50 protein-coding genes and 1 pseudogene (1 of these 51 cut by a window edge) are annotated in these 57,451 nt (G+C 68.0%); 36 read left to right on the top strand and 15 right to left on the bottom strand.

Annotated features, from left to right (window positions below):
• The 5 genes in view from AP428_RS11415 to AP428_RS11395 are tightly spaced (at most 60 nt apart) and all read right to left on the bottom strand, a layout consistent with a single transcriptional unit that may run on beyond the window.
• On the bottom strand, window positions 1–2,211 hold the 5' portion of the coding sequence (locus AP428_RS11415; RefSeq protein WP_054928046.1) for an MMPL family transporter. 279 nt of this gene lie to the left of the window's left edge; the window shows 2,211 of its 2,490 coding nt (coding positions 1–2,211); it begins with the start codon at window positions 2,209–2,211; the stop codon falls past the left edge of the window.
• On the bottom strand, window positions 2,211–2,852 hold the full coding sequence (locus tag AP428_RS11410; protein ID WP_011546214.1) for an outer membrane lipoprotein carrier protein LolA: 642 nt from the start codon (window positions 2,850–2,852) through the stop codon (window positions 2,211–2,213). The genes AP428_RS11415 and AP428_RS11410 overlap by 1 nt, the downstream gene beginning before the upstream one ends.
• Complete coding sequence (locus AP428_RS11405; protein ID WP_011546213.1) at window positions 2,849–3,832, bottom strand: acyl-CoA synthetase; 984 nt, start codon at window positions 3,830–3,832, stop codon at window positions 2,849–2,851. Before AP428_RS11405 ends, AP428_RS11410 begins: the two co-directional genes overlap by 4 nt.
• Complete coding sequence (locus tag AP428_RS11400; protein ID WP_011546212.1) at window positions 3,829–5,601, bottom strand: acyl-CoA synthetase family protein; 1,773 nt, start codon at window positions 5,599–5,601, stop codon at window positions 3,829–3,831. Before AP428_RS11400 ends, AP428_RS11405 begins: the two co-directional genes overlap by 4 nt.
• A 60-nt stretch (window positions 5,602–5,661) precedes the next feature.
• Window positions 5,662–6,315 (bottom strand): membrane protein, encoded by a 654-nt coding sequence (locus tag AP428_RS11395; RefSeq protein WP_011694402.1) that lies wholly within the window; start codon window positions 6,313–6,315, stop codon window positions 5,662–5,664.
• 545 nt (window positions 6,316–6,860) lie between these two features.
• On the opposite strand from AP428_RS11395, the gene AP428_RS11390 reads away from it, so the two are divergent.
• From AP428_RS11390 to AP428_RS11350, 8 genes and pseudogenes are all read left to right on the top strand, one after another.
• A complete protein-coding gene (locus AP428_RS11390; RefSeq protein WP_011546210.1) occupies window positions 6,861–7,145 on the top strand; it encodes a phosphopantetheine-binding protein in 285 nt (94 codons plus the stop codon).
• A gap of 69 nt (window positions 7,146–7,214) precedes the next feature.
• Window positions 7,215–7,931, top strand: coding sequence for a 3-oxoacyl-ACP reductase FabG (gene fabG, locus AP428_RS11385; protein ID WP_011546209.1), 717 nt, complete (start codon window positions 7,215–7,217; stop codon window positions 7,929–7,931).
• Window positions 7,932–8,019: 88 nt separating this feature from the next.
• Window positions 8,020–9,273, top strand: a complete 1,254-nt coding sequence (locus AP428_RS11380) for an endoribonuclease L-PSP (RefSeq protein WP_050768800.1) — start codon at window positions 8,020–8,022, stop codon at window positions 9,271–9,273.
• Window positions 9,274–9,398: 125 nt separating this feature from the next.
• A complete protein-coding gene (locus AP428_RS11375) occupies window positions 9,399–10,181 on the top strand; it encodes a glycosyltransferase family 2 protein (protein WP_011694400.1) in 783 nt (260 codons plus the stop codon).
• A 203-nt stretch (window positions 10,182–10,384) separates the two neighbouring features.
• Window positions 10,385–11,146 (top strand): M48 family metalloprotease, encoded by a 762-nt coding sequence (locus tag AP428_RS11370; protein ID WP_011694399.1) that lies wholly within the window; start codon window positions 10,385–10,387, stop codon window positions 11,144–11,146.
• Window positions 11,147–11,259: 113 nt separating this feature from the next.
• Window positions 11,260–11,568 (top strand): annotated as a pseudogene (locus AP428_RS37750) (FadR/GntR family transcriptional regulator); the annotation flags it as partial.
• Window positions 11,569–11,814: 246 nt separating this feature from the next.
• A complete protein-coding gene (locus tag AP428_RS11355; protein WP_011546204.1) occupies window positions 11,815–13,437 on the top strand; it encodes a phospholipase D family protein in 1,623 nt (540 codons plus the stop codon).
• Between the two features lie 253 nt (window positions 13,438–13,690).
• Entirely contained in the window at window positions 13,691–14,464 is a 774-nt protein-coding gene (locus AP428_RS11350; protein ID WP_011546203.1) for a class II aldolase/adducin family protein, read from the top strand.
• Between the two features lie 31 nt (window positions 14,465–14,495).
• On the opposite strand, the gene AP428_RS11345 is transcribed toward AP428_RS11350, so the two are convergent.
• A complete protein-coding gene (locus AP428_RS11345) occupies window positions 14,496–15,497 on the bottom strand; it encodes a hypothetical protein (RefSeq protein ID WP_011546202.1) in 1,002 nt (333 codons plus the stop codon).
• Between the two features lie 497 nt (window positions 15,498–15,994).
• On the opposite strand from AP428_RS11345, the gene AP428_RS11340 reads away from it, so the two are divergent.
• The gene (locus tag AP428_RS11340) at window positions 15,995–16,429 is read left to right on the top strand and encodes a CHRD domain-containing protein (RefSeq protein ID WP_006477821.1); all 435 of its coding nucleotides are present in this window, start codon (window positions 15,995–15,997) and stop codon (window positions 16,427–16,429) included.
• Window positions 16,430–16,518: 89 nt separating this feature from the next.
• On the top strand, window positions 16,519–17,481 hold the full coding sequence (locus tag AP428_RS11335) for an alpha/beta hydrolase (protein WP_011546201.1): 963 nt from the start codon (window positions 16,519–16,521) through the stop codon (window positions 17,479–17,481).
• On the opposite strand, the gene AP428_RS11330 is transcribed toward AP428_RS11335, so the two are convergent.
• A complete protein-coding gene (locus tag AP428_RS11330) occupies window positions 17,451–18,293 on the bottom strand; it encodes an EcsC family protein (RefSeq protein WP_011546200.1) in 843 nt (280 codons plus the stop codon). The genes AP428_RS11335 and AP428_RS11330 overlap by 31 nt on opposite strands.
• Window positions 18,294–18,400: 107 nt before the next feature.
• Between AP428_RS11330 and AP428_RS11325 the strand changes: the two genes are divergently transcribed.
• Both AP428_RS11325 and AP428_RS11320 read left to right on the top strand, forming a co-directional pair.
• Window positions 18,401–19,996 carry an MDR family MFS transporter gene (locus AP428_RS11325; RefSeq protein WP_011546199.1) on the top strand — a complete coding sequence of 532 codons (1,596 nt, stop codon included), beginning with the start codon at window positions 18,401–18,403 and terminating at the stop codon, window positions 19,994–19,996.
• A 54-nt stretch (window positions 19,997–20,050) separates the two neighbouring features.
• Window positions 20,051–20,497: a MarR family winged helix-turn-helix transcriptional regulator gene (locus AP428_RS11320; protein ID WP_011546198.1), complete on the top strand. Its 447-nt coding sequence runs from the start codon at window positions 20,051–20,053 to the stop codon at window positions 20,495–20,497.
• A 68-nt stretch (window positions 20,498–20,565) separates the two neighbouring features.
• Here the strand turns inward: AP428_RS11320 and AP428_RS11315 are convergent, their stop codons facing one another.
• Window positions 20,566–21,147 (bottom strand): DJ-1/PfpI family protein, encoded by a 582-nt coding sequence (locus AP428_RS11315; RefSeq protein WP_006477826.1) that lies wholly within the window; start codon window positions 21,145–21,147, stop codon window positions 20,566–20,568.
• Window positions 21,148–21,304: 157 nt separating this feature from the next.
• On the bottom strand, window positions 21,305–22,585 hold the full coding sequence (locus AP428_RS11310) for an amino acid deaminase (protein ID WP_011546197.1): 1,281 nt from the start codon (window positions 22,583–22,585) through the stop codon (window positions 21,305–21,307).
• 119 nt (window positions 22,586–22,704) lie between these two features.
• Between AP428_RS11310 and AP428_RS11305 the strand changes: the two genes are divergently transcribed.
• From AP428_RS11305 to AP428_RS11290, 4 genes are all read left to right on the top strand, one after another.
• Window positions 22,705–23,643, top strand: coding sequence for a MurR/RpiR family transcriptional regulator (locus tag AP428_RS11305; RefSeq protein WP_011546196.1), 939 nt, complete (start codon window positions 22,705–22,707; stop codon window positions 23,641–23,643).
• 2 nt (window positions 23,644–23,645) lie between these two features.
• Window positions 23,646–25,127, top strand: coding sequence for an amidohydrolase family protein (locus tag AP428_RS11300; RefSeq protein ID WP_011546195.1), 1,482 nt, complete (start codon window positions 23,646–23,648; stop codon window positions 25,125–25,127).
• A gap of 78 nt (window positions 25,128–25,205) precedes the next feature.
• The gene (locus tag AP428_RS11295; RefSeq protein WP_006477830.1) at window positions 25,206–25,592 is read left to right on the top strand and encodes a RidA family protein; all 387 of its coding nucleotides are present in this window, start codon (window positions 25,206–25,208) and stop codon (window positions 25,590–25,592) included.
• Window positions 25,593–25,764: 172 nt separating this feature from the next.
• The gene (locus AP428_RS11290) at window positions 25,765–26,184 is read left to right on the top strand and encodes a VOC family protein (RefSeq protein WP_011546194.1); all 420 of its coding nucleotides are present in this window, start codon (window positions 25,765–25,767) and stop codon (window positions 26,182–26,184) included.
• A gap of 51 nt (window positions 26,185–26,235) precedes the next feature.
• Here the strand turns inward: AP428_RS11290 and queF are convergent, their stop codons facing one another.
• Window positions 26,236–27,066 (bottom strand): NADPH-dependent 7-cyano-7-deazaguanine reductase QueF, encoded by an 831-nt coding sequence (gene queF / locus AP428_RS11285; RefSeq protein WP_011546193.1) that lies wholly within the window; start codon window positions 27,064–27,066, stop codon window positions 26,236–26,238.
• A gap of 12 nt (window positions 27,067–27,078) precedes the next feature.
• Complete coding sequence (gene ilvA, locus AP428_RS11280) at window positions 27,079–28,602, bottom strand: threonine ammonia-lyase, biosynthetic (protein ID WP_011694396.1); 1,524 nt, start codon at window positions 28,600–28,602, stop codon at window positions 27,079–27,081.
• 598 nt (window positions 28,603–29,200) lie between these two features.
• Between ilvA and AP428_RS11275 the strand changes: the two genes are divergently transcribed.
• From AP428_RS11275 to AP428_RS11190, 18 genes are all read left to right on the top strand, one after another.
• Window positions 29,201–33,226 (top strand): DUF3683 domain-containing protein, encoded by a 4,026-nt coding sequence (locus tag AP428_RS11275; protein ID WP_006477834.1) that lies wholly within the window; start codon window positions 29,201–29,203, stop codon window positions 33,224–33,226.
• An 84-nt stretch (window positions 33,227–33,310) separates the two neighbouring features.
• The gene (locus tag AP428_RS11270) at window positions 33,311–33,754 is read left to right on the top strand and encodes an HIT family protein (protein ID WP_011546191.1); all 444 of its coding nucleotides are present in this window, start codon (window positions 33,311–33,313) and stop codon (window positions 33,752–33,754) included.
• On the top strand, window positions 33,751–34,164 hold the full coding sequence (locus AP428_RS11265; protein WP_011546190.1) for a gamma-butyrobetaine hydroxylase-like domain-containing protein: 414 nt from the start codon (window positions 33,751–33,753) through the stop codon (window positions 34,162–34,164). Before AP428_RS11270 ends, AP428_RS11265 begins: the two co-directional genes overlap by 4 nt.
• A gap of 52 nt (window positions 34,165–34,216) precedes the next feature.
• Complete coding sequence (gene ubiE / locus AP428_RS11260) at window positions 34,217–34,948, top strand: bifunctional demethylmenaquinone methyltransferase/2-methoxy-6-polyprenyl-1,4-benzoquinol methylase UbiE (protein ID WP_011546189.1); 732 nt, start codon at window positions 34,217–34,219, stop codon at window positions 34,946–34,948.
• A gap of 41 nt (window positions 34,949–34,989) precedes the next feature.
• Window positions 34,990–36,021, top strand: a complete 1,032-nt coding sequence (locus AP428_RS11255) for a Tim44 domain-containing protein (protein ID WP_011546188.1) — start codon at window positions 34,990–34,992, stop codon at window positions 36,019–36,021.
• Window positions 36,022–36,185: 164 nt separating this feature from the next.
• Window positions 36,186–36,812, top strand: a complete 627-nt coding sequence (locus tag AP428_RS11250; RefSeq protein WP_011546187.1) for an SCP2 domain-containing protein — start codon at window positions 36,186–36,188, stop codon at window positions 36,810–36,812.
• Window positions 36,813–36,824: 12 nt separating this feature from the next.
• Entirely contained in the window at window positions 36,825–38,402 is a 1,578-nt protein-coding gene (ubiB, locus tag AP428_RS11245) for a ubiquinone biosynthesis regulatory protein kinase UbiB (protein WP_006487907.1), read from the top strand.
• Window positions 38,403–38,419: 17 nt separating this feature from the next.
• On the top strand, window positions 38,420–39,046 hold the full coding sequence (locus AP428_RS11240; RefSeq protein ID WP_011546186.1) for an SAM-dependent methyltransferase: 627 nt from the start codon (window positions 38,420–38,422) through the stop codon (window positions 39,044–39,046).
• Window positions 39,047–39,141: 95 nt separating this feature from the next.
• Window positions 39,142–39,495, top strand: coding sequence for an FmdB family zinc ribbon protein (locus AP428_RS11235; RefSeq protein ID WP_011546185.1), 354 nt, complete (start codon window positions 39,142–39,144; stop codon window positions 39,493–39,495).
• 61 nt (window positions 39,496–39,556) lie between these two features.
• Window positions 39,557–40,207 carry a DUF502 domain-containing protein gene (locus AP428_RS11230; RefSeq protein ID WP_006477842.1) on the top strand — a complete coding sequence of 217 codons (651 nt, stop codon included), beginning with the start codon at window positions 39,557–39,559 and terminating at the stop codon, window positions 40,205–40,207.
• A 67-nt stretch (window positions 40,208–40,274) separates the two neighbouring features.
• Window positions 40,275–42,077, top strand: coding sequence for an aspartate--tRNA ligase (gene aspS, locus AP428_RS11225; RefSeq protein WP_011546184.1), 1,803 nt, complete (start codon window positions 40,275–40,277; stop codon window positions 42,075–42,077).
• Between the two features lie 158 nt (window positions 42,078–42,235).
• A complete protein-coding gene (gene nudB, locus AP428_RS11220; protein ID WP_011546183.1) occupies window positions 42,236–42,730 on the top strand; it encodes a dihydroneopterin triphosphate diphosphatase in 495 nt (164 codons plus the stop codon).
• A complete protein-coding gene (gene clsB, locus AP428_RS11215) occupies window positions 42,727–44,001 on the top strand; it encodes a cardiolipin synthase ClsB (protein ID WP_011546182.1) in 1,275 nt (424 codons plus the stop codon). Before nudB ends, clsB begins: the two co-directional genes overlap by 4 nt.
• Window positions 44,002–44,200: 199 nt before the next feature.
• A complete protein-coding gene (locus tag AP428_RS11210) occupies window positions 44,201–44,800 on the top strand; it encodes a TetR/AcrR family transcriptional regulator (protein WP_006477846.1) in 600 nt (199 codons plus the stop codon).
• A gap of 58 nt (window positions 44,801–44,858) precedes the next feature.
• Window positions 44,859–46,646, top strand: a complete 1,788-nt coding sequence (locus tag AP428_RS11205; RefSeq protein WP_006485746.1) for an acyl-CoA dehydrogenase C-terminal domain-containing protein — start codon at window positions 44,859–44,861, stop codon at window positions 46,644–46,646.
• A gap of 118 nt (window positions 46,647–46,764) precedes the next feature.
• Window positions 46,765–49,200, top strand: coding sequence for a 3-hydroxyacyl-CoA dehydrogenase/enoyl-CoA hydratase family protein (locus AP428_RS11200; protein WP_011694395.1), 2,436 nt, complete (start codon window positions 46,765–46,767; stop codon window positions 49,198–49,200).
• 22 nt (window positions 49,201–49,222) lie between these two features.
• Window positions 49,223–50,422 carry an acetyl-CoA C-acyltransferase gene (locus tag AP428_RS11195; RefSeq protein WP_006477849.1) on the top strand — a complete coding sequence of 400 codons (1,200 nt, stop codon included), beginning with the start codon at window positions 49,223–49,225 and terminating at the stop codon, window positions 50,420–50,422.
• A gap of 91 nt (window positions 50,423–50,513) precedes the next feature.
• Window positions 50,514–51,281, top strand: a complete 768-nt coding sequence (locus tag AP428_RS11190) for an enoyl-CoA hydratase (protein WP_011694394.1) — start codon at window positions 50,514–50,516, stop codon at window positions 51,279–51,281.
• Window positions 51,282–51,332: 51 nt separating this feature from the next.
• Here the strand turns inward: AP428_RS11190 and fdhD are convergent, their stop codons facing one another.
• Complete coding sequence (fdhD, locus tag AP428_RS11185) at window positions 51,333–52,187, bottom strand: formate dehydrogenase accessory sulfurtransferase FdhD (protein ID WP_011546179.1); 855 nt, start codon at window positions 52,185–52,187, stop codon at window positions 51,333–51,335.
• 114 nt (window positions 52,188–52,301) lie between these two features.
• Here fdhD and AP428_RS11180 point away from each other — a divergent pair, with 114 nt between their 5' ends.
• Window positions 52,302–52,784 (top strand): nitrate reductase associated protein, encoded by a 483-nt coding sequence (locus AP428_RS11180; RefSeq protein WP_011546178.1) that lies wholly within the window; start codon window positions 52,302–52,304, stop codon window positions 52,782–52,784.
• A 54-nt stretch (window positions 52,785–52,838) separates the two neighbouring features.
• On the opposite strand, the gene AP428_RS11175 is transcribed toward AP428_RS11180, so the two are convergent.
• Window positions 52,839–53,234 carry an acyl-CoA thioesterase gene (locus AP428_RS11175; protein WP_027809384.1) on the bottom strand — a complete coding sequence of 132 codons (396 nt, stop codon included), beginning with the start codon at window positions 53,232–53,234 and terminating at the stop codon, window positions 52,839–52,841.
• Between the two features lie 175 nt (window positions 53,235–53,409).
• Here AP428_RS11175 and AP428_RS11170 point away from each other — a divergent pair, with 175 nt between their 5' ends.
• Window positions 53,410–55,281 (top strand): ABC transporter ATP-binding protein/permease, encoded by a 1,872-nt coding sequence (locus AP428_RS11170; RefSeq protein WP_011546176.1) that lies wholly within the window; start codon window positions 53,410–53,412, stop codon window positions 55,279–55,281.
• A gap of 220 nt (window positions 55,282–55,501) precedes the next feature.
• On the opposite strand, the gene murU is transcribed toward AP428_RS11170, so the two are convergent.
• Both murU and AP428_RS11160 read right to left on the bottom strand, forming a co-directional pair.
• Window positions 55,502–56,224 (bottom strand): N-acetylmuramate alpha-1-phosphate uridylyltransferase MurU, encoded by a 723-nt coding sequence (gene murU, locus AP428_RS11165; protein WP_011546175.1) that lies wholly within the window; start codon window positions 56,222–56,224, stop codon window positions 55,502–55,504.
• A gap of 22 nt (window positions 56,225–56,246) precedes the next feature.
• Window positions 56,247–57,296: an aminoglycoside phosphotransferase family protein gene (locus AP428_RS11160; RefSeq protein WP_011546174.1), complete on the bottom strand. Its 1,050-nt coding sequence runs from the start codon at window positions 57,294–57,296 to the stop codon at window positions 56,247–56,249.
• Window positions 57,297–57,451: the final 155 nt, after the last annotated feature.

Below are 57,451 nucleotides of genomic sequence, written 5' to 3'. Positions count from 1 at the left end.
GACCGCGACGATCAGCAGCATCCCGATGAGGTGCAGGATCGTCAGTTGCACGCCGGCGAGCGCGAAACCGGCCGTCACGACCAGCACGGCGGCGACGAGCGGCGCAAGGGCGCGCGCGGCGCGGCGCGGCGAGCGCAGCGCGATCAGCAGCAGCACGGCGATCGCGGCGAATCCTGCGAGCGACAGCCGGATGTCCTCATGCACGTAGCTCACGTACAACCGATCGGCTTCGGCCTTCATGTCGACGAACAGCGCATCGGGCACGCCCGCGCGTGCGACGGCGGCGCGAATCGGCGTGGCGTCGAGGCTCGACGCCGGCTGCCCGGCGCGCGCGGCGTCCGGCGCACGCAGCGGCAGCATCGCGCTCCAGCGGCCGTCGCGTTCGGTCAGCAGCGCATCGACGGCGAGCGCCATCGACGTGCCGCGCAGGTCCGCACGCGTCAGCAGCGGCGCGTGGCGCGCGGCGTCGACGTCGGCGAGGAACGGTGCGAACAGATCGGGCTTCACCGTGATCGGCTGATGCGCGACGGCATCGCGCATCCGTTCGGCGAGTGCGTCCGCAGCCGGCAGGCTCGCCTGGCGCGCGCGCTGTGCGGCGTCGCTCGGCAGATAGCGGGCGGGGTTCTCGAAACCGCCGAGCGCGCCCCGGTCGACGAGCGGCTGCAATTGCGCGGCGACTTTTTCCGCGCCTTCGAGTGCGGCCTGTTCGGTTGGTGCGGCAATGACGACGAGGTAGCGCACGTCGGGCGCACCGACATCGGCGCGCAGCCGTGCGTCGAGCGCCTGCGCCTGTGCCGGCACGGGGCTGAGCGCGGCGAGCTCGCGGCTCCACAGGGCGTCGCGATGCAGCGCGAGCGTCGCGCAGGCGGCGACCACGAGCACCGCGAGCGGCCAGCGCAGCCGCGGCGCGGCGTCGGCCGCGCGCGCGAGCACGGCGCCGACGCGGGATACGTCGCGGATCGCGACATGCTCGCCACGCAGATGCGGCAGCACGAAGCGCGTGACGAGCGCGGCGGCCGTCAGCCCGACGATCGAATAGAGCCCGAGCTGCACGAGGCCGGGGAACCCGGAGAACAGCATCGATGCGAATCCGCACACCGACGTCAGCACGCCGAGCCGGATCGTCGGCCAGTACGCGGCGATCCACGCGCGCGTCGCGTCGGCCGGGTGCGCGGCGCCGCGCGTACCGGCCTGCGCCGATTGCACGAACAGGTAGATCGAATAGTCGACGGCTTCGCCGATCAGCGTGGTGCCGAACCCGAGCGTCAGCCCGTGAACCGTGCCGAACGCGACGCTGACCGCCGCGATCCCGGCCGCGACGCCCGTCAGCACCGGCAGCAGGCCGAGCGCGAGCGTGCGCGGCGAAGGGTACAGCGTGAGCAGCAGCGCGACGATCAGCACGACGCTCGCCGTCGACAATCGTTCGACGTCGTGCCGGATCGTGTCGCGCGTGTCGACCGAGAACACGCCGGGGCCCGTCATCGCGAGCGAGGTGCCGGCCGCGTTCGGCACGGCTTGCGTCGCGGCCGCGAACGCGCGGCGCACGGCGTCGATCGCGCGGGCCTGCGCGTCGGTATCGGAGCCGGCGGCGGCCGTCTGCATGACCAGCACCGCGCGCGTGCCGTCGCGCGACGCCCACACGCCGTCGCGGCTCGCCGGTTCGGCCGCGCGGTCGAGCTCGTCGACGAGCGCGGCGACTTCGCCGGTCGGGTCGCGCGGCAGCATTGCCTTCGCGACGAGGCCGGCTGACGAACTCAGCAGGTCGAGACTGTCGCCGAGCGCCTGGTGCAGGCCGTCGGCGCTGAAGCGCTGCGGCGTGACGGCCGGGCTCAGCAGATAGCGGTGAGCGAAGATGAATTGCCGGTCGCGCGCGTCGTTCGCGGCTTCGCCGTTGTGCACGGCCGCGAACTGCGGATCGGTGCGCAGCGTGCCGGCGACGCGCCGCGACAGCGCGGCGCGCGTGCCCGCGTCGCCGCCGTCGATCGCGACGAGGATCAGGCGCGACACGATGCCGTCGCGCAACTGGTCGACGAGCGCGCGCTGCCCGGCGCTCGGCGCGTTCGGCAGGAACGCGGACAGGTCGGCCGTGAAGTGCGCGCGTCCGATCGCGATGCCGCACGCGACCAGCGCGAGCAGCCACACGAGCACCGCGCGCTGCCGCCACGCGGGCACGCGGCGGGCGACGGGTGAGGATCGGGTGCGCTCGTCCATCAGTTCGCGTTCGCCGCCACGGGTTGCAGGCGCATCACCGAACGATCGCCGTCGGCCTGCCGGATCGCGACGCTGCGCAGCACGTCGCGCGTGCCGTCGAGCGTGATCGTGCTGACGACCTTCAGCATCCGCGAGTCGAGCGGCGTGAGCGTGAGCGTCCAGTCGTCGCCGCGTCCGGACAGGGCGACCTTGTACACCCGTTCGAGCGCGAAGCGGTTGCCGGCGAGCGTCGCGCGGATGCTGTCGATGAACGCGCCGAGCTCCGGATAGCGCGCGAGCGCGAGCGTGTACTTGCGGTTGTTGCGCTCGACGGTGAGCATGTCGCCGTCGACGACCAGATGTTCGGGCTTCGGGCTCAGCGTGTGCTTTTCCAGATGGTCGGGCGCGACGAACATCAGTTCGCCCGACGATTCGACCGGCTGCGTGGCAATCGACAGGGTCTTCGTCTCGGTGAAGGTCGCGCGGCCCGACTTGTGCTGCGCGAGCGTCGACATCAGCCGGTCGAGGGTCCAGGTCGAGCCGGTATCGGCCGCGTACGTGGGCACGGCCAACACGATCGCGGCGGTGGCGGCGAGCACGCGGGCCGCGCGGTGGAGGCGGCCCGACGAAAACGGGAACAGGCGGCGGCGAACGGCAGTCATGCGTCGGAATCTCTCGTGGCGGGCAGGTCGGCGCCGGCGTGCGCCGTCTCGCGGCGCGCGGTTGCGGCCGCGGCATCGCCGCCTTGCCAGAAATCGAAATAGTTGAACCAGTTGTACGGCGCCGCGCGGCAGTACTTGTCGAGCAGCGCGACGTAGCGCGCGAGCGCCGCATCGACCGCCGCCGCGCGCGCGTCGCGCCGCACATCGGAGAAATCGGCGAGCGTCTCGAAGTGCACGTCGTAGCGGTTGCCGTCGCGATAGAGGCCCGTCATGAAGATCACCGGGCGCTTCAGCATCGCGGCCATGTAAAGCGGGCCGAGCGGGAACGCGGCCGGCGCGCCGAGCAGCGGCACGCGCCGCAGCGACGCGGCGGCATCGTCGAGCAGCGTGCGGTCGGCGAGCATGCCGACCATGCAGTTCGCGTCGAGTCGCTCGCGCACCTTCAGCATCGAGTCGACCTGCCCGAGCGGGATCACCTCCGGCTGCGCGGCCGGGTTCACCGCGGCGAGCGTCGCGTTGATCTTGCGCGCGTTCTTCTCGTACATCGTGACGACCACGCGCAGGTCCGGATGCGTGCGGCCGATCGCGCGCACGACCTCGAAGCTGCCGAGGTGCGCGCCCATCAGGAACGCGCCGCGTCCGCCCGCGAGCGCGTCGTCGACGAGCGATTCGCCGTGCAGCCGGATGTCGAACAGGTCGAAGCGCCCGTTCATCAGGTAGATGCGGTCGTGGATCGTCGCCGCGAACGTGAACACGTGCCGGTACACGTCGCGCCAGCGCGCGGGGCGACCGAGCACGCGGCGCAGGTAGTCGCGCGACGCCGCACACGCGATCGGCGAGAACAGCACGAAATACGTCGCGATCAGGTGCAGCACGATGCGCGCGCGCTGCCGGCCGAAGCGCAGCGAGATCCACGTCATGACGCGCAGCAAACTCGCGTTGCTGCGTTCCTGGCGTTCGGCCCATGCGGTGCGCTTCATGGCTGCGCGCCATCCTGCGCGGCGGGCGGTGGGGCGGACAGCACGCCGGTCGCGACCTCGCGCGACCCGGCGCGCACCGTGAAGCGGATCGCGCCGCTGGCTGCCGCGTCGTACGCGAGATCGAGCGGTTCGCCGGGCGCGACCGGGCTCAGGAATTTCGCGGACCCGAGCCGCCACGCATGCAGCGGACGGTTCAGCGCCGCGCCGATCGTGTGGATCGCGTGATCGAGCAGCACGACGCCGGGCACGACCGGATGGCCCGGGAAGTGGCCGGGCAGCGCGGGATGGTCGGCGGCAATCGTGAACGCGAGCGCGGGCGTGCCGGCCGGGTCGCGCTCGTTCGGCGTCGCGGGCGGCATGGCCGTCGTGGCCGTCGCCGCCGCGCTACGCGTATGTTGCGCAACGAGTGCGGCCAGCACGTCGCGCGGCAGCTTGCCCGTTTCGTTGCGCGGCAGCGCATCGACGAACACGAGCGGGCGCGGCATGAACGCGGGATCGATCCGCTCGCGCAGCGCGCGCTGCAGATCGGCGGCCGAGAGCGTCGGCGCGACGACCAGCGCGACGAGCCGCGTGACCGGCTCGAGGGCGGTGTCGCCGTGCGTCGGCGCGGCTTCGTCGGGCATGAAGAACACGCCGTCGACCACTTCGGCAATCGCGTTGAGCTGATGGTTCAGATAAGCGAGCGACGTGCGCTTGCCGGCGATGTTGACGAGGTCGGCCTTGCGGCCGTGCAGCAGGAACCGGCCGTCGCCGAGCAGTTCGAGCGCATCGCCCATCGGCACCGGCGTCTCGACGTGGCCGCCCGATACCCAGACCGTCGGCCCGCTGTCGTCGCCATCCGGTTCTGCGCGCGCGTCGAGCCGGATGTCCGGGAACAGTTCCCACGCCGCGCCTTGCGACGTCCGACGGGTCGCGATCTGGCCGGTCTCGGTGCTGCCGTAGATCTCGACGAGCGGCGCGTCGAGCGCGGCCTCGGCTTCGCACGCGAGCTTCTCCGACAGCGGCGCGGTGGCCGACAGCACGAGCGCCGCAGGCGGCAGCGCATGGCCGGCCGACAGCAGCGCACGCAAGTGGATCGGCGACGTGACGAGCACGCGCGGCTGCGGGATCGCGTCGAGCTCGTCGCGGATGTCGCTCGGGTAGAACGGCTGGCGGTTGCTGAACGCGAGGCCGCCGATCAGCGCGAGCAGCACCGTCGACTCGAAGCCGTACATGTGCTGCGCGGGCACCGTGCCGATCAGCGTGGCCGCGCGGCCGTCGAGCAGCCCGAGGCGGTCGGCCGCCGCGCGCACGCAGCCGACCAGGAAGCCCCAGGTCTTGCGGTGCGGCACCGGCGCGCCGGTCGAGCCGGACGTGAACACGTAGGCCATGATCCGCGCCGCGTCGATCCGCGGGACGGCGAACGGCGTATCGCTCGGCGCCTCGCCCGGCGCGGCATCGGGGTACGCGAAGCGCGGCAGGTCGATCGCGCAGTCGGGCGCATCGTGCAGGCAGAACGCATCGGGCGCGAACGACGCGAGCTGGCGCACCATTTCCGGCGTGTGCGTCGACGGCAGCAGGCTGACCTTGCCGGCGACGAGCGCCGCGCACAGGCTGACCGCGAAGCGATAGCGGTCGCGGCACACGTTGAACACGTGGCTGCCGGCGGGTAGCGCGGCGGTCACGCGCGCGACGTCGGCGACGAACGCGCGCACGGTGACGGGCGAGCCGTCGCGCCAGGCGATCGTCTGGTCGGGCGAGGCATGGAATACCAGCGGGTGAGTCGGCATAAATCGGTCAAGACGGGAACGAAGGCCCGCGCGGCCCTTGGGGCCGCGCCGGTCATGAATTCATCGCGCGGCCTGCGAGGCGTGGGTCGTCGCGCGATACGCGCGCACCGCATCGACCATCCGCGGCCGCGGCTCGTGCGGCAGCGCGACACGCCGGCACGCATGCTCGGCGGCGAACATCACGGCGACGAGCGGCAGCGACAGGTAGTTCGCGAAGGTCGACCACGTGACGATCGGCGCGGTCGCGAACAGCAGCGTCGACACGGCGGCGATCGCGACGAAGAACAGCGTCCACGCGAGCGTGATCCGCCGCGTGTAGCGCGCGACGGCCGGCGTGACCGTGCCGTGGATCATCGCCGCGAAGCGCGTGCACAGCGGCACGTCGCCGGCCACGAGCGTGCGGCCGAACAGCAGCGCCATCGCGACGTTGAAGCTTACGTGTTCCAGATACAGGCCCCATTCGAAGTGCCGCGCGAGCGGCGCGCGTGCCGCCCACAGCGCGGCGGCGGCCAGCAGCCACGCCGGCACGAGCCACGCGCGCCGCGGCGAGCGCAGCGCCGCGCCGAGCGCGAGCAGCAGCGGCGGCACGAGCGCCATCGCGAGGCCGAGGCCGTGCGCGTCGGGTGTCGCGCTCGCGTAGTGCGCGCCAACCTGGTAGGCGGCCACGGCGCCCCCTGCCGCGACGCCGCGCACGACGGGCAGCAGCCGGCTCATCGGCGGCCTCCGGGCGCGCGGCGCGCGCACCGGCCGGCGGCCGGGCTGCAGCGGCTGACGGGCGGGCGAACCGGAACGGAGCGCAAGGGCGGATACGGCATGACTGGAGACATCGGGCGGATCGTGGCCGGACACGATGGTCGGGCCGTCAAACATCATATGAATGGCGGCCGGGACGCGGTCCGGGCCGGTGGTCGGGCACGCACATTTTAGGGCGGCGGCAGTGCGGTTCGGGGACGTCGCGACCGGGTTTTGTAACCGATTGTATGGCGCCGGCCGAACGGTTTCGCGGGGTCGGTCCATTTCCATCCGAAGCGGCTCAAGCGTCTCGTGCCTTCGCGTCCGAAACGGGCTGTCGCGGCGGCTCGCCAGTCTTGTAACCATTCGCGGTATACGCCCCGATACCCTTCGTCTAGAATCCGCGTAACTTTTACAAACAATCCCCCAACGACGCAGGCGGGGAAGCCGGCAGAGGCCGGAGGGACGGAGATTTGCACGCGCCGGGCGTGCACGACGGTTGCCGTTTCCGGGCGCCTCCCGCTGCCATGGGCCGCCTGCACGCACGCATGATGAACGCACTGGAACAAGAGCTCGCCACGCTGATCATCGGCGAACTGAATCTCGAAGACGTCCCGCTCGACACAGTGACGGCCGACACCCCGCTGTATGGCGAAGGGTTCGGGCTCGACTCCATCGACATCCTGGAAATCGCGCTGCTGATTTCGAAGAAATACGGCTTCGAACTGCGCTCGGACAATCCGGACAACCAGACAATCTTTGCGACGCTCGGTGCGCTGGCTGCCTACGTCGCCGCGCATCGCACGAAGTGACGGCGGCGCTCGGCGGACGATGCGCGGCGGCAGCGATCGAGGGGAACACGCGATGAACGGAGCAAGGCGATGCGGGCGCTCGTGACGGGCGGCAGCGGCGCACTCGGGCAGGCGATTTGCACGGCGCTCGCGCAGGCCGGCCATGAAGTGTGGGTGCATGCGAACCGCCATCTCGAGCAGGCGCAGGCCGTCGCGCAACGGATCGTCGCGGCCGGCGGCGCCGCGCACGCGATCGCGTTCGACGTGACCGACGCCGATGCGACGCTCGCCGCGCTGAAGCCGTTCATCGACGAGACGCCGGTGCAGATCCTCGTCAACAACGCGGGCATTCACGACGACGCGCCGATGGCCGGCATGTCGCGCCAGCAATGGCACAGCGTGATCGACGTGACGCTCAACGGCTTTTTCAACGTCACGCAGCCGCTGCTGCTGCCGATGATCCGCACGCGGCGCGGGCGGATCGTCAACATCGCGTCGGTGGCCGGCGTGACCGGCAATCGCGGGCAGGCCAATTACGCGGCCGCGAAGGCGGGGCTGATCGGCGCGACGAAGTCGCTGTCGCTGGAGCTCGCGTCGCGCGGCATCACCGTGAACGCGGTGGCGCCCGGCATCATCGCGTCGCCGATGGCCGACCAGGCGTTTCCCGCGGAACGCATCAAGCAGCTCGTGCCCGCGCAGCGCGCGGGCCGGCCCGACGAAGTCGCGGCGATGGTCGCGTATCTGGTATCCGACGCCGCGGCCTATGTGACGGGGCAGGTGTTGTCCGTCAACGGCGGGCTCGCATGACGAAGCGCGCCGCATTCGCCTGACGTAACGCAACGCGGCGCAGGGCCGCGTGGTCGCGCGGCCTGCGCCGCATAGTGAGGAAATCGAAGTGTCCGTGCATCCAGTCGACGCCGAACGGCGCCCGTGTTCGATGTTGCCCGCCGCCGCGCCTGCGGCCGCGCCGTTCGCGCACGGCGGCGACCGCGCGTTGCGGCTCGTCCAGATGAGCGATGCGCGGCTCGTCGCGCTGCTGCACGATGCGCGCGGCCGAGGCGACGGACTCGATCGCGTGTTTCCCGGCGCGCTGGGTGCGGTGTGCATCGGCGCGGCGGGAACCCCGGACGCGTCGCGCGCGGCGGCCATGGCGCGGATGCTGACCGATGCCGCGCCCGGCCTGCCGGTCGCGCCGGTGCAGATGGCGCTGCTCGGCGCCGAAGTCGCACCGGGCGAGGCCGTCTGCGAACTGTGGCAGTGCGATGCGCACGACCTGCGCGGCGAACGGCGCGGTCCACTGCATTACCGCTACAGTGAAGCGGCGGGGCTCGTGTTCGGCAGCCTCGTCGTGCACGAGACGGACGCGGCTTACGACGCGTCGCGCGACGGCGGCACGCCGCTCGAACGCGCGACGTTCGATGCGTACCGCGCGCTGTTCGACCTGCTCGATACGCTCGGCATGCCGCATCCGCTGCGGATCTGGAACACCGTGCCGGCGATCAATGCGGTGCAGTTCGGCGTCGAGCGCTATCGTCAATTCAATATCGGCCGTCAGCGCGCATTCGACGCGTGCCGCCGCGCATTGACGGGCGGCGTGCCGGCCGCGTGCGCACTCGGCTCGGTCGAGGCGGTCGCGGGCGATGCGTCGCCGGCCGCGCCGCTCGCGATTCATTTCCTCGCGAGCCGCACGCCGGCCGACTCGATCGAGAATCCGCGCCAGGTCAGCGCGTATCACTATCCGGCGCAGTACGGCCCGCGTGCGCCGACGTTCGCGCGCGCCGCCGCGTGGGCCGACGGTGAAGCGAAGCCGGTGCTGTTCGTCTCGGGCACCGCGAGCATCGTCGGGCACCGCACCGTGCATCGCGGCGACGTCGTCGCGCAGACGCGCGAGACGGTCGCGAACCTCGCGGCCGTGCTCGAGCAGGCCGCGCGGCAGGGGCACGGGCCGTTCTCGCTCGCGGACCTCGGCTACCGCGTCTACGTGCGCGACGCAGGCGACACCGCGGCGCTGGCCGCGATCGGCCGCGTGCTGCGCGAGGCCGCCGGTCCTCACGTGCGGCCGCTGTTCGTTCATGCGGACGTGTGTCGCGACGACCTGCTGGTCGAGATCGAGGCCAGCGCCGGTCATGCGATGGAGTGGCTGTCATGAAGCGCGAGAGCCTCACGATCCGGCAACCGGTCCGGCCCGCGGCCGGTGTCGACGAAGCGTGCCGGCGTTCGTCGGCGAGTCATACACTTTTGTCAGGATCTCCGTCTTCGTCATCGGCTGTTCCCATGTCCAAGCTGCACGCGTCGTCCACCCATCTCGTCCTGATTCCGAGCTACAACCCGGGCGCCAAGGTCGACACGACCGTGCGCAATGCCCGTGCGCAGTGGAACCCGGTGTGGGTCGTCGTCGACGGCAGCACCGACGGCAGCGCCGAACGGCTGCAGGCGATGGCCGAGCGCGATCCCGGCCTGCGCGTGATCGTGCTGCCGGAGAATCGCGGCAAGGGCGCCGCGGTGCTCGCGGGGCTCGACGCGGCGGCCGCGAGCGGCTTCACGCACGTACTGACGATGGATTCCGACGGCCAGCATCCGGCCGACCTGATTCCCGCCTTCATGGCGGCATCGCAGGCCGCGCCCGACGCGATGGTGCTCGGCGTGCCGAAGTTCGACGCGAGCGCGCCGCAGTTGCGCGTGCAGGGGCGCCGGTTGTCGAACGCGTGGGCCGACCTCGAGACGCTGTGGGCCGGGATCGGCGATTCGCTGTACGGTTTTCGCGTCTATCCGGTCGCGCCGCTGACGGCGATCATGCGGCGCCAGCCGTGGATGCGCGGCTTCGACTTCGATCCCGAAGCGGCCGTGCGGCTGTGCTGGGCCGGTGTGCGCCCGATCCGCATCGACGCGCCGGTGCGCTATTTCGGCCGGCACGAAGGCGGTGTGTCGCACTTTCACTACGGCCGCGACAACGCACTGCTCGCGTGGATGCACCTGCGCCTGTTCACCGGCTTCGCGATGCGGCTGCCGATGCTGGTCGCACGCCGCCTGACGCGTCGCCGCGACCAGACGGCCTGAGCGACGGCCCGCCCGCTTTCCTTCCCGGCCGGCGCGCCGGCCGCGGCGATTGCCCCGCTTTTCGTCGCCAATCCGGGGCCGGATCGCCACGTCATGTCAATCCACTGAGTAATGAACGTGTCATCCGATGTAAACATCTGGTAATTTTCTGCCGGATTATGCAAAATCGCCGCTCCCAAATACAACTATCGAGGGATTCCGGGATGCAACTCAAGAAAGCGGTGGCGGCGTGTGGCGTGGCGTTTCTGTTGAGCGCGTGCGGCGGGGTGCAGAGCCTTGACGCGAACAGCCTGACGTCGGCGGGGACCAACCTGTACAAGGCAGCGACGCTGTCGGACAGCGACATCGCCGCGCTGTCGAACGAATCGTGCAAGTCGAGCGACGCCGAATCGAAGATCGCGCCGGCCAACAGCGCCTACGCGAAGCGCCTGACGAAGGTGATGAAGGGCTTCGGCGACATGACGCTGAACGGCCAGAAGATCAACTACAAGGTCTACGTGACCAAGGACGTCAACGCGTGGGCGATGGGCAACGGCTGCGTGCGCGTGTACAGCGGCCTGATGGACATGATGAACGACGACGAGCTGCGCGGCGTGATCGGCCATGAAATGGGCCACGTCGCACTCGGCCACTCGAAGAAGGCAATGCAGACGGCATACGCGGTGAGCGCGGCGCGCAGCGCGGCCGGCGCGGCATCGCCGGGCGTGGCGGCGCTGTCGAGCTCGCAGCTCGGCGACATCACCGAGAAGTTCATCAACGCGCAGTTCTCGCAGTCGCAGGAAAGCGCGGCCGACGACTACTCGTTCGACCTGATGAAGCAGAAGGGCATGAGCCAGAAGGGCCTCGTCACCGGCTTCCAGAAGCTCGCGCAGATGGACGGCGGCCAGAGCTCGATGATGAGCTCGCACCCGTCGTCGGCGAGCCGCGCGCAGCACATCCAGGATCGCATCGCGAAGGGCAGCTGATCCCGCGGCCGATCGCCGGCCGTCAGCGCCGGCGATCGGCAAGCGACATGAAGCAACCCACGCTCGCTCGGGCGTGGGTTTTTTGTTTTTTCGGCATGCACGTCGCCCCTTACCAGCTCGAAACCGCGCACGCGAAGGACGACGCGGCCGTCGAAGCCGCGACCCACGCGAAGCTGCACGAGGCGATCGCGTTGGCGTCGGACAACACGATGTTCCTGCATCTACATACGAGCGTGATCGGCATGCTGCGCGAGCACATCTCCATCGACGTGACCGGATGACGATGGAGGACGAGCAGGCATCCGAGTTGCTGTCATTGCAGCACACGGGGCGTGTACGAGGCGATTTGCGCGCACCGGCCCGAAGAGGCGCGCACCGCGATGCAGACGCATATCGGCTGCGTGCGCAGCCATTTCGAACGGGAGCGGCGCACCGTGAGATTGGTTGGATCTGCGCTGGTGCCCGCAGGAGCGGCGACCGGTCGCGCATCACGCATCACGCATCACGAACCGCCGTGCATGACGCACGTGGCGGCGGTGCGGCGCGGCATGCGGGGGCCGCTCGATTGACCCGCTCGTCGGGCGCCCACTAGAATCGTCCGGAACCGCCTGTCAGCCGCGCGCCGCGGCCATGATGTGCCCATTGATCCGACTGTCGAGGAAGCTTCCGTGCTCACATCCTTGATCCGGCGCGCGCCGGCCGCGCTGTCGTGGCGCGCCGCATGCCGCCAGGCCCGCGCGCTGGTCGTCTGCGCGCTGCTGCCGCTCGCCGCATGCGCGACGCATCCGCCCGCCACCTCGCTCGATCGCCCCGTCTCCCATGCGTTGTCGGCGGAAACCGCCACGCCGCTGCGCGATGCGCTGGCCGCGCCGGAAGCCGCGCATCCCGGGCAGTCGGGCTTCCGGCTGCTGGCCGACGGCGCCACCGCATTGCAGATGCGCATCGCGCTTGCGCGTGCGGCGACGAAGACGCTCGACATGCAGTACTACATCGCGACCGAGGACACGACCGGCAAGCTGCTGCTGGGCGCGGCGCTGTACGCGGCCGATCGCGGCGTGCGCGTGCGGATGCTGGTCGACGACCTGAACTTCCACGATATCGACCGCGTGATGGCCGCGCTGAATACGCACCAGAACATCGAGATCCGCGTGTTCAACCCGTTCGGCGCGTCGCAGCGCGGCATGATGGAGCGCACGGCCAACTTCTTCACGCGGATCGACAGCTTCACGCGCCGGATGCACAACAAGGCGATGATCGCGGATAACCAGCTCGCGATCGTCGGCGGCCGCAATCTCGGCGACGAATACTTCAGTGCGAGCCCGACGCTGCAGTTCCGCGATCTCGACGTGCTGGCGGCCGGCCCCGTGACGAGCGACATCTCGAAGAGCTTCGACGACTACTGGGCGAGCGCGAGCAGCTACCCGTTGCGCGTGCTGAATCATCAGACGTTCGATCCGAAGGATCTCGACGCGATGCGCGACGAGCTGCGCGATCACTGGCGCAAGAACGCCGATCCGTACAACGCGAAACCGCTGAACGCGACGCCGCTCGCCCGGCAGATCGCGCGCGACGAACTCGAACTCGTGTGGGCACCGGCCGAATTCAAGGTCGATGCGCCGGACAAGGTCGCGCGGCCGACCGGCACGTACGTGAGCCCGCCGATGCAGCGCCTGGCCGAGCTGACGCGCGGCGCGCAGAAGGAATTCCTGGCGTTTTCGCCGTACTTCGTGCCGCACGACGCCGGCGTGAAGATCCTCGGCGACACGGTCGCGCGCGGCGTGCGCGTCGCGATCGTGACGAACTCGCTCGCGGCGACCGACGCGGTCGCGGTGCAGTCGGGCTATGCGCCGTATCGCGTGCCGCTGCTGCAGCGCGGCGTCGAGCTGTACGAATTCAAGTCGCAGCCGGACCAGCAGCCCGCGCGGCTGTTCGGTTCGCGCTCGCGTGCGAGCCTGCATGCGAAGGCGTACGTGATCGACCGGCAAATCCTCGTGATCGGCTCGCTGAACCTCGACCCGCGCTCCGCGCACCTGAACACCGAGCTCGCGCTCGTGATCCACAGCCCGGTGCTCGCGCAGCAGGCCGCGGCGATCTTCGCGCGCGTGACGCAGCCGGACGAAAGCTACCGCGTCACGCTCGCGAAGCGGACCGACGGCGGTCCGCCCGCGCTCGAATGGACGGGCACCGAAGGCGGTCAGACCGCCACCTATCACGTCGACCCGCATGCGGGGCTGCTGCGCAACGTGATGACGGGCATCTTCACGCTGCTGCCGGTCGACGACCAGCTGTAAGGGCACGAACGGCTCCGGCAAAACCCGCGATACCGGTGCGCGGGGAAAGGTGATATGGTTGTGCGCGCAACTATAAGCGAATCGAGAAGAGGCGCTGCCGAGCTGCTCGCACAATGCGGGCCGGAACGGCGCCGACCGACGCGCCGCCACACGTGCGTGATACGCACCTCGCACCGCGCCCGGCGCCTGCACACGATGGACGATGCGCACCGCCATTCGCCCGGGGCCGCGCGCCCCGCAACCGGGGTTCCCCATGCAACGTGTACCGAACCAGCCGTTCACGCGTCCCGCGCGCTTCTCCGAAGCCGAATGGCAGGCGCGGGTGCAGCTCGCGGCCGCCTACCGCATCTTCGATCATCTCGGCTGGACCGAGCTGATCTACAACCATATTTCGCTGCGCGTGCCGGGCGAGGACGGACATTTCCTGATCAACCCGTTCGGGCTCCATTACCGCGAGGTGTGCGCGTCGAATCTCGTGAAGATCGACATCGACGGCAACGTGATCGGCCACTCCGACTGGCCGATCAATCCGGCCGGTTTCACGTTCCACGGCGCGATCCATGCGGCGCTGCCCGATGCGCACTGCGTGATGCACGTGCACACGACGCCGACGATGGCCGTGTGCTGTTCGCGCGACGGGCTGTCGTTCTCGAATTTCTATTCGGCGCAGCTGTACGGGAAGATCGCGTATCACGACTTCGAAGGCATCACCGTGCATCTCGAGGAAGGTCGGCGCATCGTCGAGAGCGCGGGCGGGCGGCCCGTGCTGCTGCTGCGCAACCACGGCCCCGTGACGATCGGCGCGACGCTCGCGCAGACGTTTTCGCTGATGTGGCTGCTCAACCGCGCGTGCGAGGTGCAGATCGCGACGCATGCGATCGGCGCGGCGCTGCCGATTGCGCCGCCCGTGCTCGAAGCGTGCGTGCGCGATTCGCTGAATTTCGATCCGAAGCATGGCGCGGGACAGGACGCGTTCGACGCGCTGCAGCGTATCGTCGACCGGATCGATCCGGGCTACCGCGCGTGACGCGGGCGGCGCGCCCGATGAGTGCGCCCGACTAGAACCGGTAGCCGACACCGGCCTGGATCACATCGGTATCGCGGTCGTAGCGCGTGACCACGCGGTTCCACGTGATACGTGTGAGCCAGCGGTCGGAAATCCGGTAACTGGCCGAGATCGACACGATGCCGGAGAGGCGGCCGTCACCCGGCCCCGGCTGGCCGTCGCGGTTGCGCTGGTTGACGGTGAAGTACGCGCCGGCGCCGGCCGACAGCGTGACCTTGTCGTTCAGGAACGCGCGCGTGAGCCACAGCTGGGACGCGATGCCGTTGCGGCGGACCGCCTGCTTCGCGCCTTCGTACATCCACGTCGCGGTCCAGTCGATCGAACGCGTGAGGCCGCGCCGGTATTCGAGGCTGCCGCCGAGCGTCGACGGCGACGAGCGGCTGTTCAGAATCGTCTCGCCGAGCATCGCGGTGACTTCGTTGTGCGTGACCTTGCGGGTGCGCGGCAGCGCGGTGTCGCGCGGGCCCGGCGTGTCGGGCGCATCGAGCTGGTAGCCGACACCGAACATCACCGATGTCGTGTCGGGCCCGCTGAACACGTGCGCGCGGTTGACCTGAAGCTGCGCGATCCAGCGGTGCGACGTGTAGTACGCGGCGCGCACGCTCATCAGTACGCCCCAGCCATGCGTATTCGAATACCCGCGGCCTTCGGCGGCCGGCACCGTGTCGAAGTAGCGATACGGGCCCGCGCCGGCCGACAGCACCAGGCGGCGGTTCTCGAGCGGCACGCGGCCCCAGAACTGCACCGCCTGGCCGTCGCGGTGGTGATTCGGAATATGCCCTTCGTTGTACCACGTGAAGCCGAGCGCGGTATGCGGGCTCAAGCCTTCCTGGTAATCGAACGCCCACGAATACGTGCGTTGCCCGCCGCCCCACAGCGGGCCGGTGAACAGCGAGAACTCCTGCGCGTCGGCGGGCGCGCCGTAAAGGGCGGCGACGGAGCAGAGACCCGCCAGCAGCGGACGGACACGGACGGGGCGGGTCGGGCAGGGCATCGGGGGACGGGCCGGCACGGTTCACTTTCCAGTCACGACAACACGCGAGCATTTTCCTGCGCAGGAAAACACGTGTCGACCCGGGTTGGCGCAATAACGTATTACACGTATCGCGACAACATGCGGGTACGCTGGCTCGTCCTGGTGACTGGCGGGACGCGCGTCGGTCGCGTGGTGTACGCGAAGAGAAATGCTTCGTGCTGCTTGGTAATGGAGAGAACGGAAAAGCGGAATCCGCGTGCGGCATGCCGCGTGTCGTTCGGGACACGCAAAAAAACGCGGCCGGGGCGGCCGCGTGAATACTCGCAGACTCCTTCGGACGAAGGAAACAAGCAACTGTGAAACGAAGTGTAGCGAAAGGCCGCGCACGGATTCAGAGGCCATGCTGCAAAGGTCTCTTCCAGGTTCCGGCAGTCTGCCGGACCGGGCGCCGATCGACTACCATCAGGGATGACGCCGCCGCTCGCGCGGCGTACCACGTCGTACAAGGAGAATCCATGCTCAAGCTGCGTTTGCTCCAGGTCGCGTTATTGGCGGGCGTGCTGGCCGCCGGCAGCGCCGCCGCCGAAACGGTGCGCCTGTCCGCCAGTCTGCAGCCGTCGAGCGAAGTGCCGCCGACGGCGACCAAGGGCTCCGGCACCGTCGCCGCCACCTACGACACGGCCACCCACATGCTGCAGTGGACGGTCACTTACGAACACCTCTCGGGCCCGGCCACCGCCGCGCATTTCCACGGGCCCGCGCCGGTCGGCCAGAACGCCGGCGTGCAGGTGCCGATTCCGAAGGACGAACTGGCGAGTCCGATCAAGGGTTCGAAGGCGCTCACCGACGAGCAGGTCACCGACCTGATGGGCGGCAAGTGGTACTTCAACATCCATACGAAGGAGCACCCGTCCGGCGAGATCCGCGGCCAGGTGATGCCGGCGAACTGAGCGCCGGCGTTTGATGTAGAGGCACCTGTCGAGCGACGCGGGAACGTTTGAACGTACCATCGTCACACTGTGATGACGGAGTGCGTCCGATGAGTTGGCAAAGCAAGTTCGCCTGCTGGCTGCTGCGCTGGCAGTTTCGTCCGGAGACCACGCGCGAGGTGCTCGACCCCGCGCGTGCCCGGCGCTTTACCGACCTGCGGATGTTCGTGCCGCGCCGCCCGCCGTCGGGCTACCGGCTGCGGCAGTGCTATGGCGCTGGCGATGCGCCGCTGCGCGGCGAATGGCTCGAACGCACCGATGCGGCCGCGGGGCGCGGGCCGGGCCGCACGCTGCTGTATTTCCACGGCGGCGGTTACTACTTCTGTTCGACGAAAACCCATCGGCCGCTGGTGTTCGGGCTGACGAAGCGCGCGGGCGTGCGTTCGTTCTCGCTCGACTACCGGCTCGCGCCCGAAAACCGCTTCCCGGCCGCGCTCGACGATGCGCTCGCCGCGTACCGGCAACTGCTGGCGCTCGGCACGCCGCCCGAGTCGATCGTGTTCGGCGGCGATTCGGCGGGCGGCGGCCTCGCGCTCGCGACGCTCGTCGCGCTGCGTGATCGCGGCGAGCCGCTGCCGGCCGGCGCGATCCTGTTCTCGCCGTGGACGGACCTGGCCGGCACCGGCGGCACGATGCGCAGCAACGACGGCGTCGACCCGATGTTCGCGGCCGCGGCGCTGCCGAAGGCGGCGAAGCTGTATCTCGGCGACGCGCCGGCGACGCATCCGTACGCGTCGCCGTTCTACGCCGATTTCACGGGCCTGCCGCCGCTGTATATCCAGGTCGGCAGCACCGAGGTGCTGCTCGACGATTCGCGCCGCGTCGCCGAGAAGGCAAAGGCGGCCGGCGTTCAGGTTGAAATTGAGGTGTGGCCCGACATGCCGCACGTGTGGCAACTGTACGCGCCGATGGTGCCGGAAGCGCGCGACGCGCTCGACCGCGCGGCCGCGTTCCTGCGCCGCGTCGCGGTCGAACGTGCGGTTCAGCGCGCGGGCGAGGCGTCGATGGCCTGATAGGCGGCCTGGACGGCCACCGAGCCGTACTTGCGTTCGAGCCGGCGCACGGTGAAGTGGCCGTGCGCCATCTGCTGGAAGTGGTCGATGAACAGCGTGTTGACGGTCGCGCCGAGCACGGCGCCGATCGCCGGGATCGACTTCGCGGCCATCTGCTCGGTCACCTGCACCGAGAAGCGCGACGCCACCGTCTGCACGAGCTTGAAGACAGCCGCCGAGCTGTGCGCGGCGATGCCTTTCGCGGTGATGTCCGACGACGCCTTCGAGATCGCCTGCGCGAGCGCGCCGCGCAGCACGAAATAGCCGAGATCGGCGTCTTCCTCCTGCTTGTCCGGGTTGCCGCCCATGCCCAGCACGGCCAGGCATTGCAGCTGCGTATCGACCGACGTCAGGTCCTCGCCCTCGCTGCGCGCGATGTCGCACACCGAGCGGAAGATCAGCGTGGTCGTGACCGGCAGCTCGACCGGCAGCGCGAGAAAGCCGAACGCGCCGCCCGCCGCGCCGGTCGTCGCGACCGCGAGCTTGTGCAGCAGGTTGCTGGGCTTTTCAGGCTCGGCGTCCGGCGCCTGTGGCTTGCCGAGCGTGCGCAGCGCGATGTTCAGGCACTTGCGCAGCGCGAGCTGCGTCGCGTCGTTGATCTTGCCGGTCGCGAAGTCCGGCAGCCGCGCGATCATTTTCTCGACCGGCGCGCCGAGCACGCCCGTCAGCTTCATCGTCAGCGACGGGCTTTCCAGCACCTGCTTCGCGCGCCGCAGCGCGTCCCGATCCTCCGGCGAAAGCGCCGTCGCAGGGGTGATTGAAATCGGTTCCATCTTTCTCCTTGGCCTGAACAGGCCCTGAACCTATCGTCAGCCTAGATTACTCCGGCATGCTAGAATTTTGAGATTATTTGACCCGGCAAAAGTTGCATCGACAAAAAATGGCCGTTCATACCGCCGCCCACCATTCGAGCGGGCAAGTCCTGCCGTTCCGCGAATCGCTGCTCGCGATGATCGGGATCTCGTTCGTCACCATGCTGGTCGCGCTGGACCAGACGGTCGTCGGCACCGCGCTGCCGACCATCGTCGCCGAACTCCGCGGCTTCGACCTGTACGCGTGGGTCGCGACCTCGTACCTGCTCAGTTCCGTGATCACGGTGCCGATCTTCGGCCGGCTCGGCGACTATTACGGCCGCAAGCCGTTCGTGATCGCGTCGATCGTCGTGTTTACCGGCGCGTCGGTGCTGTGCGGGATGGCCAACGACATGCTGTATCTCGTGCTCGCGCGCGGGCTGCAGGGAATCGGCGGCGGGATGCTGGTCGGCACCGCGTTCGCGTGCATTCCCGATCTGTTTCCCGATTCCGTCGTGCGGCTGCGCTGGCAGGTGCTGATGAGCTCGGCGTTCGGTATCGCGAACGCGGTCGGCCCGTCGCTCGGCGGCGTGCTGACCCAGTCGTTCGGCTGGCGCTCGGTGTTCTATGTGAACCTGCCGATCGGCATCCTGTCGCTGTTCTTCGTGTGGCGCTACCTGCCGCACCTGCGCCACGTCGAGCACGACCGCAAGATGCGGCTCGACTGGCCGGGCGCGCTGTTGATCGCGCTGTCGCTCGGTGCGCTGCAACTGTTCGTCGAATGGCTGCCGAAGTACGGCGTCGCGAGCTGGGCGTCGCTGCTGCTCGTCGTCGCGGTCGCGGCGGGCATCGGCCTGTGGCACTGGGAAAAGCGCTGCGCGCAGCCGATTCTGCCGTTCGACATGTTCGGCAACCGCGCGCTGTCGGCCCTCTTCGTGCTCGCGATCCTCGCCGGTTTCTCGATGTTCTCGCTCCTGTTCTACGCGCCGTTGCTGTTCCAGGGCGGCTTCGGGATGTCGCCGAGAGAGGCCGGGCTCGTGATCACGCCGCTCGTCGTGTTCATCACGATCGGCAGCATCATGAACGGCCGCGTCGTCACGCGCATTCGCCATCCGAACACGATGCTGCACGTCGGCTTCGTGCTGTTCGCCATCGCGTGCGCGGGCGTCGTCGTGTCGACCCACACGACGCCGACCTGGATGCTGATGGCGCTGATGGTCGCGGGCGGCATCGGGCTCGGCTTCGTGCTGCCGAACCTCACCGTGTTCGCGCAGCAGACGGCCGGCCGCGAGCATCTCGGCATCGCCACGGCGCTGTTGCAGTCGCTGCGGATGGTCGGCGGGATGCTCGGCACCGCGCTCACCGGCACGCTCGTCAACCAGATGTATTCGGGCGGCGTGCGCGACGCGCTGTCGGGCGACCACGCGATGCAGTGGCACGCGCGGCTCGCCGATCCGCAGATCCTGATCGATCGCGCGGCGCAGGGCGGTCTCGTCGCGGAGTTGACGCGTGCCGGGCATAATGGCGCGCTGCTGCTGGAAGCGGCCCGCGAATCGCTGGTCGGCGCGATTCACCTGGGTGTCGCGATGGCGGCCGTCGTCGCCGTGGTGTCGGTGTGGCAGTGCCGTCGCGTGCCGCCGATCGCGCTGCGGCGCAAGATCGAACCGCACGTCGCGGCCGATTGACCGATCGGGCGAGCGATTCGACGACTCAACGATTCACCGGAACGAAATCAGCGCATGGAAGAACAGGACCGCGTCGCGATCTTGCAGCAATTCGGACGCACGTATCGCGCCTTCATGACCGCGTTCGAAGCGCACGTCGGGCAGCCGATGCCGCGCTGGCGCATCATGGTCGCGCTGCACACGATGGACGGTCATGCGTCGCAGAAGAAGCTCGTCGAAGTGCTGCGCATCGATCCGGGCGCGCTCACGCGCCAGTTGAAGTCGCTCGACGCGCTCGGCTGGATCGAGCGTGCATCGGACGCGCGCGACAACCGCGTGACCAACGTCACGCTGACGGACGCCGGCCGCGCGGCGTTCGACGCGTGCCTGCCGCGCCGCAAGGCGTTTCTCGAACAGACGATGGCGCAGTTGCCGGACGACGTGCTGAATGCGCTGTCGGGCGCGCTCGCGATGCTGGAATCGCGGATCGCGGACGTCGGGTCGACGCCAGCCGCGCGTTGACGTGCGGAGCCGGGCGGCACGTCAGCGCCGCCGGCCATCGCTTCGTTTCATTCCGAGTGGGTGCAGGTTTACAGCTCGATGCGCGTGCCGAGCAGCGCGAGGAACTGCGCGAGCCAGGCCGGATGCGCGGGCCACGCGGGCGCGGTGACGAACGGCGCGTCGGTCACGGCCGCGTCGACCGGGATGTCCGCGTATTCGCCGCCCGCGAGCTTCACCTCCGGCGCACAGGCCGGGTAGGCCGAAATGCGCTTGCCGCGGATCACGTCGGCGGCCGCGAGCAGTTGCGCCGCGTGGCAGATCGCCGCGATCGGCTTGCCGGCTTCGGCGAACTCGCGCACGAGCGAAATCACCTTCGGATCGAGTCGCAGATATTCGGGCGCACGGCCGCCCGCGATCGCGAGCGCGTCGTAGCGCGCCGCATCGACGTCGTCGAACGCCGCGTTCAGCGTGAAATTGTGGCCGGGCTTCTCGGTGTAGGTCTGGTCGCCCTCGAAATCGTGGATCGCGGTCTTGATCTTGTCGCCCGCGCGCTTGCCGGGGCAGACTGCATCGACGTGGTGGCCGACGGCCTGCAGCGCCTGGAACGGCACCATCGTTTCGTAGTCTTCGGCGAAATCGCCGGTCAGGAACAGGATCTTCTTCGCGGCCATGGCTTTCTCCAGTGAAGCAGCGTTGAAGGCCCGGTCGCGCCGTGCATGACGGCCGCGACGGGCCCCGAGGACGAAAGCGCAGTGTACTCCGGCAGATTGAAGCGCGCGTGACGGCCGCCCCGCGCGAGCGGCAGGGCGGCGCCGCGCGCGGCGGGCGTCAGAAGAAGGTTTCGACGACTTCCGTCACGCGGAACTGCGGATCGAGCACGAGCACCTGGCGCCACTTGTCGAACGTCAGGCACGGGTGCGAGATGTCGAACGCGACCATGTCGCCGACCTTCACGTCCGCGCCCGGCGGGATCTGCAGGTATGCGTGCTGGTCCATCATCCCGGTGACGGCCCAGCCTTCGGCGGCGGCGACGTTGCGCGGCGCGGTGTCGCGGCCCGGGCGGAAGTGGCGCGCCGGCTCGGGCAGGCCCGCGTCGAACGCCGCGTCGCGCTTGCCGAGCGCGACGATCGCACGGTCGGCTTCCGGCACCGACTGCACGTACGCCCACAGCTGCAGCGCCGGCAGCAGCCCTTCGCCCATCGAGCGGGCGATCGGGTTGCGCGCGAACACGTCGGTCTGCGCCTTCTTGTAGATGCCGACGTCGTGCGTCAGGTAGCAGCCCGGACGTAGCACGACTTCCGCGAAGCCCGCGTCGGACGCCTTCCTGAATTCTTCCGCGACCACGTCGTACCACGCCGAACCGGCGCCGGACAGGATCGCCGGCGTGCGCGCGAAGCGGCCGGCTTCGGCCAGCTCGCGCGTGAGCGCGACCGCCTGCTGCAGGAACGCGCGGATCTCGCCTTCCTCCTTCAGCACGCCTTCATAGAGCTCGATGCCGGCCAGCTTCAGCGTGTCCGGATAGCGCGCGATCGCGGCCAGCACGGCCTCGCGCTGCGCGGCATCGCGCACGCCCGCGCGACCGCCCGGCACGCCGAGCTCGATCAGCACGTTCAGCGATTTCTTCGCGGCGCCGAAGAAGCGGCCGAGCTGGTCGACGCTCTCCGCGGAATCGACGAGACAGAAGAATTCGAAATCGGGATCGGACAGCAGCCCCGCGATGATCGTCATGTTCTGGCGGCCGACCAGCTGGTTCGCGAGCAGCACGCGGCGCACGCCGCCGTGATACGCGGCCTGCGTCTGGTGTGCGGTCGCGAGCGTGATGCCCCACGCGCCGGCGTCGAGCTGGCGGCGGAACAGTTGCGGCGCCATCGTCGTCTTGCCGTGCGGCGCGAACTTGACACCGTATTTCTGCACGAACGCCTGCATCCAGTTCAGGTTGTGCTCGACGCGATCCTCGTAAAGCACGGCGGCCGGCAGGCTGACGTCTTCCGCGAGCAGATTCCATTCGAGCCGGCTCGCGTCGCCGAGCGGCACGCTCGCGCTCGGCAGATTGCCCAGGCCCTTGCCGAACGGATCGATCGTCGCTTCCTGATAGTTTGTAACTTTCATGTCATCCCGCTCCATCATCACTATGCATTGCACTGAAGTTGACATGCAGATGGTACAGAAAGTAGCATCGGCGCGGTGATGTTATTTAATAACATCCCGCTTCACACCCTTTTCCGCCGATGAATACGTCCGCTTCCCCGTCCGCTCCGCCTGCCGCCGAGCCGCATCCGGCTCAGGCCGCCCCGCCGGTCCTCGACATCGTCGCGCGGATCGCCGAATGCGCGCCCGAGCTGCGCGAAGCCGAGCGCAAGGTTGCCGCGTTCATCCTCGCCGATCTGGCGCGCGCCGCGCATGCGAGCATCGGCGCGCTCGCGCGCGACGCGGAGGTCAGCGTCGCGACGGTCACGCGTTTCGCGAAGGCCGTCGGCTGCCGCGACGTGCGCGAACTGAAGGTGCTCGTCGCGCAGGCGGCGGCCGTCGGTCAGCGTTTCCTGGTGCCGTCCGACGACGCGCCGGCCGACGACGCGAGCCCCGCATCGATGGTCTACGACGAGATTCGCGTGGCGCTCGCGCACAACCACCAGTTGCTGCGCAACACGTCGTTCGACGCGGCGGCCGACCTGCTCGCCGGCGCGAAGATGACGTACGTGTACGGGCAGGGCGGCGGTTCGACCGCGCTGGCCGACGAGCTGCGCTTCCGGCTCGTGCGTTTCGGCCGGCCGGTCGCGAGCTACCAGGACAGCCTGCTGCAACGGATGGTGGCCGCGACGCTGTCGGGCGACACCGTCGTCGTCGCGTTGTCGGTGAGCGGGCGCGTGCCCGAGCTGCTCGAGAGCTGCCGGCTCGCGAAGCGCTACGGCGCGAAGCTGATCGCGATCACCGCGCCGGCGTCGCCGCTCGCGAAGCTTGCCGACCACCTGATCCCGGTCGTCGCGTTCGAAACCGATTTCATTTACAAGCCGTCGACCTCGCGCTACGCGATGATGATGGCGATCGACGTGCTCGTCACCGGCGTCGCGCTGCGGCTCGGCGATGCGGGCCGTGAATCGCTGCGCCGCATCAAACACGCGCTCGATGCGCACCGCGGCGGCGGAGACCGTCAACCGGTAGGAGACTGACCATGCATTCGCATCCCGAAGCGGCCGATACGCTGATCGTCGGCGCGCAGTTGTACGACGGCACTGGCGCGCCGCCCGTCACGCGCGACGTCGCGATCCGCAACGGCCTGATCGCGGCGATCGGCAATCTGTCGAACTGGCTCGCGGAGCACGTCGTCGACGCGAACGGCCGGGCGCTCGCGCCGGGCTTCGTCGACGTGCACACGCACGACGACACGCACGTGATCCGTGCGCCGGAGATGATCCCGAAGATCTCGCAGGGCGTGACGACCGTGATCGTCGGCAACTGCGGAATCAGCGCATCGCCGGTGACGCTCGCCGGCGACCCGCCCGATCCGATGAACCTGCTCGGCGAGCGCGGCGCGTTCCAGTACCCGAGCTTCGCCGCTTACGTCGCGGCCGTCAACGACGCGCGCCCGGCCGTGAACGTCGCGGCGCTCGTCGGCCATACGGCGCTGCGCAACAACCAGATGGACCGCCTCGACCGCGCGGCGACCGACGGCGAGATCGCCGGCATGCGCGCGCAGCTCGAGGAGGCGCTCGCGAACGGCGCGCTCGGCTTGTCGTCGGGCCTTGCGTACGGCTCCGCGTTCGCGGCGCCGCCCGAGGAAGTGATGGCGCTCGCCGAGCCGCTCGCCCAATCCGGTGCGCTGTACACCACGCACATGCGTACCGAGTTCGACGCGATCCTCGACGCGATGGACGAGGCTTACCGCGTCGGCCGCCACGCGCAGGTGCCGGTCGTGATCTCGCACCTGAAGTGCGCGGGCCCGTCGAACTGGGGGCGCAGCACCGAGGTGCTCGCGTCGCTCGACGGCGCGCGACGTTACCAGCCGGTCGGCTGCGACTGCTATCCGTACAGCCGCAGTTCGTCGACGCTCGACCTGAAGCAGGTGACGGGCGACATCGACATCACGATCACGTGGTCGGAGCCGCACCCGGAAGTCGCGGGCAAGCTGTTGAAGGCGATCGCGGCCGACTGGGGCGTGAGCGAGCAGGAAGCCGCGCAGCGCATTCGCCCCGCGGGCGCCGTGTACCACAACATGTCCGAGGACGACGTGCGCCGGATCCTGTCGCATCCGGCGACGATGGTCGGCTCCGACGGCCTGCCGAACGATCCGCTGCCGCACCCGCGGCTGTGGGGCGCGTTCCCGCGCGTGCTCGGCCATTACGTGCGCGACACCAACCTGTTGCCGCTCGAGGAGGCGATCCGCAAGATGACGTCGCTGTCCGCGCGTCGCTATGGCATCCCGAAGCGAGGCGAAGTGCATGTCGGTTACCACGCGGATCTCGTGCTGTTCGATCCGGCGAGCGTGATCGACGCCGCGACGTTCGAGAAGCCGCAACAGCCCGCGCACGGGATCGACGCGGTGTGGGTGAACGGCGTGCTGACATACGAAAACGGCCAGCCGACCGGCGAGCGCGCCGGCGGTTTCGTCGCGCGCGGCGAGCGCGTGCCGGCGAGTGCCGATGCGGCGTTCTGAACGCGGCAGGTGTTCCGATCTTCCGCGCGTGCCCAAGCCGGCGCGCGCATCCGTAACCGAAATGTGAGGAGTGAAACGATGAAGCGATATGGCGTAGGCGAAGCGAAGGGCACGGGCGGCCAGGTGATGCCGTTTGCACGGGCGGTCGAGGCCGACGGCTGGCTGTACGTGTCGGGCCAGACGCCGATGGTAAACGGCGAGGTCGTCGAAGGCGGGATCGTCACGCAGTCGAAGCAGACGATCGAGAACGTGATCGCGATCCTGAAGGAAGCCGGCTACGGACTCGAGCACGTCGTGCGCTGCGGCGTGTGGCTCGATGACGCGCGCGATTTCGCGTCGTTCAACAAGGTGTTCGTGTCGTACTTCGGCGAGCATCCGCCGGCACGCGCGTGCGTGCAGTCGAGCATGGTCATCGACTGCAAGGTCGAGGTCGATTGCATCGCGTACAAGCCGCCGGTGAAGTAACGCGCCGCGGCGAGTCGATACGCGCAACGGGCCCGGTGTGAACTGCACCGGGCCCGTTTTGTCATTTTCCGGGTGCGGTCCGACGGACTCGAGGCCGTCACGCGGCTGCAACCGTTGCAACGCATTCAGCCCGTTGGTGTAACGTGCTGTCCGAACGACTGAAAGGACATGTATGGAATGGGCTGCACTGGTGCCGGAGCTGATCTGCTCGGACCTTGCCGGAAGCGTGCGCTTCTATCGGGACGTGCTGGGTTTCCGGATTCGCTTCGAGCGTCCGGAAGACGGATTCGCGTACCTCGAGCTCGGAGGGGTTCAACTGATGCTCGAGCAGCAGAGCCCGGAAAGCTGGCTGACGGGCGCGATGGAGCCGCCGTTCGGGCGGGGAATCAACCTGCAGATCGAGGTCGATGCGATCGGCCCGATTCATGACCGGATCGTCGCCGCAGGCGTGGCGCTGTTCGCCGCCCCCCGAACCTCCTGGTATCGGCAGGACGACATCGAACACGGCCAGATCGAGATGCTGGTGCAAGACCCCGACGGCTACCTGCTGCGCCTGGTGGAAATTCTCCCGGAGCGCCCGGTGCAAGGATGAACCGGGCCGTCCGCCGCCCGGAAGGGGCGGGCGAACGGTCGCCGGCGAGTTTCACTGCCGCGCGGTCCGCGCGTTGTCCGGCATCGGCTGGTTGTAATTCGTGCGGAACGGGTTGATGTCGAGCCCGCCGCGGCGCGTGTAGCGCGCGTACACCGCGAGCTTCACCGGTTTGCACGCATGCAGGATGTCGAGGAAGATTCGCTCGACGCACTGCTCGTGAAAGCCCGTGTGATTGCGGAACGAGATGATGTAGCGCAGCAGGCCCGCGTGGTCGATCTGCGGCCCGACGTAGTGGATCTGCACACTGCCCCAGTCGGGCTGGCCCGTGACCGGGCAGTTCGAGCGCAGCAGGTCGGACACGAGCGTCTCCTCGACCGGCGCTTCGTTCTCGCCGTCGGCCGCCGACAGCAGCGACGGATCGGGTTCGTACACGTCGGTGTCGAGGTCGAGCCGGTCGAGCGACAGCCCGTCGAGCTCGTCCATCTCCAGCTTGGCGAAATCGTGCGGCGACACCAGCTGGACCGACACGCTCGCGCCGCACGCGGCCGACACGTCGCGCTTCAGCACGTCGCGCACCGCATCGACCGAGTCGAACTTCGACTGCGCGAACGAGCCGAGATACAGCTTGAACGACTTCGATTCGACGATGTTCGGCGATTCGGCCGGCACGTAGAACGTCGCGATCGCGACCTGCGGCTTGCCGCGCGCATTGAGCCACGACAGCTCGTACGCGTTCCAGATGTCGGTGCCGAAGAACGGCAGCGCCGACGTGATGCCGAGCTGCTCGCGTGCGCCGGCGCGCGGGATCGGGAACAGCAGCGACGCGTCGTACTGCGCCGCGTAGACGGTGGCCTTGCCGAGCGGGGAATGTTCGGGATTCATTGCACGAAGCCTTTACGACAGGAAGAGGCGGTAAGCCGGGTTGGCGCTCTCTTCGACATACGGGTAGCCGAGTGCCGCGAGGAAGCGTTCGAATTCGGCGCGATCGGCCTGCGGCACCTGCAGCCCGACGAGGATCGAGCTGTAGTCCGCGCCCTGGTTGCGGTAGTGGAACAGGCTGATGTTCCAGTCCGGCGCCATCGACGACAGGAACTTCATCAGCGCGCCCGGCCGTTCCGGGAATTCGAAGCGGAACAGGCGCTCGTCGAGCGCGAGCGGCGAGCGGCCGCCGACCATGTAGCGGATGTGTTCCTTCGACAGCTCGTCGTGCGTCAGGTCGACGCTCTTGAAGCCGTGCGACTCGAAGTTCGCGGCGATCTCCGCCGATTCGCCGCGGCGCTTGATCTGCACGCCGACGAAGATGTGCGCGGACTTCTCGTCGGCGATCCGGTAGTTGAACTCGGTGACGTTGCGATCGCCGACGAGCGAGCAGAAGCGCTTGAAGCTGCCGCGTTCCTCGGGAATCGTGACCGCGAACACGGCTTCGCGCGCTTCGCCGACCTCGGCGCGCTCGGCGACGAAGCGCATCCGGTCGAAATTCATGTTCGCGCCGGACGTGACCGCGACGAGCGTCTGGTTCTCGATGCCTTCGCGTTCCGCATACAGCTTCGCACCCGCGACCGCGAGCGCGCCGGACGGCTCGAGCACGCTGCGCGTGTCCTGGAACACGTCCTTGATCGCCGCGCACAGTGCGTCGGTGTTGACGGTCACGACGCCGTCCAGGAATTCGCGGCACAGCCGGAAGGTTTCCTCGCCGACGAGCTTTACCGCGGTGCCGTCCGCGAACAGGCCGACTTCGCTCAGCTCGATGCGCTCGCCCGCGTCCAGCGACTGCGCCATCGCGCACGAATCCTCGGCCTGCACGCCGATCACCTTGATCTCCGGGCGCACCGCCTTCACGTACGCGGCGACGCCGGACGCGAGTCCGCCGCCGCCGATCGGCACGAAGACCGCGTGGATCGGGCCCTGGTGCTGGCGCAGGATTTCCATCGCGATCGTGCCCTGGCCGGCGATCACGTACGGATCGTCGAACGGGTGGACGAACGTGAGGTCGCGCTCCTGCTGGACCTTGACCGCGTGCGCGTACGCATCGCTGTACGATTCGCCCGCCTGGATCACCTCGACGCTCGGGCCGCCGTGCGCGCGCACCGCGTCGACCTTCACCTGCGGCGTCGTGACCGGTACGACGATCACGGCCTTGACGCCCATCCGGGCCGCCGAGAACGCAACGCCCTGCGCGTGGTTGCCGGCCGACGCGGTAATCACGCCGCGCGCGAGCGCGTCCACCGGAATGTGCGCCATCTTGTTGTATGCGCCGCGCAGCTTGAACGAGAACACCGGCTGGTTGTCCTCGCGCTTCAGGTAAACGGCGTTGCGCAGCCGGGCCGACAGGTTGCGGGCCGGTTCGAGTTCCGTCTCGATCGCGACGTCGTAGACGCGCGCGGTGAGGATTTTCTTCAGGTAATCGTGGGATGCCATGGGCGCTCGCGGGCAGTGCGGATGCAGACGGTAAAGGGTCAATGATAGCGCCAAGGGTCCGCCCGCACGCAAGCGGCATGCCGGGCGGGCGGCTGTGAGCGCTCGCGTGCGCGGGCGGACAGGGCATTCGCGCCGCCGGGCGTCGCCTTTTACCGGCGCACTTTACCGGTTTAACCGCATGGTTACCGACCGGACGGACGGCGAATGATCACATGAAATCGCGCCGAGCCCCGCCCGGCGCGGCTCGCGGCGATAGCCCCACGACCTGTCCGGCGTGTCACGGGCGGCCCGATCATGGGTTAGAATTCCGTTTTGAATCAAGGATTCGGAAGATGCAGAGGCACCCTCGGATCGCACCGTTGAAGCCGACGCCGCGCGCAGCCAGCCCCGCGGCCGAACGGCATGCGCGCCGCGCGCGATCGTGCTGATGATTCCGAGTGCCGCCAGGCCCTGTCGCCGGCCAGGAGGGGCGAGTCGCCCGCTCCGGCCCCATGAAGGACAGCCGCGCGCCTGGTAACAGAACAGATTTCCCCAAGATTGCGCCTACGCGCTTGCCGACGCCCGTGCACGGTGTATCGGCCCTCCGAGTCGTCCGAACATGAACGCACCACAAGTTTTCGATCCGCATGGCGCGGCCGCCGCCGTCGCCGCCGACCCCGCGCCCCGCTTGCGCGAGATTCCCTACAACTACACGTCCTTCTCGGATCGCGAGATCGTGATCCGCCTGCTCGGCGAAGAGGCGTGGTCGGTGCTCGACGAACTGCGTGCCGAGCGCCGCACGGGCCGCTCGGCACGGATGCTGTACGAAGTGCTCGGTGACATCTGGGTCGTGCGTCGCAACCCGTATCTGCAAGACGACCTGCTCGACAACCCGAAGCGCCGCGCGCTGCTGATCGAGGCGCTGAACCACCGACTGACAGAGATCGGCAAGCGCCGCAGCGCGGATCTCACCGAGCACCGCGACGACGCGGGCCGCGAGCGCGCGTCGCGCGTCGAGATGCTCGAAACCGCCGCGCAGCGCGCGGTCAACGAGTTCGCGGACGAATTCGACAAGATGGCCGACCTGCGCCGCCGCGCGACCAAGGCGCTCGGCCGCTGCACGCAGAAGGACAACATCCGCTTCGACGGGCTGTCGCGCGTGTCGCACGTGACCGACGCGACCGACTGGCGCGTCGAATACCCGTTCGTCGTGCTGACGCCCGACACCGAAGCCGAGATCGCCGGCCTGATCAAGGCGTGCTTCGAGCTCGGCCTGACCGTGATCCCGCGCGGCGGCGGCACCGGCTACACGGGCGGCGCGGTGCCGCTCACGCCGTTTTCCGCGGTGATCAACACCGAAAAGCTCGAACAGCTCGGCGCGGTCGAACTGACCGAGCTGCCGGGCGTCGCGCACAAGGTGCCGACGATCTTCTCCGGCGCAGGCGTCGTCACGCGCCGCGTGACCGAGGCGGCGGAAGCGGCCGGCTACGTGTTCGCGGTCGATCCGACCTCGCTCGACGCATCGTGCATCGGCGGTAACGTCGCGATGAACGCGGGCGGCAAGAAGGCCGTGCTGTGGGGCACCGCGCTCGACAACCTGGCCTGGTGGCGGATGGTCGACCCGGACGGCAACTGGCTCGAAGTGACGCGCCACGAGCACAACCAGGGCAAGATCCACGACATCGCGGTCGCGCGCTTCGAGCTGAAGTGGTTCGACGGCGCGTATGCGCCGGGCGAGAAGCTGCTGCGCACCGAGATGCTCGAGATCGAAGGCCGCCGGTTCCGCAAGGAAGGGCTCGGCAAGGACGTGACCGACAAGTTCCTCGCCGGCCTGCCGGGCGTGCAGAAGGAAGGCTGCGACGGGCTCATCACGTCTGCGCGCTGGGTGCTGCACAAGATGCCCGCGCACACGCGCACCGTCTGCCTCGAATTCTTCGGCCAGGCGCGCGAGGCGATCCCGAGCATCGTCGAGATCAAGGACTACCTGTTCGAGACGTCGAAGCAGGGCGGCGCGATCCTCGCGGGCCTCGAGCACCTCGACGAGCGCTACCTGCGCGCGGTCGGCTACGCGACCAAGAGCAAGCGCAATGCGTTTCCGAAGATGGTGCTGATCGGCGACATCGTCGGCGATGACGCCGACGCGGTCGCACAGGCGACGTCCGAAGTGATCCGGATGGCGAACGGCAAGAGCGGCGAAGGCTTCGTCGCGGTCAGCGCGGAGGCGCGCAAGCGCTTCTGGCTCGACCGCAGTCGCACGGCCGCGATCGCGAAGCACACGAACGCGTTCAAGATCAACGAGGACGTCGTCATCCCGCTGAACCGGATGGGCGAGTACACCGACGGCATCGAGCGGATCAACATCGAGCTGTCGCTGAAGAACAAGCTGCAACTGGTGGACGCGCTCGAAGCGTTCTTCCGCGGCGGCAACCTGCCGCTCGGCAAGACCGACGACGCGAACGAGATCCCGAGCGCGGAACTGCTGGAAGACCGTGTGCAGCAGGCGCTGGAGCTGCTCAAGCGCGTGCGCGCGCGCTGGGAATTCGTGCGCGACCGGCTCGACCAGCCGCTGCGCGAGGCGCAGCACTACCTGGTGCAGCTCGGCTACGAGGCGCTCGCCGAGAAGTTCGCGGATCGCGCGGACGAGCAGCCGGGCGCGACCGTGTTCCACATCACGCAGGACCGCACGGTCCGCATCTCGTGGAAGCAGGAGATCCGCGCGGAACTGCGCGCGATCTTCAACGGCGGCGCGTTCAAGCAGATCCTCGACGAGGCGCAGGCGATCCACAAGCGCGTGCTGCGCGGCCGCGTGTTCGTCGCGCTGCACATGCACGCGGGCGACGGCAACGTCCACACCAACATCCCGGTCAACTCCGACAACTACGAGATGCTGCAGGACGCGCACGCGTCGGTCGCCCGCATCATGACGCTCGCGCGCTCGCTCGACGGCGTGATTTCCGGCGAACACGGGATCGGCATCACGAAGCTCGAATTCCTGACCGACGACGAGATCGCCGAATTCCGCGCGTACAAGCAGCGCGTCGACCCGAACGGGCGCTTCAACAAGGGCAAGCTGCTCGACGGCGCCGATCTGCGCAACGCGTACACGCCCAGCTTCGGGCTGATGGGTTACGAGTCGCTGATCATGCAGCAGTCCGACATCGGCGCGATCGCCGATTCGGTGAAGGACTGCCTGCGCTGCGGCAAGTGCAAGCCGGTGTGCGCGACCCACGTGCCGCGCGCGAACCTGCTGTACAGCCCGCGCAACAAGATTCTCGCGACGTCGCTCTTGGTCGAGGCGTTCCTGTACGAAGAGCAGACGCGCCGCGGCGTGTCGATCAAGCACTGGGACGAATTCAACGACGTGGCCGACCACTGCACGGTGTGCCACAAGTGCGCGACGCCATGCCCGGTGAAGATCGACTTCGGCGACGTCACGATGAACATGCGCAACCTGTTGCGCAAGATGGGCAAGAAGAAATTCAACGCCGGCAATGCGGCGGGCATGTTCTTCCTGAACGCGACCAATCCGCAGACGATCAACCTCGCGCGCGGCGTGATGATGGGCGTCGGCTACAAGGTGCAGCGCTTCGCGAACGACATGCTGAAGAAGGTCGTGACGAAGCAGACGCAGCACCCGCCCGCGACGACCGGCAAGCCGCCGGCGGTCGAGCAGGTGATCCACTTCGTCAACAAGAAGATGCCGGGCAACCTGCCGAAGAAGACGGCGCGCGCGCTGCTGGACATCGAGGACAACAAGATCGTGCCGATCATCCGCAACCCGAAGTCGACGACCGTCGATTCGGAAGCGGTGTTCTACTTCCCGGGCTGCGGCTCCGAGCGGCTGTTCTCGCAGGTCGGGCTGGCCACGCAGGCGATGCTTTGGGAAGCGGGCGTGCAGACGGTGCTGCCGCCGGGCTACCTGTGCTGCGGCTATCCGCAGCGCGGCTCGGGCCAGTACGACAAGGCCGAGAAGATCGTCACGGACAACCGCGTGCTGTTCCACCGTGTCGCGAATACGCTGAACTACCTCGACATCAAGACGGTGGTCGTGTCGTGCGGCACCTGCTACGACCAGCTCGCGGGCTACGAATTCGACAAGATCTTCCCGGGCTGCCGGATCATCGACATCCACGAGTTCCTGCTCGAGAAGGGGATGAAGCTCGATGGCGTGACGGGCACGCGCTACATGTATCACGACCCGTGCCACACGCCGATCAAGACGATCGACCCGGTGAAGCTGGTCAACGAGCTGATGGGTTCGGAGAAGGACGGCTACAAGATCGAGAAGAACGATCGCTGCTGCGGCGAATCGGGCACGCTGGCGGTCACGCGGCCGGACATCTCCACGCAGGTCCGCTTCCGCAAGGAAGAGGAGATCCGCAAGGGCGCCGCGAAGCTGCGCGCGATTCCCGTGGTGGCGGGCGATGCGCCGGCGCCGGCCGCCGCGGCCGCGAACGGCCCGGACGTGAAGATCCTGACGAGCTGCCCGTCGTGCCTGCAGGGCCTGTCGCGCTACAGCGAGGATGCGAACCTCGAAGCCGACTACATCGTGGTCGAAATCGCGCGCCAGGTGCTCGGCGAGAACTGGATGGCCGATTATGTCGCACGGGCGAACCATGGCGGGATCGAGCGCGTGCTGGTCTAATGCGGGCATGACGACCGCCCGACCGGGCCGGGAATGAGCGGGCGCCGGCATGCCATGCCGGCGCCTGTCCACATGGGAGCGACGATGGAATGCGTGTTTTGCCGTGAAGACGGCGGCGAGGTGCTCTGGCAGGACGATGCGCTGCGCGTCGTGCTCGCCACGGGCGAGCACGACTACCCGGGCTTCTGCCGGGTGATCTGGGGCGCGCACGTGGCCGAGTTCTCCGATCTCGGCGAGCCCGAGCGGGCACATCTGATGCGCGTGGTCTACGCGGTCGAGCGGGCCGTGCGCCGCGTGATGCAGCCGAACAAGGTGAATCTCGCGAGCCTCGGCAACATGGTGCCGCACGTGCACTGGCACGTGATTCCGCGTTTTTCCAACGATGCCCATTTTCCGCAGCCCGTGTGGGCGCCGCGCCAGCGCAGCGTGTCCGAGGCGCTGCTGCGCTCGCGCGCGGCGCAGGCCTCGCTGCTGCACAATGCGGTGCGCGAGGAAATTCAACGCATGACCGATTCGAGGCAAGCATGAGCGGTTTGACTTCCACGACGCCGATTCCGTCCGGCGTCGTCGTGCACGCGGTGTCGCGCGTGCTCGAATTGCAGTATCCGAACGGCGAGAGTTACCGGATTCCGTTCGAGCTGATGCGCGTCTATTCGCCGTCGGCCGAGGTGCGCGGCCACGGGCCCGGCCAGGAGACGTTGCAGACCGGCAAGCGCGAAGTGACGATCACCGCGCTCGAGGGCGTCGGCAACTATGCGCTGCAGCCGACATTCTCCGACGGCCATTCGACCGGCATCTACTCGTGGGACCTGCTGTACGAGCTGGCGACGCAGCAGGACGCGCTGTGGCGCGACTATTTCGACAAACTGAAGGCGGCGGGCGTCGAGCGCGACGCGCCGATGCAGGCGGCCAGCGCGCCGCACGGCCACTGCCACTGAAATCGACGGCGCCCGCTCGGCGCCGTCTTGCCATTTACTGAGGATCAACGCGATGAGCAAAACCCACTTCGGCTTCGAGAGCGTCGAGGAAAACGAAAAAGCGAAGAAAGTGGCGGGCGTGTTTCATTCGGTCGCGAGCAACTACGATCTGATGAACGACCTGATGTCGGCGGGCATGCACCGCGCGTGGAAGGCGTTCACGATCGCGCAGGCGAACGTGCGCCCCGGCTTCAAGGTGCTCGACATCGCGGCCGGCACCGGCGACCTGACCAAGTCGTTCGCGAAGGCGGCCGGGCCGACGGGCGAGGTCTGGCATACCGACATCAACGAATCGATGCTGCGCGTCGGCCGCGACCGGCTGCTCGACAAGGGCATCGTGACGCCGTCGCTGTTGTGCGACGCCGAGAAAATTCCTTTTCCGGACAACTACTTCGACGTGGTCACGGTCGCGTTCGGGCTGCGCAACATGACGCACAAGGATGCCGCGCTCGCCGAGATGCGCCGCGTGACGAAGCCCGGCGGCCGCGTGATGGTGCTGGAATTCTCGAAAGTCTGGGATCCGCTGAAAAAGGCGTACGATCTGTATTCTTTCAAAGTATTACCGTGGCTTGGCGACAAGTTCGCGAAAGATGCTGAAAGTTATCGGTATCTTGCTGAATCTATCCGGATGCACCCCGATCAGGACACGCTGAAGACGATGATGGAACAAGCAGGCCTCGACGCCGTCAAATATTACAATTTGTCAGGTGGCGTGGTAGCTTTACACCTAGGGACCAAGTACTAAGGGGTTCTTTCCCTACATTCGTCTTACATTCGGAGAAGCTGATGTCTGAATCGCGTTCGTTGTTCAACCGTAGCAAACCGTCGAAGCCGTGGGCTCGACGGGTCGGCACGCTGCTGATGGTCGGCCTGCTCACGGCCGGCACGTTCGCATCGCTCGACGCCGAAGCCCGGCGCATGGGCGGCGGGCGCAGCATCGGTCGCCAGAATTCCACCGTCACGCAGCGCCAGGCCACGCCGCCCGCGCAGCAGCCGATGCAGCAGGCCGCGCCGTCGCAGGCCCAGCGTGCGAACCCGGCTGCGCCCACGCCGGCCGCGCAGCCCAACCGCTCGCGCTGGCTCGGGCCGATCGCCGGCCTCGCGGCCGGTCTCGGCATCGCGGCGCTGCTGTCGCACTTCGGTCTCGGCGGCGCATTCGCGAGCATGATGGCGAACGTCATCGTGATCGCGTTGCTCGCGATGGTCGGCATCTGGCTGATCCGCAAGTTCATGAACCGCCGTCGCCCGCAGGAGCCGGCGTATTCGGTCGGCGGCGCGGCTTCGTCGTCGGGCGGCTACTCGCAAAGCCCGTCGTTCCAGCAGGGCAACACCGGCAGCAACTACGCGGGCAGCGGCAGCAGCTATGCGAACGAAGCACAGGGCGTATTCGGCGGCGGTGCAGCGGCCGCCGGCGCAGCCGCGGCGGCCGCGGCGCCGCTGCAGGTGCCGGCCGGTTTCGACACCGAAGCGTTCCTGCGCAGCGCGAAAGTCTATTTCGTGCGCCTGCAGGCGGCGTGGGACCAGGGCAACCTGGCCGACATCCGCGAGTTCACGACGCCCGAAATGTTCGCCGAGATCAAGATCGACCTCGATTCGCGCGGCAACGACGCGAACCAGACCGACGTCGTGCAGCTCGACGCGGAACTGGTCGCGATCGAGGATCGCGGCATCGAGCAGTCGGCAAGCGTGCGCTTCCACGGCCTGATCCGCGAAGCGGCGAATACGTCGGCCGCGCCGTTCGACGAGGTGTGGAACCTGTCGAAGTCGGGCAGTCAGGGCTGGCTGCTCGCGGGTATCCAGCAGATCAACACGCACTGAGCGTGGCCGGCGGCCCGCGCCGCCGGGCACCCGGGCGACGGCCGCCGCACTGCGACCGCTTGCCGCCCGGGTGTACGGTCAGGCACGGTCTGCCGCCGATCCGACGTTACAATAGAAACCCGCGTGGGCGCCCGGCCTGCGCGGGTTTTTTCTTTCCCAGCCCGATGACCTTTGCCGCCAAGCCTTTTGCTGCTGCCGTCAATCACCTGCTCGCGCGCGAATCGTGGGCGCGCGACCGCCTGATTCCCTATGCGGGCAAGACTGCCCGGATCGACGTGCCTCCCGTCACGCTCACGCTGCTGGTGCAGCCCGACGGCTATCTGTCGGCCGTCGACGCGCATGATGCACAACAGGTCGACGTGTCGATCGCGCTTGCCGGCGACACGGTCGCCGCGTTCCTGCAGGGCGGCCAGGCGGCCGTGATGAAGCACGTGAAGATCGAAGGCGACGCGGAATTCGCGACGCAGATCGCGAAGCTGGCCGAGCATCTGCGCTGGGAACCGGAAGAAGATCTCGCGAAGCTGGTCGGTGACGCGGCGGCGTACCGGATCGCGACGGTCGTGCGCGACGCCGGCGCGCGCGCGCGCCGCACCGGCCGCAATGTGCTCGATTCCGTCGCCGAATACTGGCTCGACGAGAACCCGCAGGTCGTCCGGCGCGCGTCGCTCGGCGGCTTCGACGCCGAACTGGCGCGCGCACGCGATGCGCTCGCGCGGGTCGAAAAGCGGGTCGAGCGACTCGAACAAAAAATCGGCGCGCGCGCAGGCTCCGGCCCGCGCGGCGCGCACTGAGGGCCGCAGGGCATGCGCATTTTCCGTTTCATCAAGATTGTCTACACCGTCATCCGCTTTGGCCTCGACGAAGTGATGCTGTCCCGGATCGACGACCGGCGCGTGAAGCTGCTGTTGCGGATCACGACGATCGGCCGCCGCTTCTCCGATCCGCCCGCCGTGCGGTTGCGTCACGCGCTCGAAAGCCTCGGCCCGATCTTCGTGAAGTTCGGCCAGGTGCTGTCGACGCGCCGCGACCTGCTGTCGGTCGATTTCGCGAACGAACTCGCGAAGCTGCAGGACCAGGTGCCGCCGTTCGATTCGGCCGTCGCGATCGCGATCATCGAGAAGTCGCTCGGCGCGCCGGTCGACGAGCTGTTCGACGAATTCGAGCGCGAGCCGATCGCGAGCGCGTCGATCGCGCAGGTGCACTTCGCGAAGCTGAAGCAGGGCGTGCACGCGGGCAAGGCCGTCGCCGTCAAGGTGCTGCGGCCGAACATGCTGCCGGTGATCGATTCCGACCTCGCGCTGATGCGCGACATCGCGACGTGGACCGAGCGCATGTGGGCCGACGGCCGGCGCCTGAAGCCGCGCGAGGTCGTCGCCGAATTCGACAAGTACCTGCACGACGAGCTCGACCTGATGCGCGAGGCCGCGAACGGCAGCCAGCTGCGCCGCAACTTCGCGGGCCTCGACCTGCTGCTCGTACCCGAGATGTTCTGGGATTTCTCGACGTCGCAGGTGCTCGTGATGGAGCGCATGACCGGCGTGCCGATCAGCCAGGTCGAGACGCTGCGTTCGGCCGGCGTCGACATCAAGAAGCTCGCGCGCGAAGGCGTCGAGATCTTCTTCACGCAGGTGTTCCGCGACGGCTTTTTCCATGCGGACATGCACCCGGGCAACATTCAGGTGAGCCTCGACCCGAACACGTTCGGCCGTTATATCGCGCTCGATTTCGGGATCGTCGGCGCACTGTCCGATTTCGACAAGAATTACCTCGCGCAGAACTTCCTCGCGTTCTTCAAGCGCGACTATCACCGTGTCGCGACGCTCCACCTCGAATCGGGCTGGGTGCCGCCCGAGACGCGCGTCGAGGAGCTCGAAAGCGCGATCCGCGCGGTGTGCGAGCCGTATTTCGATCGCGCGCTGAAGGACATCTCGCTCGGCCAGGTGCTGATGCGCCTGTTCTCGACGTCGCGCCGCTTCAACGTCGAGATCCAGCCGCAGCTCGTGCTGCTGCAGAAGACGATGCTGAACGTCGAAGGGCTCGGCCGCTCGCTCGACCCCGAGCTCGATCTGTGGAAGACCGCGAAGCCGTATCTCGAGCGCTGGATGACCGAGCAGATCGGCCTGCGCGGCTGGTACGAGCGGTTCAAGGTCGAGGCGCCGCAGTGGAGCAAGACGCTGCCGCAACTGCCGCGCCTGATCCACCATGCACTGGCCGCGCGCCACGACGCGCCGCGCGCCGCGAGCGAGGAGCTGATGCGTCAGGTCCTCGTCGAGCAGAAGCGGACAAACCGGCTGCTGCAGGCGTTGCTGATCTTCGGTCTGGCCGTCGGCGTCGGGGCGCTCGTCGCGCGCGTGCTGCTCGCGCTCGCGTACGGTGCTTGATCGAAAGGAGCGCGGCGATGTCCGATCCGAAGCAACCGGCCGCACCGTCGGCCGCCGATTTCGCGACGCGCGACCCCGGTAGCGCATCGTTCTGGGACGAGCGTTTCGCACGCGGCGTGACGCCGTGGGAATTCGGCGGCGTGCCGGACGGCTTTCGCGTGTTCGCGCAGCGGCGCGAGCCGTGCGCGGTGCTGATTCCCGGCTGCGGCAGTGCGCAGGAGGCCGGCTGGCTCGCGCAGGCCGGCTGGCCGGTGCGGGCGATCGATTTCGCCGCGCAGGCGGTCGCTGCGGCGAAGGCGCAGCTCGGCGCGCATGCGGACGTCGTCGAACAGGCCGATTTTTTCCAGTACCGGCCGCCGTTCGACGTGCAGTGGGTGTACGAGCGCGCGTTCCTGTGCGCGTTGCCGCCGGGCCTGCGCGCCGGCTATGCGGCGCGGATGGCCGAGCTGCTGCCCACGGGCGGATTGCTGGCCGGCTATTTCTTCGTGGTGGCCAAACCGAAGGGGCCGCCGTTCGGGATCGAGCGGGCGGAACTCGATGCGCTGCTCGCGCCGCACTTCGAGCTGCTCGAGGATTTGCCCGTGACCGATTCGCTGGCCGTGTTCGACGGGCACGAGCGCTGGCTCACGTGGCGCCGTCGCTGATGCGCGGGCGTCGCGGCCATTGCCGGAACGCGCCGGGGTTTCGGCTATAATTCAAGGTTTTGCAAGCCGTTTCCAGTTTCTGCGGGAAAAATATCATGCCGATCTACGCCTATCGATGCGAAGCGTGCGGTTTCGCGAAGGACGTGCTCCAGAAGATGAGCGACGCGCCGCTGACGCAATGTCCTGAATGCGGGAAGGATGCTTTTCGCAAACAGGTGACCGCCGCCGGTTTCCAGCTGAAGGGCTCGGGGTGGTATGTCACCGATTTCCGCGGCGGCTCGGGCGGCGCCAGCGCACCGGCGACGGCGTCGGGCGACGCGGCGCCGGCAGCACCCGCGGCGGAAGCCGCACCCGCCGCGGCCGCGCCGGCTGCGGCGAGCAGTTCGGGCAGCACCACGACGACGAGCGCCGCGCCGGCTCCGGCCGCGACGCCCGCCGCCGGCAGTTGACCGTCGCGGCCCGGCCGGGTCGCGACCCACTCGCGCCGCAGGCGCGGTTCATTGACGGCAGATGATGAAAAAGACGACCCTGAAAACGGTGTTCCTGACCGGCTTGCTGGTTCTCGTCCCGCTCGCGATCACGCTGTGGGTGCTCGGCCTCATCATCGGCACGATGGACCAGACGCTGCTCCTGCTGCCCGAATCGTGGCAGCCCGAGCGGATGCTCGGCTTCCACCTGCCGGGGATCGGCGCGGTGCTGACGCTCGCGTTCATCTTCGTCGTCGGGCTGGCCACGCAGAACTTCATCGGCCAGAAGCTCGTCACGTGGTGGAACGCGGTGGTACGCCACATCCCGGTCGTCGGGCCGATCTACACGAGCGTCAAGCAGGTATCGGACACGCTGCTGTCGAGCAGCGGCAACGCGTTCCGCAAGGCGCTGCTGATCGAATACCCGCGCCGCGGCTCGTATACGATCGCGTTTCTGACCGGCACGCCCGGCGGCGACGTGGTCAACCATCTGACGGAAGAGTACGTGAGCGTGTACGTGCCCACGACGCCGAACCCGACGTCGGGTTTCTTCCTGATGCTGCCGAAGAGCGAAGTCATCGAACTCGACATGTCGGTCGATGCCGCGCTCAAGTACATCGTCTCGATGGGCGTCGTGGCGCCTTCGGCGCCTGCTCCGGCGCCCGCCCGCCGTCCCGTCGAGCCGCCGCTGTAAGTAAAGAATCATCGCCCGGGCCGCGCGTTGCGGCGCCCGTTGATCAAACCGAACGAAAGCAAACATCATGTCGATGCGTACTGAATACTGCGGTCTCGTGACCGAACACCTGCTGGGCCAAACCGTGTCGCTGTGCGGCTGGGTGCAGCGCCGCCGCGATCACGGCGGTGTGATCTTCATCGACCTGCGCGATCGTGAAGGCCTCGTGCAGGTGGTGTGCGACCCGGATCGCGCGGAGATGTTCGCGACCGCCGAAGGCGTGCGCAACGAGTTCTGCGTGCAGATCAAGGGCCTCGTGCGCAACCGTCCGGACGGCACGGTCAACGCCGGCCTGAAGAGCGGCAGGATCGAAGTGCTGTGCCACGAACTGAACGTGCTGAACGCGTCGGTCACGCCGCCGTTCCAGCTCGACGACGACAACCTGTCGGAAACGACGCGTCTCACGCACCGCGTGCTCGACCTGCGTCGCCCGCAGATGCAGCACAACCTGCGCCTGCGCTACCGCGTCGCGATCGAGGCGCGCAAGTACCTCGACGAGCAGGGCTTCATCGACATCGAGACGCCGATGCTGACGAAGAGCACGCCGGAAGGCGCGCGCGACTACCTCGTGCCGTCGCGCGTGAACGCCGGCCAGTTCTTCGCGCTACCGCAGTCGCCGCAGCTGTTCAAGCAGCTGCTGATGGTCGCGAACTTCGACCGTTACTACCAGATCACCAAGTGCTTCCGCGACGAGGATCTCCGCGCGGACCGTCAGCCGGAATTCACGCAGATCGACTGCGAGACGTCGTTCCTCGGCGAGCAGGAAATCCGTGACCTGTTCGAGGACATGATCCGTCACATCTTCAAGACGACGATCGACGTCGAGCTCGACGCGAAATTCCCGGTGATGCCGTACTCGGAAGCGATGGCGCGTTTCGGTTCGGACAAGCCGGACCTGCGCGTGCAGCTCGAATTCACCGAGCTGACCGACGCGATGAAGGACGTCGACTTCAAGGTGTTCAGCACGCCGGCCAACGCGAAGGACGGCCGGGTCGCGGCGCTGCGCGTGCCGAAGGGCGGCGAGCTGTCGCGCGGCGACATCGACGGCTACACGGAATTCGTGCGGATCTACGGCGCGAAGGGCCTCGCGTGGATCAAGGTCAACGAGAAGGCGAAGGGCCGCGACGGCCTGCAAAGCCCGATCGTCAAGAACCTGCACGACGCGTCGATCGCGGCGATCCTCGAGCGCACCGGCGCCGAAGACGGCGACATCATCTTCTTCGCGGCCGACCGCGCGAAGGTCGTCAACGACAGCCTTGGCGCGCTGCGCCTGAAGATCGGCCATTCGGAATTCGGCAAGGCGAACGGTCTGGTCCAGGCCGGCTGGAAGCCGCTGTGGGTCGTCGACTTCCCGATGTTCGAATACGACGACGAAGATGCGCGCTACGTCGCAGCACACCATCCGTTTACGAGCCCGAAGGACGAGCACCTCGAGTATCTCGAGACCGACCCGGGCCGTTGCCTCGCGAAGGCCTACGACATGGTGCTGAACGGCTGGGAAATCGGCGGCGGCTCGGTGCGTATCCACCGCGAGGAAGTGCAGAGCAAGGTGTTCCGCGCGCTGAAGATCGGTGCGGAAGAAGCGCAACTGAAGTTCGGCTTCCTGCTGGACGCGCTGCAGTACGGCGCGCCGCCGCACGGCGGTATCGCATTCGGTCTCGACCGCATCGTCACGATGATGGCCGGTGCCGATTCGATCCGCGACGTGATCGCGTTCCCGAAGACGCAGCGTGCGCAGGATCTGCTCACGCAGGCGCCGAGCCCGGTCGACGAGCGTCAGCTGCGCGAGCTGCACATCCGTCTGCGTCAGCCGGAGCAGCCGAAGGCGTAACGCGCTTTCGCCCCCGGTCGTGTGTGCGGTCACGCACGCACGGCACCCTGAAAAAGGCGCAGTGATGCGCCTTTTTCATTTTTTGCGGTACAGTCGCAGCACTTGCCGCACGTTCGGGCGCAGGCCCGGCGCACGGCCCTGTGCCGCATGAAACAAAGATGACGAAGCCGCCGAAAATCCCCGAATCCGTTCTCGTCGTGATCTACACGCCCGACCTCGATGTGCTCGTGATCAAGCGTGCCGACCAGCCCGATTTCTGGCAATCGGTCACCGGCTCGAAGGACACGCTCGACGAGCCGCTCGCGCTCACCGCCGCGCGTGAAGTGGCCGAGGAAACCGGCATCGCGGTCGGCACGCCGGACGTGCCGGCCAGCGCGCTCGTCGACTGGCATCACCGGATCGAGTACACGATCTATCCGCAATACCTGCATCGCTATGCGCCGGGCGTCACGCGCAACGTCGAGCACTGGTTCGGCCTGTGCGTGCCGCATCGCGTCGACGTGACGCTGTCGCCGCGCGAGCATGTCGACCATGCGTGGCTGCCGTTCCGCGAGGCGGCCGCGCGCTGCTTCTCGCCATCGAACGCCGAGGCGATCCTGCAATTGCCCGCACGCGTGGCCCTCGCGCGTGCGCCGCACGGCTCGTCCGCATGAATGCGGAGACCCGCAAGCGCTTCGCGCAATTGCGGCAGATGTTCCTGCAGGAGCGCGGCTCCGCGTCGCGGCTCGCGTTTACGGCCGGCAACACGGTGCGGCTGTGCGAAACCGGCGGCGAATTCTTCCACGCGCTGATCGAGCGGATCGACGCCGCCCGCGAGCAGGTGATGCTCGAAACCTACATCTTCTGCGACGACGCGGCCGGCCGCCCGGTGTCGGACGCGCTGATCCGCGCGGCGCAGCGCGGCGTGCGCGTGCGGGTGATCACCGACGGCATCGGCACCGCGCGCCTGCCGCTGTTCGACACATGGGGCGAAGCCGGCGTCGAGCACTGCATCTACAATCGCTTCCTGTTCGGCCGCTTCGGCTTCTCGCGCACGCACCGCAAGCTTGCGGTGATCGATCAGACGACCGCGTTCTGCGGCGGCATCAACATCGTCGACGACTACACGCAGGGCAGCGCGACGCTGCCGTTTCCGCGCTGGGATTTCGCGGTCGAGATGGCCGGGCCCGCGGTGTCCGACGTGCGCGCCGCGTTCGAGCTGCAGTGGCACCGGATCCAGTTCGGCCACAAGCCGTATGCGCAGTACGCGGCCGGGCTGCACGGCGGCGAAGCGTTCCCCGACATGTTCCGGCGCTGGATGCGCAGCCATCGATGGATCAAGGCCGGCGCGCTGCGGGTCGTGACGGAGCCGAGCGTCGCGTTCGTCGCGCGCGACAACGTCGTGAACCGCCGCGCGATCGAGAAGGCCTATCTCGCGGCGATCGGCCAGGCGCGCCAGCGCATCCTGCTCGCGAATCCGTATTTCATGCCGGGCCGCAAGCTGCGCCGCGCGCTGACGGGCGCGGCACGGCGCGGCGTCGACGTGCAGGTGCTGATCGGCCGCAAGGAGTTCACGGCGCTCGATACGGCCGTGCCGTTCCTGTATCACTCGCTGTTGCGCGCGGGCGTGCGCGTGGCCGAATACGACAAGACGATCCTGCACGGCAAGGTCGCCGTGATCGACGACAACTGGGCGACGGTCGGCTCGTCGAATCTGGACGCGCTGAGCCTGATGCTGAACAATGAAGCGAACGTCGTGCTGGTGCGCTACGATGCAGTGACGAATCAGTTGCGCGACGCGATCGCCACCGCGTTCGCCGAAGGGCGGGAGATCGACGCCGCGCACTATGCCGCCCGCCCGCGCATCGAACGGCTGCTGAACTGGCTGGCGTACACCACGTACCGCCTCGTGATGAAGGCGCTGACGGTCGGCGGTTACGACTGACGCCGACTAAGTATTCGCTTCAAAAATCTGTCCGCACGTTCGTGCGGAAAAGCCGCTCCGGTCCCGCCGGAATCGCGCAAAATAGCGGCTCGGTTAGACACCGGTTTCTAATAATTTCCTTGTTTCGCGAGCGGCCGCACTCAATAATAGTACGGCCGTTCGATTTTATTCGAACCCCCGAACGGTTACAGAAATAGCTATGCGAAAAGGCGAACAGACGCGTGCCGCGATACTTGAAGCTGCTTTGGACCTTGCCAGCCGTGACGGGCTGGAGGGGCTGACGATCGGCCTGCTGGCCGAGCGCATGCAGATGAGCAAGAGCGGCGTGTTCGCGCACTTCGGATCGCGCGAGGACCTGCAGGTCGAGGTCGTCCGCGAGTACCACCATCGTTTCGAGAACGAGGTGTTCTTTCCGAGCCTGCGCGAGTCGCGCGGTCTGCCGCGTCTTCGGGCGATGCTGGCGCGCTGGATCGAGAAGCGCATCCAGGAGGTGACGACCGGGTGCATCTACATCAGCGGCGCAGTGGAGTACGACGACCGGCCGGACAGCCCCGTGCGCGAGCAGTTGATCGCGAGCGTGACCGCCTGGCGTGCCGCGTTGCTGCGCGCCATTTCGCAGGCGATGGAAGAGGGGCATCTGCGTGCGGATACGGATCCGGAACTGATGCTCTTCGAGTTGTACAGCTTCACGCTCGGCCTGCATCACGACGCACGCTTCCTGCATTCGCCGGACGCCGTGCGCCTCACGTGGGCCGCGCTGGAAAAGACGATTGTTTCGTATCAGAGCGAGAGCCGTTAGCGGCGCGTGACCCGCCCGCCAGGAGCTCGAGCCGTTTTGCCCACCTTTGGAGAGAGTCATGGGACAGTACGCCGCGCCGCTGCGCGACATGCAATTCGTGTTGCACGAGCTTCTGAACGTCGAAGCCGAAGTCAAGCAAATGCCCAAGCATGCGGACCTCGACGCCGACACGATCAACCAGGTCCTCGAGGAAGCGGGCAAGTTCTGCTCCGAGGTACTGTTCCCGCTGAACCAGGTCGGTGACCGCGAAGGCTGCACGTATGAAGGCGACGGCGTCGTGAAGACCCCGACCGGCTTCAAGGAAGCCTACCAGCAGTACGTCGAGGCCGGCTGGCCGGCGCTCGGCTGCGATCCGGACTACGGCGGCCAGGGCCTGCCCGCGTTCGTGAACAACGCACTCTACGAAATGCTGAACTCGGCGAACCAGGCGTGGACGATGTATCCGGGCCTGTCGCACGGCGCGTACGAATGCCTGCACGCGCACGGCGCGCCGGAACTGCAGCAGCAATACCTGCCGAAGCTGGTGTCGGGCGAATGGACGGGCACGATGTGCCTGACCGAGCCGCACTGCGGCACCGACCTCGGCATCCTGCGCACCAAGGCCGAACCGAACGGCGACGGCTCGTACTCGATCAGCGGCACGAAGATCTTCATCTCGAGCGGCGAGCACGACATGTCGAAGAACATCATCCACCTCGTGCTCGCGCGCCTGCCGGACGCGCCGCAAGGCACGAAGGGGATCTCGCTGTTCATCGTGCCGAAGTTCATTCCGGACGCCGCGGGCGAGCCGGGCGAGCGCAACGGCATCAAGTGCGGCTCGATCGAGCACAAGATGGGCATCCACGGCAACTCGACGTGCGTGATGAACCTCGACGGCGCGAAGGGCTGGATGGTCGGCGAGCCGAACAAGGGCTTGAACGCGATGTTCGTGATGATGAATGCCGCACGCCTCGGCGTCGGCATGCAGGGTCTCGGCCTCACGGAAGTCGCATACCAGAACTCGCTGACGTACGCGAAGGAACGCCTGCAGATGCGCTCGCTGACGGGCCCGAAGGCGCCGGACAAGCCGGCCGACCCGATCATCGTGCATCCGGACGTGCGCCGCATGCTGCTCACGCAGAAGGCCTACGCCGAAGGCGCGCGCGCATTCACGTACTGGTCCGCGCTGCAGATCGACAAGGAGCTGTCGCACGCCGACGAAGCGGTGCGCAAGGAAGCGGCCGACCTCGTCGCGCTGCTCACGCCGATCATCAAGGCGTTCCTGACCGACAACGCGTTCGAGTCGACCAACCACGCGATGCAGATCTACGGCGGCCATGGCTTCATCTCCGAGTGGGGCATGGAGCAGTACGTGCGCGACGCGCGGATCAACATGATCTACGAAGGCACGAACTCGATCCAGTCGCTCGACCTGCTGGGCCGCAAGGTGCTCGGCGACATGGGCGCGAAGCTGAAGAAGTTCGGCAAGCTTGTCACCGAATTCGCGGAAGCCGAAGGCGTGAAGCCGGAGATGGCCGAGTTCATCAACCCGCTCGCCGACATCGGTGAAAAGGTGCAGAAGCTGACGATGGAAATCGGCATGAAGGCGATGCAGAACCCGGACGAAGTCGGCGCGGCCGCCGTGCCGTACCTGCGTACCGTCGGCCACCTGGTGTTCTCGTACTTCTGGGCGCGCATGGCGCGCCTCGCCCTCGACAAGGAAGCGTCGGGCGATCCGTTCTACAAGTCGAAGCTCGCCACCGCCCGCTTCTACTTCGCGCGTCTGCTGCCCGAAACGGCATCGACGATCCGTGCCGCGCGCGCCGGTTCGAAGACGCTGATGGAAGTCGACGAATCGCTGTTCTGACGCGAGTCCGGGCGGTGCGCGCCGCGTGCCGCGCCGCCCGAACGCAACGATTCCTGGTACTCACTTCGCCGTGCAGCCCTCACATTCCGCGCTGCACGACACTATCCGGAGACATCCCGTGAGCAATTTCCTGATTCGCAAGGTCGCCGTGCTGGGCGCCGGCGTGATGGGCGCGCAGATCGCCGCGCATCTCGTCAACGCGCGCGTGCCGGTGCTGCTGTTCGACCTGCCGGCCAAGGAAGGCCCGAAAAACGCGATTGCGCTGAAGGCGATCGAAAACCTGAAGAAGCTGTCGCCCGCGCCGTTCGGCGTGAAGGACGATGCGAAGTACCTCGAGGCGGCGAACTACGAAGACGACATCGCGAAGCTCGCCGAATGCGACGTCGTGATCGAAGCGATCGCCGAGCGGATGGACTGGAAACACGACCTGTACAAGAAGGTCGCGCCGCACATCGCGCCGAACGCGATCTTCGCGACCAACACGTCGGGCCTGTCGATCACGAAGCTGTCCGAAGGTTTCTCGGACGAGTTGAAGGCGCGCTTCTGCGGCGTGCACTTCTTCAACCCGCCGCGCTACATGCACCTCGTCGAGCTGATCCCGACCGCGCATACGCGTCCGGAAATCCTCGACCAGCTCGAAACCTTCCTGACGAGCGTCGTCGGCAAGGGCGTCGTGCGCGCGAAGGACACGCCGAACTTCATCGCGAACCGCGTCGGCATCTTCTCGATCCTCGCGGTGATCACCGAGGCCGCGAAGTTCGGCCTGCGCTTCGACGAAGTCGACGATCTGACCGGCAGCCGCCTCGGCCGCGCGAAGTCGGCGACGTTCCGCACCGCGGACGTGGTCGGCCTCGACACGATGGCGCACGTGATCAAGACGATGCAGGACAACCTCGCCGACGATCCGTTCTTCCCGGTCTACCAGACGCCCGCCGTGCTCGCCGAACTGGTGAAGCAGGGCGCGCTCGGCCAGAAGACGGGCGGCGGGTTCTACAAGAAGGAAGGCAAGGCGATCAAGGTACTCGACGCGAAGACGGGCAGCTACGTCGATTCGGGCGCGAAGGCGGACGAAACGGTCGGCCGCATCCTGAAGCGCCCGCCGGCGGAACGCCTGAAGCTGCTGCGCGAGACGGATCATCCGCACGCGCAGTTCCTGTGGTCGATCTTCCGCGACGTGTTCCACTACATCGGCGTGCATCTCGAGTCGATCGCCGACAACGCGCGCGACGTCGACCTCGCGATCCGCTGGGGCTTCGGCTGGAACGAAGGCCCGTTCGAAGGCTGGCAGGCGGCCGGCTGGAAGCAGGTCGCCGAGTGGGTGCAGGAAGACATCGCGGCCGGCAAGGCGCTCGCGAACGTGCCGCTGCCGTCGTGGGTGCTCGAGGGCCCGGTCGCCGAGCAGGGCGGCGTGCACACGGCCGAAGGCTCGTGGGCACCGGCATCGAAGCGCTTCGTGCCGCGTTCGGACCTGGCCGTGTACCGCAAGCAGGTGTTCCGCGCGCCGCTGCTGGGCGAAGCGGGCGCCGATCCGAAGACGTACGGCAAGACGCTGTTCGAAACCGACGCGGTGCGCGCGTGGGTCGACGATCGTGCCGGTGAAGACGACGTCGTGATCGTGTCGTTCAAGTCGAAGATGAACACGATCGGACCGAGCGTGATCGACGGCCTCGTGCAGGCGATCGAGCTCGCGGAGAAGGACTACAAGGGCGTGGTGATCTGGCAGCCGACGTCGCTGAAGCTCGGCACGCCGGGCGGCCCGTTCTCGGCCGGCGCGAACCTCGAGGAGGCGATGCCCGCGTTCATGATGGGCGGCGCGAAGGGCATCGAGCCGTTCGTGAAGAAGTTCCAGGAAGGCATGCTGCGCGTGAAGTACGCGAACGTGCCGGTCGTGGCAGCCGTGTCGGGCATCGCGCTCGGCGGCGGGTGCGAGCTGATGCTGCACAGCGCGAAGCGCGTCGTGCACGTCGAGAGCTACATCGGCCTCGTCGAAGTGGGCGTCGGCCTCGTGCCGGCCGGCGGCGGCCTGAAGGAAGCGGCGCTGCGCGCGGCGGACGCCGCGACGGCCGCGAACGCGACCACCGACATCCTGAAGTTCGTCACGAAGTCGTTCGAGAACGCGGCGATGGCGAAGGTGTCGGCGTCCGCGCACGACGCACGGGCGATGGGCTACGTGAAGCCGTCCGACACGATCGTCTTCAACGTGTTCGAACTGCTCGACACCGCGAAGAAGGAAGCGCGTGCGCTGGCCGACACCGGCTACCGCGCACCGCTGCGCGCGAAGGACGTGCCGGTCGCGGGCCGTTCGGCGATCGCGACGATCAAGGCATCGCTCGTCAACATGCGTGACGGCCGCTTCATCAGCGACCACGACTACCTGATCGCGAGCCGCATCGCCGAAGCCGTGTGCGGCGGCGACGTCGAAGCCGGCAGCCTCGTCGACGAAGAATGGCTGCTCGCGCTGGAGCGCCGCGCGTTCGTCGAGCTGCTCGGTACGCAGAAGACGCAGGAACGGATCATGGGCATGTTGCAGACCGGCAAGCCGGTGCGTAACTGAGCGAGCAGACAAGGAGTCTGAAATGAGCAAACAACTGCAAGACGCATACATCGTCGCCGCCAGCCGCACGCCGATCGGCAAGGCCCCGCGCGGTGTCTTCAAGAACACGCGCCCCGACGAGCTGCTGGTTCACGCGATCAAGTCGGCCGTCGCGCAGGTGCCCGGTCTCGACACGAAGGTGATCGAGGACGCGATCATCGGCTGCGCGATTCCGGAAGCCGAGCAGGGCCTGAACGTCGCGCGCATGGGCGCGCTGCTCGCCGGGCTGCCGCAGACGGTCGGCGGCGTGACGGTCAACCGCTTCTGCGCGTCGGGCATCACCGCGCTCGCGATGGCGGCCGACCGCATCCGTGTGGGCGAATCGGACGCGATCTTCGCGGGCGGCTGCGAATCGATGAGCATGGTGCCGATGATGGGCAACAAGCCGTCGATGTCGCCGCACATCTTCGATCGCAGCGAAGACTTCGGCATCGCGTACGGGATGGGCCTGACGGCCGAGCGCGTCGCCGAACAGTGGAAGGTGAGCCGCGACGACCAGGACGCGTTCTCGGTCGAGTCGCACCGCAAGGCGCTCGCCGCGCAGCAGGCCGGCGAGTTCGGCGACGAAATCGCTGCGTACACGATCACCGAGCGGTTCCCGAACCTCGCGACCGGTGAGGTCGACGTGAAGACGCGCGAGATCAAGCTCGACGAAGGTCCGCGCGCGGATACGTCGCTCGAAGGTCTCGCGAAGCTGCGCACGGTATTCGCGAACAAGGGCTCGGTCACGGCCGGCAACAGCTCGCAGACGTCGGACGGCGCGGGTGCGCTGCTCGTCGTGTCGGAGAAGGTGCTGAAGGAATTCAACCTGACGCCGCTCGCGCGCTTCGTGAGCTTCGCGGTGCGCGGCGTGCCGCCGGAAATCATGGGGATCGGTCCGAAGGAAGCGATTCCGGCCGCGCTGAAGGCCGCGGGCCTGAAGCAGGACGATCTCGACTGGATCGAGCTGAACGAAGCGTTCGCCGCGCAATCGCTGGCGGTGATGCGCGATCTCGGCCTCGATCCGTCGAAGGTCAACCCGATGGGCGGCGCGATCGCACTGGGCCACCCGCTCGGCGCGACCGGCGCGATCCGCGCGGCGACCGTCGTGCACGGCCTGCGCCGCCGCAACCTGAAGTACGGGATGGTCACGATGTGCGTCGGCACCGGCATGGGTGCGGCGGGCATCATCGAACGCCTGTAAGCGGGACACGACGAGAAGCGACGACGGTGCGCGGGCCACGAGCTCGCGCACCGTTTTTTCATTCCGGTAGAGACAGTTCAAGGAGACGGTTGTGGCCGACATTCAAGTGGAACGCGCCGACGGCGTGATGACGATCACGATCGCGCGCCCGGCGAAGAAGAATGCGCTGACGGCGGCGATGTACCAGACGATGGCCGATGCGCTCGCCGACGCGCAGGAAGACAAGGCGACGCGCGTGATCCTGCTGCGCGGCAGCGACGGCAATTTCAGCGCGGGCAACGATCTCGAGGATTTCCTGAAGGCGCCGCCGCAGGACGATACCGCGTCGGTGTTCCAGTTCCTGGCGCGGATCAGCAGCGCGAGCAAGCCGGTCGTGGCCGCGGTGCCGGGCATCGCGGTCGGCGTCGGCGTGACGATGCTGCTGCACTGCGATCTGGTCTACGCGGCCGACACCGCGACGTTCTCGCTGCCGTTCGCGCAGCTCGGGTTGTGCCCGGAAGCCGCGTCGAGCGCACTGCTGCCGCGGCTGGCCGGCCATCAGGTCGCCGCCGAGAAGCTGCTGCTGGGCGAGGCGTTCGACGCGCTGGAAGCGCACCGGATCGGCATCGTCAACCGCGTGCTGCCGGCAGCCGAACTCGACGCGTTCGCGGCGAAGCAGGCAGCGAAGCTGGCGGCGTTGCCGGCGGCATCGCTGCGGGTGACGAAGGCGCTGCTCAAGGATACGGGCGGCGTGGCGACGCCCGCGCGGATGGCCGAGGAAGCGCGTCATTTCGCGACGATGCTGCGCGCGCCGGAAGCGCGCGAGGCGATGACCGCGTTCTTCGAGAAGCGCAAGCCGGATTTCCGTCAGTTCGACTGACGGACTGAGGCGCGCCGGCGGGAGACCGTCGGCGCACGCGCACGGTCTGGATCAGGCCGTGCCGTAATCGACGTGGCCGGTTTCGCGGCAGAAGCTGACGAGCCGCAAGCCGGCCGCCTTCGCGATTTCGATCGCGAGCGACGACGGCGCGGAGATGGTCGCGACCAGCGGGATGCCGACCCGCGCCGCCTTGCGCACGAGCTCGTAGCTCGCGCGGCTCGACAGGAACACGAAGCCGTCGGTGGTATCGGCGCGCGACAGCACGAGGGAGCCGATCAGCTTGTCGAGCGCGTTGTGGCGGCCGACATCCTCGAATGCCGCGCGAATCGCGCCTGTTGCGTCGCACCACGCGGCCGCATGCAGGCCGCCGGTCAGTTTCGTGAGCGCCTGATGCGCCGGCAGCGCATGCGCGGCGCGCGCCAGCGCGTCGGGCGCGAGGCGCGCGAGAAAGCCGGTATCGGGCACGCGTTCGGGTGCGAGGTCGAGCAGGTCGATGCTCTCGATGCCGCAGACGCCGCAGCCCGTGCGCCCCGCGAGCGCGCGGCGCCGGTCCTTCAGCGCGGCGAACGCCTGCTGGACCACTTCCAGATGGACTTCCGCATGCGGCAGCGGCGCGTCGGCGTGCAGGATCACCTCGATGTCCTTGATGTCGCTGCCGCGCGCGACGATGCCTTCCGAGATCGCGAAGCCGACCGCGAACGCTTCGAGGTCGCACGGCGTACACATCATCACCGCGTGCGAGATGCCGTTGAAGACGAGTGCGACCGGCCATTCCTGGCCGACGAAGTCGTGCGCGGTCTCGACCGCGCCGCCGCGCGTGCGGCTCACGGGCAGCTCGATCGCGCCGCGCGGTTCGTCGCGCAATGCGTCGTGCAGTTCGTCTGATTGGGTCGGATTCACGAGCACTCCCGTTGATTCGAAGCGCGGCCGGCGACGATCGTACCGCCGCCCGCGCGCAGAGGTTCTAAAATACCCCAGGCAAGCCGGCCGCGCCGGCATCCGCCACGTCAGGTAACGACCATGGGACTCAGCGACGCTCCGTTGCTCTTCAACTTCGAACACGATTCGTCGGAAAACTTCACGTACATCCCGATGATCGTGCGTTTCAATCTCGACCGCTTCGGGCTGCGGATTTCGCTCGAACAGTGGCAACTGCTGCCGCTCGAGGACCGCAAGCTGCTCGCGCGCTTTCCGGCCGACGACGACACCGCGATCGAGCCCAATTTCGATCACGCGCTGTTCGAAATGCTGCGCACGCACGCCGATCTGGAGCCGTCATGGTTCCAGCCGGACGAGCAACCGGCCTGGCGCACCGTCGACACGGTGCCGGCGTCGCTCGTGCAGCAAAGCGCGCTGGCCGGGCTGCCGGCGCCGGCGCTCGCGCAGTGGCAGCGGCTTGCGCCATTCCAGCGCTACGTGCTGGTCAAGCTGTCGCGCAAGCCGGCGCTGAATCACGATTTCGTGCCCGCGATGCGGGAGTTCGGGCTGGCCGCCACGCACTGACCGGCCGTATGCCGCGCCGCATGCCGCGCTGCGCTGCGCTGCGGCGCGTGCGCATCAGAGCGGCGGCAGTTGGCGCGGCTTGCGGTCCGACCCGGTCGCGACGTAGGTGAGCGTCGCTTCGGTGACTTTCACGACTTCGCCCATCAGGCGCATGCGCTGTGCGTACACCTCGACGTCGACGGTGATCGACGTATTGCCGGTGCGCATGATGGTGGCGTAGAAGCTCAGCAGATCGCCGACGAATACCGGCTGCTTGAACACGAACGAGTTGACCGCGACCGTCGCGACGCGGCCGTTCGCGCGCTGGCTCGCGGGGATCGAGCCGGCGATGTCGACCTGCGACATGATCCAGCCGCCGAACACGTCGCCGTGGACGTTCGCGTCGTGGGGTTGCGGGACGACGCGCAGCGCGGGCTGCTTCTGCGGGAGTTCGAGGGTCGAATCGGTCATGGCGGGGGCTTTCATCCTGTAATAAATGAGCCGCCGCGCGCAGGCTTGGCCGGCGAGGGCGCCGGCAGCGGCGCGAAGCGGCTTCTGCGACAATACAACGTTCGCAAATTGTACGAGAAAGCGCGCGAGCCGGCCGTCGAGACACGGTTGGAGCCCCGCCGCGGAACCCTTCCCCATGCGCCGATTTCCCGCTTCCGGCGAGCCCGCGCCGGCTTCGACCGGGCCTCGCAACGACTGGCAGACCATCCGGTCGCTGCTGCCGTACCTGACCACCTACAAATGGCGCGTCGCGCTCGCGCTCGGCTGCCTGATCGGTGCGAAGGTCGCGAACCTCGGCGTGCCGGTCGTGATGAAGCGCATCGTCGACCATCTGTCCTACGTGCAGCAGCTCACCGCGCTCGGCCGTGCCGAACAGTCGGCCGGCATCGTGCTCGCGGGCGGCGTCGGGCTGCTGGTGGTCGCGTATGCGCTCGTGCGGCTGTCGACGTCGCTCTTTACCGAGCTGCGCGAGATCCTGTTCTCGAAGGTCACCGAGAGCGCGGTGCGCCAGCTCGCGCTGCAGGTGTTCCGGCATCTGCACGGGCTGTCGCTGCGGTTTCATCTCGAGCGCCAGACGGGCGGCATGTCGCGCGACATCGAGCGCGGCACGCGCGGCATCCAGCAACTGATTTCGTATTCGCTGTACAGCATCCTGCCGACGCTCGTCGAGGTCGGGCTCGTGCTCGGCTTCTTCGTGGTCAAGTACGAGGCTTACTACGCGTACGTGACGTTCGCCGCGCTGGTCACGTACATCGTGTTCACCGTGAAGGTCACCAACTGGCGCACGCACTTCCGCCGCACGATGAACGAGCTCGATTCGCGCGCGAACTCGCGGGCCATCGATTCGCTGATCAACTACGAGACGGTGAAGTACTTCGGCAACGAGGAGTGGGAGGCGCAGCGCTACGACGAGAACCTGAAGCGCTACCGGAAGGCCGCGATCCGCTCGCAGAACTCGCTGTCGGTGCTGAACTTCGGTCAGCAGGCGATCATCGGCACGGGCCTCGTGTTCATCCTGTGGCGGGCGACGCAGGGCGTGCTCGCGGGCAAGCTGACGCTCGGCGATCTCGTGCTGATCAACACGTTCATGCTGCAGCTGTACATTCCGCTGAACTTTCTCGGCGTCGTCTATCGCGAGCTGAAGCAGAGCCTGACCGACATGGACCGGATGTTCGGGCTGCTGTCCGCGCCGAAGGAAGTGGCCGACCGGCCCGATGCGCGGCCGCTCGCGGTGGCCGGCGCGCAGGTGCGCTTCGAGCACGTGAACTTCGCGTACGAGCCGTCGCGGCAGATCCTGCACGACGTGACGTTTACGATCGAGGCCGGCACGACGACGGCGGTGGTCGGCCACAGCGGTTCGGGGAAATCGACGCTGTCGCGGTTGCTGTTCCGCTTCTACGATCTCGACCGCGAGACGGGCGGTGCGATCCGGATAGACGGTCAGGACATCCGCGACGTCACGCAGGAATCGCTGCGCGCATCGATCGGGATCGTGCCGCAGGACACCGTGCTGTTCAACGACTCGATCTACTACAACATCGCGTACGGCCGGCCGACGGCGACCCGCGACGAGGTGGTCGCGGCCGCGCGCGCCGCGCACATCCACGATTTCATCGAAACTTTGCCGAAGGGCTATGACACGCCGGTGGGCGAGCGCGGGCTGAAGCTGTCGGGCGGCGAGAAGCAGCGCGTCGCGATCGCGCGCACGCTATTGAAGGACCCACCGGTGCTGCTGTTCGACGAAGCGACGTCGGCGCTCGATTCTCGCTCGGAACGCGCGATCCAGCACGAACTCGACCAGATCGCGCGGCATCGCACGACGCTCGTGATCGCGCACCGGCTGTCGACGGTCGTGCACGCGCAGCAGATCCTCGTGATGGACCACGGGCGGATCGTCGAACGCGGCACGCACGACGAACTCGTGCGCGCCGACGGGCTGTATGCGCAGATGTGGGCGCTGCAACAGCAGCGCGCGGCGGCGGGTGGGGAAGAGGCCGAGGCCGCGTAACGGTTTGGAGGCGTGCTGCGTGCCGTGGCGCGCGGCGGGAGCGGGCGGTGTGCCGGCTGTCCGACACCCTGCAGCGTGGCGCCGTCACGGCTGGGTGAGCCGGCGGAGCGTTTCCGGCATTCGCTCCGGAACGGTTCGCGGCTGGTGGACCGCGCGCCGTCCCCGGCCTGTCAGCCCATCGGCCGCCACGCCGGGGAACCGGCAGTCAGTCGCGAAACGATCAGCTTGCCGCGGCGCGCAGTCGCGCGTCGAGTTCGCCGAGCTGCGCGGGCGTGCCGACGTTCTCCCAGATGCCTTCGTACAGTTCGCCGCTCGCGTGGCCGGCTTCGATCGCCGCGCGATAGTACGGCGTCAGCGCGCGCCGCGTGCCGGGCGCGAGATCGCGGAACATCCGCGTGTCGTACAGGCCGATGTTGCCGAACGTGAAGCGCGCGGCACCGTCGAGCGCCAGACGACCGTCGTCGCCGAGCGCGAAGTCGCCGGCCGGGTGGAACGGCGGGTTCGGCACCATCACCAGGTGCATCGCCGGCGTGTCGAGCGCGGCCATCCGGGCGGCGCGCGGCGCGAGCGTCCGGTAGTCGAACGCGCAGTACACGTCGCCGCTGACGGCCGCGAACACGGCCGGCTGTCCATCACGCTCGATGAGCGGCAGCGCCTGCGCGATGCCGCCCGCGGTCTCCAGCGCGTCGCCTTCGGCCGAATACGCGAGCCGCACGCCCCAGCGCGAACCGTCGCCGAGCGCCGCCTCGATCTGCTCGCCGAGCCACGCGTGGTTGATCACGATCGTCTCGATGCCCGCCCGCGCGAGCGCCTCGATCTGCCAGACGATCAGCGGCTTGCCGCCGGCTTCGAGCAGCGGTTTCGGGCGGGTGTCGGTCAGCGGACGCATCCGCTCGCCGCGTCCGGCGGCGAAGATCATCGCCGTGGTCAGGGTAGTGCTCATGTTCGACTGGACGTGAGGACGGTCAGAACGTATAGCCGACGTCGGCCGGTGCGTTGCCCTCGAGCTCGTCGAGCAGCTTCGCGAACGGCACGAGCGGGCGATAGCGCAGCGCGACCTTGCGCGCATAGGTCAGGAAGCGCGGCAGGTCGTTCAGGTAGTGCGGCTTGCCGTCGCGGTAGTTGATGCGCGCGAACAGGCCGAGAATCTTGATATGGCGCTGCAGCCCCATCCATTCGAGCTGGCGGTAGAACTCGCCGAAATCCGGATCGACCGGCAGGCCGGCCTTTTTCGCCTTTTCCCAGTAATACGCGAAGCAGTCGAGCTCGAACTCCTCGTCCCAGCTGATGAAGGCGTCGCGCAGCAGCGACACGACGTCGTACGTCAGCGGTCCGTATACGGCGTCCTGGAAGTCGAGCACGCCGGGGTTCGGCTCGCAGACCATCAGGTTGCGCGGCATGAAGTCGCGCAGCATGAAACCCTGCGGCTGCGCGTGCGCGCTCGCGACCAGCAGCGCGAAGGTGCGGTCGAGCGTGCCGCGCATCGCGTCGGTGACCGGCTTGCCGAGGTGGCGGCCGACGAACCATTCGGGCAGCAGCTCCATTTCGCGGCGCAGGAACGCTTCGTCGAACGGCGGCAGCACGTCGGGCTTCGACGTGAGCTGGAAGCGGATCAGCGCATCGAGCGCGGCGCGCATCAGCGGGCGTGCGGCGGTCGGGTCCGCCGGATCGAGCACCGAGATGTACGACGTGCGGCCGAGGTCGGTCACGAGCATGAAGCCCGCGTCGAAATCGTGGGCCAGCACGTCCGGCACGTGGTCGCCGGCCGCGGCGAGCAACTGCGCGACCTGGACGAACTCGCGGCACTTCTCGGGCGGCGGCGCATCGACCGCGATCAGCGTGCCGCCGGGGCTCGCGGCCGACGCGACGCGGAAATAGCGGCGGAAACTGGCGTCCGACGAGGCGGGCGCGAGGGTCGACAGGTCGAGGGCGTAGCGCTCGGCGAGCGGGTGCAGCCACGCGGTGAGCGCGTCGAGGCGGGCGTCGGGCTGGGATGCGGCGGATGGGGGCGTCATGAAACTCGGCGGAGGGGGGAACGTCTTGCCATATAATACCCCACGACTTTTTTGACGCGCCCCGCGTCAGCTTCCGCCGTGCAGGCCCGCCGCCTGTCGCGCCGTCCGCCCGATCGCCTCCCCGGTTTGCGAAGAGCCGCAGTCGCGGCTCGACG

Origin of the sequence: Burkholderia sp. E168m22, assembly GCF_001319805.1 — a bacterium.
Classification (GTDB): domain Bacteria; phylum Pseudomonadota; class Gammaproteobacteria; order Burkholderiales; family Burkholderiaceae; genus Burkholderia; species Burkholderia orbicola.
Note: the sequence above shows the minus strand (reverse complement) of the source record. Positions and strands in the feature narration are given on the sequence as shown.

Bases quoted from the DNA above. Each gene is read 5' to 3' on its own strand.
- AP428_RS11410 (WP_011546214.1), bottom strand. From the start codon at position 2,852: ATGACTGCCGTTCGCCGCCGCCTGTTCCCGTTTTCGTCGGGCCGCCTC.
- AP428_RS11405 (WP_011546213.1), bottom strand. From the start codon at position 3,832: ATGAAGCGCACCGCATGGGCCGAACGCCAGGAACGCAGCAACGCGAGT.
- AP428_RS11400 (WP_011546212.1), bottom strand. From the start codon at position 5,601: ATGCCGACTCACCCGCTGGTATTCCATGCCTCGCCCGACCAGACGATC.
- AP428_RS11395 (WP_011694402.1), bottom strand. From the start codon at position 6,315: ATGAGCCGGCTGCTGCCCGTCGTGCGCGGCGTCGCGGCAGGGGGCGCC.
- AP428_RS11390 (WP_011546210.1), top strand. From the start codon at position 6,861: ATGGGCCGCCTGCACGCACGCATGATGAACGCACTGGAACAAGAGCTC.
- fabG (WP_011546209.1), top strand. From the start codon at position 7,215: ATGCGGGCGCTCGTGACGGGCGGCAGCGGCGCACTCGGGCAGGCGATT.
- AP428_RS11375 (WP_011694400.1), top strand. From the start codon at position 9,399: ATGTCCAAGCTGCACGCGTCGTCCACCCATCTCGTCCTGATTCCGAGC.
- AP428_RS11370 (WP_011694399.1), top strand. From the start codon at position 10,385: ATGCAACTCAAGAAAGCGGTGGCGGCGTGTGGCGTGGCGTTTCTGTTG.
- AP428_RS11350 (WP_011546203.1), top strand. From the start codon at position 13,691: ATGCAACGTGTACCGAACCAGCCGTTCACGCGTCCCGCGCGCTTCTCC.
- AP428_RS11345 (WP_011546202.1), bottom strand. From the start codon at position 15,497: ATGCCCTGCCCGACCCGCCCCGTCCGTGTCCGTCCGCTGCTGGCGGGT.
- AP428_RS11340 (WP_006477821.1), top strand. From the start codon at position 15,995: ATGCTCAAGCTGCGTTTGCTCCAGGTCGCGTTATTGGCGGGCGTGCTG.
- AP428_RS11335 (WP_011546201.1), top strand. From the start codon at position 16,519: ATGAGTTGGCAAAGCAAGTTCGCCTGCTGGCTGCTGCGCTGGCAGTTT.
- AP428_RS11330 (WP_011546200.1), bottom strand. From the start codon at position 18,293: ATGGAACCGATTTCAATCACCCCTGCGACGGCGCTTTCGCCGGAGGAT.
- AP428_RS11325 (WP_011546199.1), top strand. From the start codon at position 18,401: ATGGCCGTTCATACCGCCGCCCACCATTCGAGCGGGCAAGTCCTGCCG.
- AP428_RS11320 (WP_011546198.1), top strand. From the start codon at position 20,051: ATGGAAGAACAGGACCGCGTCGCGATCTTGCAGCAATTCGGACGCACG.
- AP428_RS11315 (WP_006477826.1), bottom strand. From the start codon at position 21,147: ATGGCCGCGAAGAAGATCCTGTTCCTGACCGGCGATTTCGCCGAAGAC.
- AP428_RS11310 (WP_011546197.1), bottom strand. From the start codon at position 22,585: ATGAAAGTTACAAACTATCAGGAAGCGACGATCGATCCGTTCGGCAAG.
- AP428_RS11305 (WP_011546196.1), top strand. From the start codon at position 22,705: ATGAATACGTCCGCTTCCCCGTCCGCTCCGCCTGCCGCCGAGCCGCAT.
- AP428_RS11300 (WP_011546195.1), top strand. From the start codon at position 23,646: ATGCATTCGCATCCCGAAGCGGCCGATACGCTGATCGTCGGCGCGCAG.
- AP428_RS11295 (WP_006477830.1), top strand. From the start codon at position 25,206: ATGAAGCGATATGGCGTAGGCGAAGCGAAGGGCACGGGCGGCCAGGTG.
- AP428_RS11290 (WP_011546194.1), top strand. From the start codon at position 25,765: ATGGAATGGGCTGCACTGGTGCCGGAGCTGATCTGCTCGGACCTTGCC.
- queF (WP_011546193.1), bottom strand. From the start codon at position 27,066: ATGAATCCCGAACATTCCCCGCTCGGCAAGGCCACCGTCTACGCGGCG.
- ilvA (WP_011694396.1), bottom strand. From the start codon at position 28,602: ATGGCATCCCACGATTACCTGAAGAAAATCCTCACCGCGCGCGTCTAC.
- AP428_RS11275 (WP_006477834.1), top strand. From the start codon at position 29,201: ATGAACGCACCACAAGTTTTCGATCCGCATGGCGCGGCCGCCGCCGTC.
- AP428_RS11270 (WP_011546191.1), top strand. From the start codon at position 33,311: ATGGAATGCGTGTTTTGCCGTGAAGACGGCGGCGAGGTGCTCTGGCAG.
- AP428_RS11265 (WP_011546190.1), top strand. From the start codon at position 33,751: ATGAGCGGTTTGACTTCCACGACGCCGATTCCGTCCGGCGTCGTCGTG.
- ubiE (WP_011546189.1), top strand. From the start codon at position 34,217: ATGAGCAAAACCCACTTCGGCTTCGAGAGCGTCGAGGAAAACGAAAAA.
- AP428_RS11255 (WP_011546188.1), top strand. From the start codon at position 34,990: ATGTCTGAATCGCGTTCGTTGTTCAACCGTAGCAAACCGTCGAAGCCG.
- AP428_RS11250 (WP_011546187.1), top strand. From the start codon at position 36,186: ATGACCTTTGCCGCCAAGCCTTTTGCTGCTGCCGTCAATCACCTGCTC.
- ubiB (WP_006487907.1), top strand. From the start codon at position 36,825: ATGCGCATTTTCCGTTTCATCAAGATTGTCTACACCGTCATCCGCTTT.
- AP428_RS11240 (WP_011546186.1), top strand. From the start codon at position 38,420: ATGTCCGATCCGAAGCAACCGGCCGCACCGTCGGCCGCCGATTTCGCG.
- AP428_RS11235 (WP_011546185.1), top strand. From the start codon at position 39,142: ATGCCGATCTACGCCTATCGATGCGAAGCGTGCGGTTTCGCGAAGGAC.
- AP428_RS11230 (WP_006477842.1), top strand. From the start codon at position 39,557: ATGATGAAAAAGACGACCCTGAAAACGGTGTTCCTGACCGGCTTGCTG.
- aspS (WP_011546184.1), top strand. From the start codon at position 40,275: ATGTCGATGCGTACTGAATACTGCGGTCTCGTGACCGAACACCTGCTG.
- nudB (WP_011546183.1), top strand. From the start codon at position 42,236: ATGACGAAGCCGCCGAAAATCCCCGAATCCGTTCTCGTCGTGATCTAC.
- clsB (WP_011546182.1), top strand. From the start codon at position 42,727: ATGAATGCGGAGACCCGCAAGCGCTTCGCGCAATTGCGGCAGATGTTC.
- AP428_RS11210 (WP_006477846.1), top strand. From the start codon at position 44,201: ATGCGAAAAGGCGAACAGACGCGTGCCGCGATACTTGAAGCTGCTTTG.
- AP428_RS11205 (WP_006485746.1), top strand. From the start codon at position 44,859: ATGGGACAGTACGCCGCGCCGCTGCGCGACATGCAATTCGTGTTGCAC.
- AP428_RS11195 (WP_006477849.1), top strand. From the start codon at position 49,223: ATGAGCAAACAACTGCAAGACGCATACATCGTCGCCGCCAGCCGCACG.
- AP428_RS11180 (WP_011546178.1), top strand. From the start codon at position 52,302: ATGGGACTCAGCGACGCTCCGTTGCTCTTCAACTTCGAACACGATTCG.
- AP428_RS11175 (WP_027809384.1), bottom strand. From the start codon at position 53,234: ATGACCGATTCGACCCTCGAACTCCCGCAGAAGCAGCCCGCGCTGCGC.
- AP428_RS11170 (WP_011546176.1), top strand. From the start codon at position 53,410: ATGCGCCGATTTCCCGCTTCCGGCGAGCCCGCGCCGGCTTCGACCGGG.
- murU (WP_011546175.1), bottom strand. From the start codon at position 56,224: ATGAGCACTACCCTGACCACGGCGATGATCTTCGCCGCCGGACGCGGC.
- AP428_RS11160 (WP_011546174.1), bottom strand. From the start codon at position 57,296: ATGACGCCCCCATCCGCCGCATCCCAGCCCGACGCCCGCCTCGACGCG.